We start from the raw sequence: 57,671 nt of genomic DNA on the forward strand, positions 1-57,671 counted from the left end.
CGCCATGCTCTTGTAAAAATTTTTTACCTGTATTCGTTATAGAAACATTTTCATCTTCTACAATTATTTCTTTTCGAAAATCCACTACTAAGCCTTCTGGATCGTCCATTCCTTCAGGGTTATAAGAAAATACTAAATAACTAAAAGCAAAAAATAGAGCGATTAGGATAAACATAGTTAATCCAATTAATGATGCGATATAGAGCCCTGTGACTTTCCACTTCATCTAAGTTCACCTTTTGTATGAAGTTTATATCCTAGTCCCCTTACTGTTACAAGATAAAGTGGTTTGGAAGGATTATCTTCAATTTTTTCTCTTAAATGCCTCATATGCACCATCAGAATATTATCATTGCCTAAGTATGATTCTCCCCAGATAGCTTCGTATAATCGGGCTTTACTGAAAATTTGATTTGGATTCTTTACTAAAAATAGTAAGATGTTAAATTCTTTTGCTGTTAAAGTTAGTAATGTATCCCCCTTCAACACTGTCCCTTGTGCTTCATCAATCGTAACGTCTCCAAACTGATATATAGACTGAACCTTTTCTTGATATTGATTACGTCTAAAAAACGCTTTCATCTTATATGCTACTTCTTTTGGACTAAAAGGTTTTGTAATATAATCATCGCCACCTATACTTAATCCAAGTATTTTATCTAAATCTTCATTTTTCGCCGATAAGAAAAATATTGGAACGAATGTAAACTGTCGAATTTGCTGACAAACAGTAAATCCATCTATATCTGGAAGCATAATATCTAATAAAATAAGATCTGGCTGTATTTGCCTACACATCCGTACGCCATCTTCTCCTGTTGTATACGTATAAATATGTTGAAATCCCTCTTTCCTTAAAACATCCTCTAGCAAATTCAAAATTTCTTCTTCATCATCTACTATAAGAATTTTCTTTGTATGAAGATCCGGTATATTATGTATCATTTATTGCACCTCAATATCTTTCTAATATTACTTTTAATAATTAATGTACCATTTTCATTCCACAGTAGAATAGTAATTTGAGGTTTTTCTTACCAATTGTAGGGAAGAATTATTATTTTCCGATATACCTAAATGATCTATCACTTTACAAAGGGAAATGTCCAGCTATTAATAGTAGAGATTAGACATAGTGTAAAAATACACAAAGATGAATGGATGGATTCAAATGGTACAATTATTGCAGGCAATAAATCTGTGTGTTTAAAAGGTATTTACTTCCAAGTACGATTCATTTAAAATAAATAAATAAACGTTTATTTATTTATTTTCATTCAGCAAATATTTTTGTAGCGAAAGCAAAGCTCGTCAGCTACGGAAGACTCCTACCTCTGGAGGCGGTGAGATGGAAGCGGAAGTGGTTTCTTTTCAGTGGGTGTTCAAACGCATACTGAATGAAGATAAAGCCCCGGCGGATGTCACGAATTTTGAAAGGAATGAATTGTGTGTGCACAATTCAAAATCCGGACGCAATTACGCCAAGGCTAAATTGATAGTGAGGGATGATGAATGGCAAGAACAATCAACAATCAACAGAGATTAGAAAAACGAAATGCCATATTAAAAGAAGCAAAAAGGCAATTTCCTAGAGAGGGTTTTTCTAAGACTACTCTTTCTAGTATAGGGAAGACAATAGGAATTAATCCTGCTACAATTTTACTTTATTTTCCTAGCAAAGAGGATTTGTTTGAGAATACCGTCAAAGAAGCATTTCAAGAAACTAGAGAAGGACAACTTTATTTACCAGATAGCTTAAAACGATCAGAGCAATTAGAGCAGATGGTGAGGCATCATGTGGGGCAGTATCGTGAAGATCCAACAAACCTACGAATTTTACAATACCTGTTTTCCCAAGCTGGGAGATTTCCAGAGCTAGAGCAAGAAGCCGTTTCCATCACATATGAGTTTGTGGAGAGAATGACTGGATTGTTGAAGGAGCGCTCTAATTTAAATGAAACCGAACAAGAACTTCGCGATAAAACGTGGGCTTATTTATCTTTCTTAAGTGGATTTACAATGATTATGCTTGAACCTGAAAAATATCCATTATGGGAAGGAATCGTAAAACAAGGAGTTAAGCTACTCGAAACATAAAGGGGTTAAAGAAACATGATCAATAATGAAGTCAAGAAAGTAATGATGCTCTATAGTAGTAGCTTGAATGAAATGTTCCCCAATCAAGTTCTAGGTGTCTATTTATATGGCTCATCCGTTTTAGATGCCTTTCATCCTGAGAGCAGTGATATTGATTTTGTGACGGTTTTTAGTCGAGAAATGACGGGCGAAGAGTTAAAAAAATTATCGTATCTTCATAAGAATATTAGAGCTGGAAATCCATTAGTCAAAAAATTTGAATGTGAGTACTTATCCTTGAATGAGCAGAACCAATTGGATTTAGATAAATCTTTCCCTTTTTTTGAGGGTACAAAGTGTAAGGGGGAAAGAAGGCTTATGAAAGTTGCGGTTTATCAGCTCGTTCATGATTCATATGCTGTTTACGGCCCTAACTTTTCTACATACTACTCAAGCATAGATTGGCAGGATATTATGCAGGAGATGGAGTACAATCTTAACCACTATATAGCGAACAAAGCTTCCCGAAGCTATTTGTTTTTATTCGATTCTTGGATTGAGTTCATTGTCTTAACCTTATGTCGAGTGTATTATACATTGAAAACAGGAAAGATTACGTCAAAGGAACGGGCCTGTGAAGAAGTAATAAAGGACTTCGATTTAACCTATTCTGACATTCTTCAAGAGGCACTTAGAATTAGAGGTAGAAACCAAGCCAAGTCCAATTATAAAAATCGATGGGAACGAAAGAAAGCAACGATCCATTTTATAAACTCTTTGAGAGCGTATTGTAATCAGGCTTTTTTATCTAGATAAGTCTTCAAAAAGTAATATCATATTGGGGGATCGTTGTATCACTCGTTATACTAGGTGCGAAGCGTATTATAAGGAAAAGTACATAGTTTGAACCATATCGCTTTCATAAATTATTTGATTCATTGTTCAACAGTTGGGCCTGATTGTCGCATAAAAAAATTATAAAAGTCGATTCCTTATTGTACTAGGAATCGACTATTTAGGTAAAAACCGCTTAGCTTATGTTTTTCACGTTTTTTGATAGGATCTCTAAAGACAGATTTTTTACCAATTATTATGAAATGCTTCTCGGTATGTAAAACTGCTAGCTGAGTATATAAAACTTATCATTCGTGTTATTTTACATCCTTTGTCCACTCTGAAACTTTATCTTCATTTTCTTTAATCCATTTTTTAGCTGCTTCTTTAGGATCAGTGCCTTCCATAATGTCAAACATAACACTTTCTATATCTTCTGCAGTCCAATGGAAGTTATCAAGAACACTATATGCTTCTGGATCATCTTCTTTCAATCCTTTACGTGCAAATGTGCCAATATATTCTTCAGCTCCATATATACCTTTAGGATCGTCTAAATATTTTAAATCGAAAGCATTGAATTTCCAGTGAGGAGACCAACCTGTAACAATGATTTCTTCTTTTTTTTCAATTGCTTGACTAAGAGCTGCTGTCATCGCGCCTGCAGATGAGGTAAGTACATTCCAGCCTTTTAGGTTACTGTATTCCTTATAAGCATTTTCTGTTGTTGCCGTCATATTTGCTCCTGGTTCAATACCTGTTATCGTCTTATTTGCTTCATTTGTTAAATCTTCGATAGAGTTTACATCCATATAACTAGGGACAACTAAGCCAATTTTTGCGCCTGTTAGATTTTCACCCAAATCGACTATTTTCTCCTTGTACTTCTCAACTTGTGGGGCATGTGTTTGTGGTAGCCAAGCTGACACCATACCATCGACCTCTCCGTTTGCAAGAGCTTCCCACATAATTCCATTATCGAGTGGTGTTAGTGTTACATCATATCCTAAATCCTCTAGAACTTGTCCTACTATGTTCGTAGAGGCAATTTCAGTGTCCCATTCGACATAGGCTAAGTTCACTTCTTTTTTTTCGTTATTTTGTGTACCTTTACCATCTGAGTCACAAGCACTTACTATTAAACTCAATCCTAAAGCTAATCCTAGCTTCAATAGATTACTGAATCTCATAAAATCTCCCTTTCTTAGGATTAAAAAATACCTAGAAATTAACAAGTAACAACTTAACGTTAACAAAAGGTTGTTACTTTTGTCAAACTGGGTTTTTAAGAAAAAATGCGCAAATCTAAAGGGGAAGTCCGAGATCGTGCAAGTAAAAAAGCTCATGTTTAGCCTAGGACGAACCGGCTTTAATTATTTTTATTTTGTGATGTATAATTTTCCCTTTTAGATCGAATTCCAGGCTAGTAATTTAAGGCTGTCGTAAGGCTCGCTTTAGATTTGGGAAAGGTGAATTCATTAAAGTCTAAGCTGTAGAGAAAAAAGACTTGAATGGAGATGATTTTTCTTATGAAAACATCAGCTATTGTGCAAACACAAAACCTGACCAAAAAGTATGGATCTATTAATTCTGTAAATAAAGTTGATCTTCATGTTCAGGAAGGAGAGATCTATGGGTTTTTGGGTCCGAATGGTGCTGGAAAAACAACCACACTAAAAATGCTTCTCGGACTTATCAAGCCTTCGAAAGGGACAATCAATATATTTGGGGACAGTTTAAGCAAACATCGGTCTTCCATTTTGCAACGTACTGGATCCTTAATCGAATCACCTTCTTACTATGGGCATTTGACAGGACTCGAAAATATGAGGGTCATGCAACGGCTGCGAAATGTACCTGATAAAAATGTGAATGAGGCACTTCGTATTGTACGTCTAGAAAATCAGAAAGACAAAAGAGCTGAGCAATATTCGCTAGGAATGAAGCAACGATTGGGTATTGCAATGGCTTTGCTTGCCTTTCCAAAGCTACTGATTCTTGATGAGCCGACGAACGGTTTAGACCCGGCTGGTATCGGTGAAATACGGGAGCTCATTAAATCATTGCCTAAAAGCTATGGGATAACGGTATTGCTCTCTAGCCACTTGCTCTCTGAAATTGAACAGATTGCTACTTCAGTAGGTATTATCAGTGATGGGAATCTACTGTTTCAGGGGAGTGTAGAAAGTTTAAGGGAAAAAGGCAAAAGCGCCATCCTTCTTAAAACTGGAGACAATACTAAGGCGGAGCAGCTCCTTCACACGCAAGGCTACAGTCTAACAAGAAGCGGTAACCGTCTTGAGTTCGATAATCTTCAGGACAAAGAAGTGGCAGAAATGAACCGATTTCTTGTTAAACATAACATTCCTGTCACTAGGATTGAAGAGCATAAGAAAAGCCTGGAGAACATTTTCCTGGAGCTGACAGGGAGGGGGAGGAGCTTGTGATTAAAACATTAGGACTAGAATATTACAAAATACGCCGCAAAAAAATATGGATTATGATTACCTTAATGCTTGGGGTGGAGATGCTGTGGGCTTGTAATTCCATCAACCATTCTATTGCTAAAAATCCGGTTTACGCAGTGTGGGAATCTATCTTTTTTGATATATCTTCTATGAATGGGCTTTTTATGCCAATTATTTCGGCTATCGTTGTTTCTCGTATTTGTGATATGGAGCATAAAGGCGCCACCTGGAAAATGCTTATTGCTACTAACGTGAGCCGCGGCTCTCTTTATGCGGCGAAGTATATTTGCGCTAATAGTTTGCTCCTGTTTGGCATTCTTGCGCAGACCGTACTGATGATTATATTCGGACTGATAAAAGATTTTCCTGGAGCACCTCCTACCGATTTTTTATTCAAGTTTATTGTTGGTAACTTGATGACGACCCTTGCTGTTACGGCACTTCAGCAATGGATTTCTTTAGCCATTAAAAACCAAGCATTTGCGCTGTGCTTAGGCATGCTGGGGGGCTTCATCGGTATGACCGCAGGATTTTTCCCTGCTGCAGTTAGATATATTTTTATATGGTCGTATTATTTGGACCTCAGCCCGGTAACTTTTCATTTCGCTGAGTCTGCGAGTTTTTATATGGCACAGTCTGTTGGGGTCGGTCTTGTATTGATTGTACTAACGATGACTGTTCTATTTTATATTGCCGGGAGTATTCATGTATCCCGGCAGGAAATCTGAGGTGAGAAATTGATGAAACAAAGTATCTTTGCTGAATTGCTCAAGCTACGACATTCTCGTATCGGTCTTGTACTAGCTGTACTTCCTATCATAAGTCTGCTGTTTGGATGTACAAATTATTATTTAAACAAGGGCGTCTTGGGAAATGGATGGTATAGCTTATGGAGCCAAGTTTCCTTGTTTTACGGCGAGTTTTTTCTACCTATTTTAATTGCCATTTGTTGTTCCTATGTATGTAGGCTGGAGCATTTGAACCGAAATTGGAATATTATTTTGACCGCTCCAGTATCGGTTGCAAGTGTTTTTCTTGCCAAATTGTTTGTCGTTAGCATATTAGTTATGTTCACACAAACATTTTTCCTAGGGTTGTACTGGTTAGCAGGTACCCTGTTCTCCTTACCAGGTCCTTTTCCTGTAGAGACTATAGGCTGGACGGTCCGTGGTTGGTTTGCCACTCTCTCCATTAGTGCTCTGCAATTAGGAATATCGTTGCGAATGCGAAGCTTTGCAACACCTATTGGCATTAGTCTATGTGCAGTGATTATCGGTTTGGGTATGTATGCTGCTAATGTAGGTATGTTTTTCCCGTTTTCACTACTCACAATTGGCATGAGTGTTTTAAATCAGGATCGGCTTACTGACTTACAGAATATTTTATTTTGGATAGTAAATTTAACTTTTGTAATTATTTTTGTGTCGATATCTATTCACCGCTTGAAGAATAAAGATATTGTCTCATCCTAATTACACTTGGAGGAATTTAGATGAAAAAAATATTGTTGATGCTGGGGCTTTTCATCGTGCTTGGTGCATGCATGTGGTTTTTCTTCTTAACCCCAGAGAAGCTAACACCTGAAAATCCTGCGGGAAAAACTATCTATTATACAATGATATCCGACTCTGGTATTCAGGATAACAATGGACGTTACGACTATGAATTAACTGCCTACAATAAGAAAGGGAAGGAACAAAAGCTTGAATTTTCGGCTGGAAAGCAATTGAGAGAAGGAGCGTATATCCGACTTAATTACACACGGATTCGAGGCGTCACTTATTGGGAAGAAGTTGACTTCGAGGAGTTACCAGAAGCGGTGCAACAGAAATATCAAAAATAAAAAGAAAGCCTTCGAATGAAATTGGGAAAATACTGATGAATCTCCTATTCATGTATAATAAAAGTCAGGTGATGCAGCATGGTAAATTTAAAAGACAAAAAAATATTAATAGTAGATGATGAACCGGAAATTAGAAAAATGATTGAAAGCTTTTTAAGAAAAGAGGGCTTTTTCCGTATATATAATGCAACTGACTGCAGTTCTGCCCTGTCAATCTGCCAAACAGATAAGCCTGATATAGCTATTCTCGACGTCATGTTACCTGATGGCGATGGATTCTCACTTTTGTCTTCCATCAGACAGTTCTCAGAAATGCCAGTCCTTTTCCTTTCTGCACGGGGCGAGGATGAAGATCGTTTACTCGGACTTGGCTTGGGGGCAGATGATTATATTGTGAAACCGTTCCTACCGCGTGAACTAGTTTTAAGGCTTATGGCCATTCTGAAAAGGGTCTACTCCTCTCATATTTTGGAACAATTGTCTGTTTTTCAATTAGGCGAACAGACTATTAATCTAGAAAGTGCTGTCGTATACGGGAATCAAAAGGAGTTACCATTGACGGCAAAGGAGCACGCTATACTTGTGAAATTGTATGAAAATCAAGGGAGAATCGTTACAAGCGATGCCTTATGCCAGGCCGTCTGGGGAGATGACAGCTACGGTTACGAAAATACATTGATGGTCCACATAAGGCGGGTTCGTGAAAAAATCGAGGTGGATCCATCCAAACCACTTTATCTTCTTACTGTCAGGGGACTGGGATATAAACTGTTAGTGAAGGAGACGCGTTAAGTGGAAGGAGTTATTCGCATATTACGACGATTTGTCGCCGCTACTATTATAATCTCGATATTTCTGCTTATTTTTAACTTAGTAATGTTATGCGTGCTAGTGTTCACAGAAAATAATCAGTCTCCGTCCCCAAAAAACGTGGTGAAGCAAGTGGCCCAAAGTATGGACAAACAGGGTGACAGCTACCGATTGAACGAGAACACTGCCGAGCTGCTGCAGCAAAACAATGCATGGGCTATGTTAATCGGTGAAGATGGCCATGTGCGATGGAACTACCATTTACCTAATGATGTTCCGCAATCCTACAATCTAGTAGAAGTAGCCAAGTTTTCACGTTATTATCTTATGGAATATCCTGTTTATACTTGGGAGCATCAGGACGGTCTGATTGTAGTAGGATATCCAAAGAAAAGCCACTGGAGGTATCAATTTGACTATCTCTCAGATTGGTTAGAGTCATTGCCTTTGCGGCTTATATTATTACTGATTTCTAATGTGATACTCGCTTTGCTAATATCTATTATGATTGGGACACGACTAATAAGAAAAATACGTCCTCTTGTGGATGGAGTTCACAACCTTGCCAAGGAGGAAGTGGTTCAGTTGGATGCCGATGGGATATTCGATGATTTGGCCCAGAGCATTAATTCCACGTCTACTATGCTTCAAAATAAAACGGATGCGTTAAAGGCTCGGGATGAAGCTCGCTCCAATTGGATTGCTGGGATTTCGCATGATATTCGAACGCCCCTGTCGCTAGTTCTCGGCTACGCAAGTGAAATGGAAGAAAATTCGGACCTGCTAGACGAGCAAAGACATCAGGCAAGCATTATCCGGCGCCAAGGCGAGAAGCTACGATCCCTTGTAAGTGACCTGAATTTGGTCTCCATGCTTGAGTATGAAATGCAACCTTTACATTTGAAGAACATTCGACTATCGGTTTTGGCAAGACAGGTTGCCACAGATTTTTTAAATAACGGAATAGATGATCGCCATGCCATTGATTTAAAACTGTCCACCGAAGCGATTCACATCATTGGAGATGAAAAATTACTACTTAGAGCAATTAACAACCTCGTCCAAAACAGTATGCATCACAACCCAGAGGGATGCAAAATCATACTGGAAACCAACTTGTCTGAGGGAGGCTCCAAGTATCGCTTTATCGTAACGGATAATGGACAAGGCATTCCGCAAGAACAATTAAAGAATATTACCGAGTTACCTTACTCATCAAAGAGAAAGGGGACTATCAAGCAAGGTCACGGTCTGGGGCTTCCGATGGTTGCAAGAATTGTGCAGGCACATCATGGACGCCTAATTCTTGAGAACGGTGAAGATCAAAGAGGTTTAAAAGCAGTTATGGAATTTCCTATCTAGTACCAAAAGGAAGAACAATAGAAAAAGCTAAGAGGCAACTGGAAGCACGCCGCGACTACAGATGAATGTGTCTCGCTTATTGTTTTCCTTCCGTGAGTATAGGTACTTACATCGCTATATTTGCCCCTAGCTCTGTAACGATTATCAAAATATGCAAGAAAAACAACAAAAATTGATTTTATTAAATTCATTTATAATGCTATAATTCCGCTATCAATTACTATATTTTGGGTGATGTATAAACTTATTTTGGGGAATTGTGTAAAAATAAAGGTTGCTATTGACTGTTATATATATTTTCTTAATTATCACAAGTATTGTGCCTGCTTACGCTGAAGATGAATAGATAACAGAGAGTGTGGATGACGTTGTTGCCCTTATAGGTTATAAAGGTGAATCAAAGGATAAATGAGATTAATGACAACCAGTGTAGAAATAAGGACCAAAGTGTTTAAGAGTAAGAAGGAAGGTTATACATTTACTAACTGGTATCAAATATAAAAGCAAGGGATTTAGTGAAAGATATAGTAATAGAAGACCTACCATTGTACTACCAATGGATAAAGAGGGGCTTTATGAATGAGGAGATTGCCAAGCGATGTATTATTAAAGGCTATGCAGATAGCATTTTCAGACCAAATAAAAACTTACCACCGGCATAATTTAAGGCGTTAATGTATCGAGTGCTCGGTTTATAAAGTATGACTGTTAAGGAGATGTATCGTAATTTGATACATCTCTTTTTCTATTTAAGTAGCTATGCCATTAGCAAGTATTATTCAAGGAAGAAAATGAAGTATTGCTGTTGAAAAATCACATAGGAAAATAGATTTACCTATAAACAGATAAAAATTTTATCGTATTAAAAATGTCCCGGAAAAAGATGTTGTGTTGTGAAAGGATATTAGGATTATCAAATCATGCATAAAATCGAACAAATAGTGATTTTGCATATTATAAAATACTTGTTATAGTTTACCTATTATCCTGAAAAACAAGAGACTTTATACATGGTTGCTCAAAATGAGTGAATTTGATTAAAATAAGATTTTTTGTTGGTTAAAAGAGTATTTGATGGGAGTGAAATATACACGAAACATCCGTTCTGTTGTCGAGTTTATACTCTGTGGTAGTCAAAAAGTATTGATAAAAATCCTTTTTGATGTTTAGTGTCGTGAAAAACGGGAATAGAATTTATTGATAAGAGCTATATAAACTTATCTAATTTTAATAGTTTATTATTGACACAGCTAGAAGGTGTTAGCGTAAGACATTGAGGTGTTTTTATGTATAATTTTTTAGATCGTTTAGCTTTACAAAAAATAAAGGTTTTACATCATATTTATAAAGAACAGAGACTGTATTCAAGTTTAGAGTTAGCTCAAAAGATGTCTCTGTCAGAAAGAACAATTATAAAAATAATTGAGGAAATTTCGAATGATTTGGGATCTATTACAGAATCTGCGGTTATCCAAAAAGTAGAGCATAAGTATTTTCAATTAGACTACAAAGACAATTTCTCTATTAAAACGATTGAAAGGTATTATTTACAAAAGTCATTAACTTATAGAGCTTTTGATCAGATTTTTTACAATGATTTTAATGATATTAATATGTTTGCTTTGGAAAATTTCACCAGTGTACCCTCCATATATCGACGTATAAAAAAAGTTAAACCTTTGTTAAGTCAATTTCATTTGAAGTATACATCCCTTGAAACGGTCATTTTAGAAGGTACGGAAAAACAAATTCGTTATTTCTACTTCTTGTTCTATTGGAACTCGTGTTGGGGGGAAGTATGGCCATTTACTCTCGTATCAAGAGAAGAAATTCTAGAAAGAATGAAGGAAGTAAATATAGAATACTCCGAACCTGTTTTATACTGGCTTGCCATTTGCCTAACACGTGCAAAATTAGATTGCTTAATTGAATATCATCCAATGTATGCAAACTTTACAAAACATCATCATAACTATGAGCAATTATCGGAAAAAATCAAGTATATCTTCGAAGAATTTACAACTTTATCAGAAGAAGAAATTGAATTAGAAACAATGTTTTCATTTTCCATAATTTGTTGCATGCGTCATTATCAAAAGAAAGATAATGACGCAAGTTTATTGATGAATTTTGCCCAGCACCATAATCAGGAGCTATTTATACAAGTAACTCTATATTGGATGGAAATATTTATGGAACATTTTTCAGTTACTTTAGATGTAGAAGAATATGGGGCACTTTTTATAAATTTACTACATCTTCATTATTTTATATTAACATTTTCAGGTCCAGCTAGTTTATTTAAAGAAGATCTTTATAAGAAGCGATTAGAAATGCATGAAACTGCTCAAATCGAAATCATGAATCAGTTTTATGATCGTCTATTAGATAATAAAGACTTTGCTATCGTATTTAAACGTAGAGAAGTATTAATCGGTCGATATCATAAATTACTAAAGCAAACATTAAGTATTATTAATAGAGATACCATTAAAATAAAAATATTTTCGATGATAAATGATATACCTTATCTATTCAATCAAGTAAAACGTGTTTTTGTCCATGTTGAGTTATGTTCTGAAGATGAAGAAGCAGAGTTAATCATAGCAGACCGCTTTTACTTAAATATTCAAAAAAACCCAGAAGATATATTTGTTTGGAATTCAGTTCCTTCGAGAGGAGACTATGAAAGGTTAGGAAAAAGGCTACAGGAGATCTATTTTAAAAAGTATCAACAGCCAAATAAGTTACTATTGAAAACTTTACTAAGTGATGTTTAAAGAAAAATATTCGCTTTTTTGAGAAATGGAGGTTGATTCATGCGCTGGAAAAATAAAAATATACAGATAGATCACGACATTATATTACTCAAAAGTAATATAATGATGAATATTCAAAATGGCAGTGAAATAGAGAAACAAATAAAAATGATTAAATTTTCACTAGAAGACTTACAAGTAATTAAAAACTTGCAGCCATTTATTGAAGAAGCAATAGATGACATTGTTGATCGCTTTTACAATAATCTAGAATTGGAAGATTCTTTATTGACTCTTATTAAAAAAAATAGTTCAGTGGATGATTTAAAGAAAACTTTAAAATTACATATTTTAGAAATGTTTTCGGGAATAATTGATGATGAATATTTTTTAAAAAGAGCTAGAATAGCGCAAATGCATGTGAAAATTGGTCTACAGACAAAATGGTATTTATGCGCCTTTCAAAATTTGTTTATAACAGTTATTGAGATGATCGAAAAGAATTTTTCTGATAAAGAGCTTTATTATTCTAATGTAAAAGCACTTTCAAAATTATTTAACTTAGAGCAACAAATAGTTCTTGAAGAATACGATAAAGAGAAAAGTAAAATTAAAGAAAAATCAAATAAACAGGCAGCAAAAACTGGATTTCAAGTTGTCAATTCAACTGAAAATCTAGTATTTATTTCAGAACAAACTAATGCGACATTTAAGGAATTACATATTCTTTGCACAGAAATGATGGAGATCGTCAATGCCGGAAAAGAGTTATCTGCTTTAGCAGAAGAGAGGGCTGAAAATGAAAAAGTTCAAATAAGTAAACAAAATAGTAATATGATGGAAGTTTATGAGGCTGTCCAAATAATCTCCAATGATATAAAAGAATTGTTAAAGATAACAGAGGAAGTCCAAGGCATTATAGATATTGTAACGGAAATAGCCGATCAAACAAAATTATTATCTTTTAATGCAGCAATTGAAGCAGCAAGGGCTGGCGAACATGGCAGAGGATTTGCAGTTGTAGCAGAAGAAGTTAAGAAACTATCAGAAGTAACGAAAAAATCAGTCTCAAATGTAGCTCATTTAATTTTATCCACCGTAACTAATGTGGAAAAGTTATCATCTTCACTTGACATGATAAACCAATCCGTTCATGACGGGCATGAAATTATGAAACAAACAGACATATTTTTTGAGCAAATCTTACAATCTATGAAGGAAATACAAGAACATAATAAATATTCACAGGAAGAATTGGGGATTTTTGTTGATGTCGTGAAAGAATTGGGTAAAGCATTTGATGAAGTTGCATTGTCGGCTAACCGACCTGCTAGTTTTGCTAATGAATTAAACAATTGATGAGGAGTTTTCCGAATGAGCAAAAAAATACCAAAAGAATTAACGTATTTTTTAAAACTGGGTGATGCTGTTGTAATTGTTGATGAAGATCAATTTATCATTGATGTGAATCAACAATATGAAATTAGCACTGGCTATAAAAGAGAATTTCTAATTGGATTACCAGTAGGGTGTTTAAAATCGAGTGCAACACCATTTGTTATGTATAAATCGATAGAAAGTACATTGAGAAATGGAAAAACGTGGTCAGGGGCAATGGTTAATGTCAACAAATCATTAGAGCAAAGGTACTCATTTATAACGATTACTCCAATTGAAATAAAAGGAATTGTTTATTATGTAGGAGTAATGCGCATGGCAGAACAACTATTGATAGAAGAAGTGAATCAGAAACAAATAGATCAAAAGGAATTATTTAAATTGTTAGCTCTATCAAGTGAAATGCGTGATGTAGATATCGCGGAACATCTTTTAAATGTGCAAAAGCTTTCAGAGAAACTCTTGCTAAGCCTCTTTGAAGATAGATCATATAATTTATCTGTAGAGTATATTAATAAAATTATTCAATACAGTGTATTGCATGACATTGGTAAATCCGGAATTCCAGAGTCGATACTGTATAAAACGGGTACATTAACAATTCATGAAAGAAAAATCATGGAGATGCATCCTCTTATCGGTATCGATGTATTAAATAAAATATCTGATGAAATGAACAATAAACTCTTTGAAGATATGGAAATAGCAAGGAATATTATTAAATCTCATCATGAGAATTGGGATGGATCAGGATATCCAATGGGATTAAAAGGAGAAGAAATTCCATTTGAAGCGAGAGTTATATCAATAGTAGATGTATATGACGCTTTAGTTAGTAGTAGAGCTTATAAAAAATCTTGGACAAAAGAAGAGGCACTTTCATATTTAAAAGAACAGAAGGGCATTAAGTTTGATCCTAATTTAGTAAAAGTATTTATAGAAAAAGTAATAGGTGAAAATAGAATTATTTTAAAATAAATGTCGAGTATTCAGCTAAATAATGTATGAAATAATACTGAAACGACCTCATTTTAGACTTCTTAACGATGATTACTCAATGGATTTTATAATTCTAAAAAGTGCAATTTACGTGAGGAGCAAATTGAAATTTTATAAAAATAAAAGTAATACCTGATTATGAATTATTTCAAAAAAGTGGAATTCAATATGAAGAAGATGTCCAGTACTTTAATACTTTAATAACTGAAGTGACAACATTAGTATTCATCAGTGCTTTGCTTGTAAATGACATTGAATCTTAAAGAACTCAAGTTTTTCACGATTCAATTCCATACAAAGATGGCTGAACAAAATATTTTTTTCCTCATATGATATGTGCAAATGCTTCAAATATTTTGAGGAGGAAAAGTATGCATTGGGTAACCATCATTCTTATAGGCATAGCCGCAAACTTAGATAATTTAGGTATAGGTCTTGCCTATGGGATAAAACGTGTAAAGATCCCCGTTTTATCGAACGCAGCTATAGCGGTCATTTCCATGATCGTCACATATGTTGCAGTTACAGCCGGGAGTACGATTGATGAATTCATTTCTCCACATACAGCTAATTTGTTAGGTAGTTTACTGTTAGTTACTATAGGATTGTGGACTTTAGTGTCAAATCGTTTTTCTCAGCAAGGCATTGCAGAAAAACCTGAATTATTTGATGAAGATAAAAATTACATTATCTCTTTCAGAGAATCAATGACACTTGGTTTTGTCTTATCTGCCAACTGTCTAGCTGGCGGCATTGCTATTGGCGCAAACGGGATATCCGTCATATGGACAGTAATCTCTATCGGCATTTTTTCATTTATAACAGTTGGTATAGGTAGTCATTTTGGAAGCTTACTAACAAAAACATTTATTGGAAAATATTCTGCAGCTATATCTGGTTTGTTACTTCTAATTATTGGTATATTGGAAATGTTTAGTTAAATAAGTGGCGTTGTTAATAGAATTCAGGGGATATCAGGAATTTTTCCGTGATATTGGCTCATCACCAAAAGTTGTGGATGACATTTGTTAAGACGTATGCTTTGTATATTAGTTGATTGGAGTGGAGACTGGGCGACTCCTTGGGATTAGCGTCACAGATGAGACCCTGGAGCGAGCAACGCGAGTGAAGCGGCTCATCGGACGCCCCCAGGAAAGCGCCCAGTCGGAACGGAAATCAACCACACGTTATGGTGATGATCCGTGATATTCCTTTTTGATAGGGAATTTCGGAATATTAAGGGTGAATTTGGTTAAGTTTCAATCGATGGCACAACGCTTAATCATTCAATTTTGCAAACGGACAATAATGAGTTTTATTTATATTGTAATTTTAAAAACCGAGAAAGTCCGGCTGGCAGTGTGGGGACTGCTAAGATTAGCAAAGTTTTAATTTATTACTTGACGCAAAATGATTATTAATATATAGTAAGTTACCAAAAGTAATTAATTACTTTTGGTAACTTGTGTATTCAAAGTAACTACTTATGTTTATCTTGAACATAATTAATGTAGTTACTTCATATTTTAACATATATCTCGAATTCGAGATAAATAAAAAATTTAAATGGAGGAATTTAAAATGGCAAAATGGAATATTGATTTAGGACATTCATCAGTTAACTTTCAAGTAAAACACATGATGGTATCAAAGGTAAAAGGTGTGTTCGATACTTATTCAGCAGATATAGAAGCGGCGGATCTTGGAGATTTAACAACAGCCAATATTGACTTTACAATCGATGCAGCAAGCATTAACACACGTAGCGAAGATCGTGACAATCACTTAAAAGCAGCAGATTTCTTCGATGCCGAAACATATCCAACAATCACTTTTAAATCAACGAACATTACAAAAAAATTAGATAATGAATTTGCCATTACAGGCGATTTAACAATTAAAGATGTAACAAAATCAGTAACATTTGATACTGAATTTAATGGGAAAGGGACAAATCCATGGGGCCAAGAAGTTTATGGCTTTGAAGCTGAAACGACAATCAATCGTGAAGAATTTGGCTTGACTTGGAATGCTGCTTTGGAAACTGGTGGTGTTCTTGTTGGTAAAGACATTAAAATTACAGTAGAACTTGAAGTAAATCCAGCTTAACCTTGCAAACTGTGCTCGAAAATATAGTCGGGCACAGTTTTTTATTAATAAAGTAAAACTATGGTTCATCACCAAAAGTTGTGGATACATTTGTTAATCGCCCCAAGTGTATAAAAATAACCCAATAACTAAGTTACTTGCATAATTTTAGTAATTAATGCATATAAATCATCATATTGTTTTTGGGGGCGATGGGATGAATGTATTAGTGACAGGTGGTTATGGTTTTATTGGCAGTGCAGTGGCAAGGCGTTTCTTTAAGGAAGGTTCAAATGTTTATATTATTGATAATTTAAGCACAGGCCATTTACGTAATGTCGACTTTGAGCATAAATCGTATCTTTTGAATGTAGAAGATGAGGTTTGTGAGCATCTCTTTAAGGAAATATCATTTGATGTGGTAGTCCATTGTGCTGCGCAAACAAGTGTCCAAAAGTCGATACAAGAGCCAGTGAAGGACGTTTTAACGAATATTGTAGGGCTTAGTCAGATGCTCTTCTTATCGTCAAAATATAAAGTAAAGCATTTTGTTTTTGCCTCGTCTGCGGCCGTTTATGGTGATAGTCACTATCCACCACTAGAAGAAACGGATGTTAGTGAGCCCATTTCAATGTATGGATTAAATAAAAGCATTGGTGAAACATACTGTGAAAAATGGCAAAAGGATTATCGTTTACCAACATTAATTTACAGATTTGCTAATGTATTCGGCCCAAGACAATATATGCAGGGGGAAGCGGCGGTTATTCCTAGCATGCTAAAAAGCAGTATTGAAGGAAAGCCCTTTACGATTTATGGAGATGGAGAACAGACACGAGATTTCATTTATGTAGATGACATTGCAGATGCTATTTATGCCGGTGTGCAAGCTAAATTACAAGGCATTTATAATGTATCAACGAATGAGGCGTGGTCGATTCATCAAGTCATTTTATTATTACAGCATTTAAATCATCCTTTAGAAATTCAATATGCTCCTGCAAGAGAGGGAGATATTGAGCATTCGTTTTTAAATAATGCCAAGTTGGCAAAAGCAATCGGGTGGAGACCAAAAACTTCTTTTGCGGAAGGCATAGAGCGCACATTGCAAGCATTACAAAATGAAAAAATCGTTGAAATTTAAGTATAGAACCCCGCTTAGTTCTTTAAATATGAAGATGAAGATTTGTCAGTGTAATATTTGACGATTTACCCTATTCTAAAGGGAAAATCGTCTTTTTATATTTTCAATTACTTATTGAGAGAGGGAAACTAATCATTCATCAGCAAATAAATACAGACCCTCGTTCAAGCGTCAAAACCATGGTTTATCTTTCAATGCTATTTAGTAAATTTGCATATTTTATAATTGGTATTACACGGGTTAGAAATAGTGTTTTCTTATGTCTATAGTATAATTGTTTTTCAACACACCTGATTATTTTTTTAAGGAATGCTGTGGAATTGAACGGGGGGCTTACACATGTTAGTAGATTTTAGAGTGAAAAATTGCTTAAGTTATAAAAATGAAACATTATTTTCTATGGTTGCGGGAAACCGTATTCGAAAACTAAAAGACACACATACAATGAATTTTGAATCGTTTCGTCTCGTGAAAAGTGCTTTTATTTTTGGACCAAATGGAAGTGGAAAATCGAACTTATTCACAGCTATTAAAGTGTTACGTTCTTTGTTGTTTAACTTTGAAAACCTTAATAATGTCAAACAACTGCGCTTGCCCTACCAACCGTTTAAGCTAGGAGGTCAGCAAGGGCAACCGACAGAATTTATGATTTCATTATTACTAGATGGGGTACTGTATGATTATGAGATACAGTATAATGCATCGCAGGTTCTTTATGAATGCCTCACTAAAACGACAACGTCCATGAAAGAAAAGCTCTTTACCAGACAGTGGGATGGGACAGAATATTTGTATGAAACTGCCCAAAACACAGCGCTAGAGCTGACAAAATATACGCGTAATAATACGGCTTTCTTATCAGTATTAAATGTCTTTAATGACCCCGATGCTACAAAAATATTTGATTGGTTTTTACATAAAATTCTGTTCCTTGATGAAGCAAACCGGTTATCAAGTCATCCACTGATTCGTAAACTTGAAGAGGAACCCTTTAAGAATGAAGTCATTAAACTACTTAAAATTGCAGACTTTTCTATTCAAAATGTGACAGCAAGACGTGTTGAGCGCAGAGAGAAAAATACTATTTATGAGTTTGACACTTCGGAGGTTATTCAAGAGGTGGATATTGATTTGCACTATTTATCGTTTGATGAAGCAGGTGCGCCAATCGGTACAGAGACGATTAATTGGACGATGGATTCAAAGGGAACAGTACGGATACTACATTTAGCATGTGTTATGGTAGATGCATATAATAAAGGAAAAACGATCTTTATAGATGAATTTGATACTGCATTTCATGTATCGATTTGTGAATTTTTAATGGCTATAATGAACAGCAAACGTAACGCCAGTAATCAATTTGTTGTAACAAGTCATGAAATTGATTTATTGGATCAGCCATTACGTTCCGATCAAATTTGGTTTGTCAATAAAAGCTTTAAAAATGAATCCGAGTTATACTCCTTATTTGATTTTGTAGATTTGCAGAAGAAACGAGGCGATATTTCCTATGCCAAGCGTTACTTAAAGGGCGAGTTTGGTGCAACACCGGTTATTAATGAATACTTATCCAATCAATATTTAACTTCTTTCAGCGGGTTCCAAACACCCAGAAGTTAAAGCCTCTGGCGGATGTCACGGAATCAGAAAGGAGTTCACAAAGGATGTTAACCTAAAATCATCGCATCCATGCGATAACGGCTAACAGACCTGCATCGGTAATAACGCCACGTCCTGTGGCATTACCGAAATGACCGACATCGTGTCGGCCCTCGTGCAGGCCTAAGCACAAAGCCGATTCCGGACGCAATTATGCCGAGGCATAATTAATAGGAAGTGGAGGTATCTGAGCTGTGAGAGTACGTCAACAAGGAAACAGAACACTACGTAAAACTATTTTAATTTATTGTGAAGGTGAAACTGAGCGTATTTATTTTGAGCAAATGCGTATTTTAAAGCGCTCAAAATTGGTAAGTGTCAAAATTAAAAACGTGAAACGCTCAGCTATTAAGCTAGCTCAGCATGCCTATCGAGATTCGAGCTATCAATATTTTGATGAAGTTTGGATTGTATTTGATAAGGATGATTTAACTGAAAAGCAGTTAGAAGAAGTGAATGACTTTTGTGAGGAGAAAAATATTCATATTGCTTACTCAAATGAGGCATTTGAATTATGGTTACTGTTACATTTTGAAGAGGTCGATATTTCGGAAAAATATCCTCGGGCTGTTTTAAATGATAAGATGGAGCAACATCTAGGGATAACACGTTATTTCCGACATAAAGCGGATGAGTCAGTCATTGCACCCATCGCATTACGGCATGAGGTCGCTATAAAAAACTGCACGGAAATGATGGCACTTCGCAAGACAGAAAACCGTGACAACCCATATTGCAACATACATGAAATGATTCAATACATATTTTAATGTCAACAGCAGATTTTCTGGGGATCTAATAGAGAACTTGCCGTTTTGTAGATTTTCATCAAAAGCTGGAGGGAGTCTTTTTATAGTCCTCTAATATTGATCATCCTGTGGATTAACAACCTCTGAAATTTTTAACATGAATTTTTAGTGTTTCGGAATAAATAAGATCAGAAAGCTATGACAATTGAACTGAACATATGATACATCTTGCCCCCCATAAATGATTGAAAAGTATATTTTTTAGTCGTTTTCTTCCGATTACCTAACTTGCCTTTCCTATTTATACACACTACAAGTTAATAAAAGGTTTGAGTGACTGAGAGACCATTAAAAACATTTGTACATTTCGTGCATATGCTTTTAATGGTTTCTTTTTTCGTTCTTAATAAGGAGGAAATTCATTATGAGCACAGCTTCAGCAATACAACGTCAACAATCAATTGAGGAATTACAAAGTAAAGAATACGATTTATTGGTCATCGGTGGCGGTATTACAGGATGTGGTATTGCACTTGATGCAGTTGCCCGCGGTTTATCTGTAGCATTAGTTGAAATGCAAGATTTCGCCGCGGGTACTTCTAGTCGCTCGACAAAATTAGTACACGGGGGGCTTCGTTATTTAAAACAATTTGAGATAAAAGAGGTTGCAGATTTAGGTAAAGAGCGTGCGATTGTTTATGAAAATGGACCTCATGTAACAACTCCTGTATGGATGCTACTCCCGTTCCATAAAGGAGGCACATTTGGCAAATTCTCAACGAATATTGGCTTACGTGTTTATGACTTTTTAGCAGGTGTTAAACGTTCTGAACGTCGTTATATGTTAAATGCTGCAAAAACCATTGAAAAAGAACCTTTGGTCAAAGTTGAGGAATTACGTGGTGGAGGAGTATACGTAGAATATCGTACAGATGATGCGCGTCTGACAGTCGAAGTTGCTAAAGCTGCCATCGAAAAAGGGGCTACACTTATAAACTATACAAAGGCAGAGAACTTTTTATACAGTGACCAGAAGAAAATTAATGGAATCGTAGCACAAGATTTGATTGCCTATAACATGTTTACGATTCGTGCTAAAAAGGTAGTTAATGCTGCTGGTCCGTGGGTAGACGATGTTCGTCATATCGAAGGGAAACAAAATGGTAAACATTTAATTTTATCGAAAGGTGTGCATATCGTTTTTGATGAATCCAAATTCCCATTACACCAAGCTGTATATTTTGATACGCCTGATGGCCGCATGGTATTTGCGATTCCTCGTGATGGGAAAACATATGTTGGAACGACAGATACATTTTATCAAGGCGATGCACGTGAGATGAATATTCAGCAAGAAGATCGTGATTATATGATGAAGGCAATTCATTACATGTTTCCAAAAGTTCATGTCACGGATGAAGATATCGAATCAAGCTGGGCAGGTGTTCGTCCATTAATTCATGAGGACGGTAAAAACCCTTCTGAAATTTCCCGTAAGGACGAAGTATGGGAATCTTCTTCAGGACTTGTGACAATCGCTGGCGGTAAATTAACAGGTTATCGTAAAATGGCAGAAACTGTCTTAAATAAGATTACGCAAGATTTAGAACAACAATTTGGCATAACATCTACACCATGTAAAACAAAACATATGCGTATTTCTGGCGGGGAAATTGGCGGCTCTCAAAACTTACATGCCTTCGTGTCTAAACGAACAAAAATGGGCATCGATCTGGGATTATCTGAAGCGGAAGCAAAACATTTAGCACATCATTACGGGTCAAATGTTGACCTTGTTTTTGAATATGCAAAAGAAAAACATGCTGTTTTACCTCAAACGCTCTATGCTCAGTTACTATATGGGATTCATCATGAAATGGTTGTTCATCCAAACGATTTTATAATTCGTCGTACAGCCTATATGTTCTTTAATATTGCGCTTGTGAAGAAGTACAAAGATGCAGTAATAGATGAAATGGCAAAACAATTAAATTGGTCTACTGAGCAACGTGAGCAATATGAAAAAGATTTAAATACAGAAATAACAAGAGCCACAACTGCATTATAAAAAAATGAGGAGCTGTCCTAAAAATAGATATATTCTGGTGAATATCCACGTAGACTTTTGTATGTGCGACGAAGCATGAGAGAAACGAAGCGACAGGAGCACATTTTTGCGACGAAGCGTGAGAGAAACGTAGCGACAGGAGCACATTTTTGCGACGAAGCATGAGAGAAACGTAGCGGCAGGAGCACAGCGATGTACTTTTGCCTTGCTGCGGAAAGTAAGAAGGGTTTTCCCGTATACAAATATGCTAGATATTTTATAACGGACTTTTTAGCAAAGGGGTAATCAAATGAATTTTAATAATCAACAAATTATTCCCGCTGCACGTACAGTAAAGCAATTTGAGGAAATATTATATAGTCGATTCGAATACATTGTTCTACTAGAAGTGCATATTAGTTTACTAATGTCAATCAAGCACGGGGCAGATCGTAACGCTAAAAAGTTATATTCATGCAGATTTAATTAAAAACAGATAATTTTACAGCTGATTTTTTTACAATCCTATCCGTCTAGCAGGCATTATTTCCACTCGATAAACAATAGGTTGATTATGTGGGTTACTTTTTCTAGAATGTACGTAAGTTCAAGCGCGTGGTTAGGAAAAGGAACCCACATTTATTCAACTGCTAGTATGCAGTTTGTTTAAGTGTGGGTTTGTTTTTTTAGGTGTACTTAAAAACAAAGGGGGCTTTTATATGTCTGTATTAACAGCGGAACTTGTCGGCACGATGATTCTTATTTTATTCGGTGGGGGAGTTGTTGCGGGTGTATCACTGCACAAATCGAAAGGTTTTGGCGGTGGATGGGTAGTGATTACCTTCGCCTGGGGTCTAGGTGTGGCGATGGCTGCATATGCTGTAGGCGGTATTAGTGGCGCTCACTTGAATCCTGCGTTAACAATCGCGCTTGCTTCAATTGGCAATTTCCCATGGGAAGACGTACCTGCTTATGTTGTTGCACAATTGATTGGTGGTTTTTTAGGTGGGGTACTTGTTTATTTTATGTATTTACCACATTGGAAAGGTACGAAAGATCCAGATGCAAAACTGGCTGTATTTTCTACAATGCCTGCCATTAAACATCCATTATCAAATTTAATTTCCGAAATGATTGGTACATTTATACTTGTTTTAGGTATTCTAGCATTAGGTACAAACACAATTACAGATGGGCTAAACCCGTTTCTAGTTGGTATGCTAATTGTAGCCATTGGAATGGCTTTAGGAGGACCGACTGGTTATGCAATTAATCCTGCTCGTGACCTTGGCCCACGTATTGCTCACTTTTTCTTACCAATACCAGGTAAACGTGACTCAGGGTGGTCATATGCATGGGTTCCAATTGTTGGTCCAATGATCGGTGGTACATTCGGTGCCCTATTTTTCCAACAAATTTTTGAGGGGGAAAATAGTATCGCATTTTGGGTGTTAGCTATTATCGTCGTAATTATTTTTATTTGTGCTCAATTAACAGTGAAAAATGTTGAGAGTGAAATGTAATAAAAAATTTATTTGGAGGTATGTCCGATGTCAGAAAAGAAATATATTTTAGCTTTAGACCAAGGTACAACAAGTTCACGTGCTATTTTGTTTGATCAAAAAGGGAGTATTCTCCATAGCGCACAACAAGAGTTCAAACAACATTTCCCGCAATCTGGATGGGTTGAACATCACGCGGAAGAAATTTGGTCCTCTATTCTTTCTTGTATCGCTACAGTGCTTTCTGCAAAAAATATTGATTCAAATCAAATTGCTGGGATCGGTATTACAAACCAACGCGAAACAACAGTTGTTTGGGATAAAAATACAGGGAAACCAATTTATAATGCGATTGTATGGCAATCGCGCCAAACGAACGGTATTTGTGAAGATTTGAAAGCAAACGGTTATAATGACTTATTCCGTGATAAAACAGGTTTATTAATCGATGCATATTTCTCAGGCACAAAAGTAAAGTGGATTTTAGACAATGTTGAAGATGCTCGTGAAAAAGCAGAAGCAGGGGTCTTACTATTCGGCACAATTGATACATGGTTAATATGGAAGTTGACTGGTGGTAAAGTACATGTAACGGATTATTCAAATGCTTCTCGTACATTAATGTATAACATTTATGATTTAAAATGGGATGAGGAATTATTAAATATTTTAGGCGTTCCTGCTTCCATGCTTCCAGAGGTTCGCCCTTCTTCAGAAGTATATGGTTATACGGAAGAAGCTCTGTTCTTCGGCTCTGCTGTTCCGATTGCTGGGGCTGCGGGTGATCAACAAGCTGCTCTATTTGGTCAGGCTTGCTTTGATGAAGGCATGGTAAAAAACACTTATGGTACAGGCTGCTTTATGTTGATGAACACTGGTGAAAAGGCAGTAAAATCAGAGAATGGCTTATTAACTACGCTTGCTTGGGGCTTAAATGGTAAGGTAACTTATGCTTTAGAAGGAAGTATTTTCGTAGCTGGCTCTGCTATTCAATGGTTACGCGATGGCTTACGAATGTTCCGCTCTGCTGCTGATTCTGAGCAATATGCTGAACGTGTGGAGTCAACTGATGGCGTTTATGTAGTCCCTGCATTTGTTGGTTTAGGAACGCCTTATTGGGATTCTGATGTACGAGGTGCTGTCTTCGGTTTAACTCGTGGTACATCTAAAGAACATTTTGTACGTGCAACATTAGAATCATTAGCTTATCAAACAAAAGACGTACTTAGCGCAATGGAAGCAGATGCAAATATTCCACTAACAAAATTACGTGTAGATGGTGGCGCTGTTGCAAACAATTTCTTAATGCAATTCCAAGCAGACTTATTAAATGTTCCCGTTGATCGTCCGGTTATTAACGAAACAACTGCTTTAGGTGCTGCATATTTAGCAGGGATAGCAGTTGGCTTCTGGAAATCAACAGATGAAATTAGTGAGTATTGGAATTTAGAACGTCAATTCACACCTGATATGGATGAATCACTTCGTGGAGAAATTTATGCAGGCTGGAAAAAAGCTGTGACAGCTGCTCAAGCGTTTAAATAATTAGATTAATAGGATGGATTTAAAAGATAGCTGAATAGTGATAAAAAACCTTGATAGGCTAATTTGACGCAGATCCCGGATTGTTAGACAAACAATTTAACTTTTGGGGTTACTTCATTTGCCAATCAAGGTTTTATTTATGAATAGGAAATTATTCTATAACCACTTCGATATTAACTTTAAGTCACTGTTTAGCGGACTTTTTTTGAAACCTCCACTTTTCGGCATGCCCTTAGTGTCGGTCGTATCTCTGCTATAGCAACAATCTTGAAGCATGTTTATTCCAAAAAAACATATAGTGTATATTGAGAATTATGAGTATTCGAATGAAAGGGGATTGCGTGGATAATTCTAAGTCGAATCAGCGCAAAAATTCAGATGAGAATGTAAAGGATCAGCAGCTGGAGCCGTTTCGTGTCGATAATGAAGGAAAAAAGATGACAACGAATCAGGGGCTAAAAGTTTCGAATGATGAGGATTCGTTGAAGGCTGGAGTTCGTGGGCCAACCATTATGGAGGATTTTCATTTCCGAGAAAAAATGACACACTTTGACCATGAACGTATTCCAGAGCGTGTTGTACATGCGAGGGGCTTCGCTGCACATGGGGAATTTGAGCTGTATGAGTCGATGAAAGAATATACAAAGGCGGGCTTTTTACAGGATCCAAATAAGAAAACACCAGTTTTTGTCAGATTTTCGACTGTAGTTGGCAGCTTAGGATCGATGGATACTGCACGAGATGTACGTGGGTTTGCGACGAAATTCTACACGGATGAAGGTAATTATGATTTAGTTGGTAATAATATACCTGTCTTTTTTATTCAAGACGCCATTAAATTTCCTGATTTAATTCATGCGGTAAAGCCTGAGCCTCACAATGAAATGCCACAAGCAGCTTCAGCGCACGATACATTTTGGGATTTTGTGGCGAACAATCAGGAAATTGCACATATGATTATGTGGCATATGTCTGATCGAGCAATACCTAGAAGTTTTCGAATGATAGAAGGCTTCGGTGTTCATGCTTTCCGTTTCGTCAATGATAAAGGAAAGTCCAGATTTGTGAAATTTCATTGGAAGCCTGTGCTAGGTGTTCATTCACTTGTTTGGGATGAAGCGCAAATTATTGCTGGAAAGGATCCAGATTTTCACCGACGTGATTTGTGGGAATCAATTGAAATTGGCGATTATCCAGAATATGAGCTTGGTGTTCAGATGCTTGAGCCAGAGGACGAATTTAAATTTGATTTTGATGTATTGGATGCAACAAAGCTTTGGCCTGAAGAGATAGTGCCAGTTAAAAAGATTGGGAAAATGACCTTGAATCGCAATGTAGATAATGTTTTTGCTGAAACAGAGCAAGTCGCCTTCCATCCTGGAAATGTTGTGCCAGGCATCGATTTTACAAATGACCCACTTCTACAAGGGCGGCTATTTTCTTATTTAGATACACAGCTCATACGATTAGGTGGACCAAACTTTAGTGAAATACCAATTAACCGACCAGTGTGTCCAATTCATAATAATCAACGCAATGGCTTCAGTCGACAAACCATTAATGTTGGGAGAGTAAGCTACCATAAAAATTCTCTCGCAAATAATACACCTTCTACCTCTACTGCAAAGGAGGGCGGCTATGTCCATTATGAAGAAAAGGTTGAAGGACGGATTACACGAGCACGAAGTAAATCTTTTGATAATCATTTCTCACAGGCAAGGCTTTTTTGGAATAGTATGTCACCTCCTGAAAAACAACATATCATCGATGCCTTCAGCTTTGAGGTAGGGAAGGTGAAAAGTAAGTCAGTACGCCAACAGGTTGTTGATATGTTCGTTCGAGTGGATAAAGCAATGGCAACAACTGTAGCTGATAATATTGGTGTTAATCGGCCAAAAGGGGAGCAAATAAATGTCACGTTATCATCACCTGCACTTAGCCAAGCTAATACAGTAAAAGTGCCACAAACACTTAAAGTAGGTGTACTAATAGGTGATGGGTTTGACGCAAATGAAGTCGGAGAAGTGCTGAAATATTTAACAAGACAAGGTGTTCGGTACAATATTATTTCTGACAGATTAGGGGTTGTTACTAGCAGTGATGGCGTACAGTTAACAGCAAGTGACACATTTATTACGACGGATGCGGTACTATTTGATTCATTATATGTTGTAGGGGTAAAGGCAAACAATCAGGCAAAGTTTAATTCGTTTATTGTAAGTTATATTAATGAAGCGTATAGGCATTATAAACCGATCGGCATTGCCACATCCGGTACTATATTTTTTAATATGTCCAATGCTAATGTAGGACCAGGAATTGTGTTGGCAACTGGCAACAAAGATTTCGCTAAAAAATTTGTAGATGCCATTGCCCAGCAACGCTTTTGGCAACGTAATATTTATTAACTTACATTGTTTTTGGGATAATACCCGTGGAGCAAGAGAATATCCATGAAAAGGAACGATAACCTCTAGAAAACCTTTGCTTTAGATTTTCTATGAAATACTTCATCCATCATAGTGAAAATTTAAGTCTCTCGTTGTTCAATAAAGAATAATGAGAGATTTTTGAATGTTGTACCTTAATGTTTAACAAAAAACATCTGTTGGACTCATACCTTCAGCCGATTTCAGACATAATTATGCAGAGGTATGATTGATTGGCAATAAAAAATATCTGAGGCCATACAAATTTTCCTTTTACAATAACATCTTGAAGTAAACAAAATATTGCTAAATTTTCTTCTAGTTATATGGAATTGCATTCAAATTTTGTAAATGATATGGTGGTAAATGAGGTGAATTTCGTGGAAAAATTTGATATTGCAATTGTTGGCGCAGGTCCAGGGGGATATGTGGCAGCCATTCATGCAGCAAAATGCGGCAAGAAGGTCGCCTTAGTGGAGCGCGATAAAGTAGGGGGAGCATGCTATAATGTCGGCTGTATTCCTTCGAAAATTTTATTGGAGCATAGTAAGCTTATTCAGGAAATAAAACGTGGTAATGACTGGGGCATTGAAACTCCTACAGTACATGTGAATTTCCCGCGATTAATGAAACGTAAAGATGCTATTATTGATGAGCTTTTAACGAATATTGAGGGTTATATTTTTAACAATCAAATTACCTTTTATCGAGGAGAAGCAGCAGTGGCTAAGGATTTAACTGTAACTGTTGGAAGTGAGTCCTTTACGGCAACGGATATCATTTTAGCAACAGGAAGTAAACCATTTGTCCCGCCATTTAAAGGTTTAGAGACGTCTTCATATTTTACAACGGATACGTTTTTTGATATTGATGAGTTGCCAAAGCAGTTAACAATAATTGGTGGTGGCGTTATTGCTGTGGAGATAGCATTTAGCCTGGCACCACTAGGAACGAAGGTGACGATGCTAAATCATAGTGAGGATATTTTACAGACAGAAGAACCGGATGCACGACCGGTTATTCGTGAAAAGATGAAAAAGCTGGGTATTGAGCTTGTGACAGATTTTCAATTCGAGCATTTTAATGGTAATGATATTCATACATCTAAAGGCATTTATACATATAAAAATCTCTTGTTTGCAACAGGTCGACGCCCAAATACAGAAATCGCTCAGCAGCTTGGTCTAGCATTCGATGGTCGATTGATTGCTGTCAATGAGCATCTTGAAACAAGTCAGCCGCATATATATGCAATAGGCGACTTAGTTGGTGGTTACCAGCTAGCTCACTCAGCGAGCGCAGAGGGAATTCATGTTGTGGACCATATTTTAGGAAATAAACCGGAACTGATTGATCAAACGTTGATTCCTCGTTGTGTTTATACACATCCTGAAATTGCGACATTCGGTTTACTGGAAGAGCAGGTTGAAGAACCTTATACGGTGACTCAAATGCCTTTACAGACAAATCCTAAAGCATTAATGGAAGGGAATACAGTAGGTTTTATTAAGCTTATTGCAACGAAAAAGGAAGGACGTATTTTAGGAGCATGTGTTGTTGCTGATGGGGCAACAGAAATGTTAAATGCTATTTTAGCTACTAAAAATGCTGGAGGCACTGTCCATACGCTCGCAAATATGATTTTCCCACACCCTACAGTTTCAGAGCATATAGGGGATGCTGCAAAAGCTTTTTTTGACAAAGCCATTCATCAATAGGATTTTGAAAACATATTTAGTTTGTTGCCACAAAAAGCATTGTATCGAAAGATAATCTTACCAATTGCTGTAGGAGGTTCTATCGGACATTTACTTGCGTTAGAATATGCATTGAAACCAATTTTAGCTGTACTAGGAGCTACCACTGTTTCGCATTCTGTATATATTGTGGATAAACAAATCATTCGGCTTGAAGATGGAAGCTCTGCCGTCGAGGATGAAGCGATCAATCGACTTGACGAGAATTAAAGCAGTTACAACAAAATGTATTAGTAAACTAAAAGGATTCATCACTAAAGTTGGGAATCGTTGTCGCAAATGAGACAATAGAGCGAGCACAGTAGGAGATTGAAATAAGTATTAAGTCTACAAAATAGCGCATTATAGGAAATAACCGCCTATAATGCGCTATTTTTAATTTGTATCAAGTTCTTGGTTTTTCTCAACTGGTGTTGTAGAGAGATATAAGAAAGCCTCATCTTGCAATAGCAATAATTTTTCTTCACAAATACCGTGCGCTAAAGGTCCAGAAAAAATAGATTCCCACCAAGTTCCTGTTGTTGTTGTCATTCATCTACGCCCCCGTTTCTTTTTCAATATGTAGTTGTAAATTTCAAAAAAACACAACCATCTTAGCTACATTCATTACCTCATCACCTCATCACCTCATAACTAATATAAGAAAGAGGAATTTTTGCTTTCAATGTTGTATCGTATAGACAAAGATAGTTTGTTTCAAAATGAAAAAACTATGTATGCCATTTTAAAAAAAGGGGTGCTTTATGATGAATTTTACGCCACAAGACGTAGAGAATATGATTACAGAACAGCGTCAATTTTATTTTTCACGAGCGACTAAGAGTACAAAATTTCGAAAAGAGCAATTAATAAATCTGAAGAAATCAATTTTAAAATATGAAAAAGAAATTTTGAATGCTTTACATTTAGATTTACGAAAGAGTGAGTTTGAGGCATATGCAACAGAAGTTGGTATTGTTTTAGATAGTATTTCTTATATGGTAAAGCATGTTGAAGAATGGATGAAACCAGAAGTTGTAAAAACACCAATTCAATTTCAGATGGGGAAAAGCTTTATTGTTCGAGAGCCATATGGCGTGACATTAATTATTGGCCCATTCAATTATCCATTCCAGCTCGTAATGGAGCCATTAATCGGTGCAATTATTGGTGGCAATACGGCTATTGTAAAACCATCCGAAACATCTGTGCATACAGCAGTAATTGTTAAAAAAATAATTGAAGAAACGTTTAATCCTTCCTATGTGCGTGTTGTAGAAGGGGAAAAAGAAGAAGTGACGGCACTTATTCATGCATCCTTTGACTATATATTTTTCACAGGAAGTGTGGCAGTTGGAAAGGTTGTTGCAAAGGCAGCTGCAGAACGATTAACACCGATTGCCTTAGAACTTGGTGGGAAAAGTCCCGCAATTGTCGATCAAACAGCCAATTTAGAAGTAGCGGCGAAAAGAATTGCTTGGGGTAAATTCTCAAATACTGGACAAACTTGTGTGGCACCAGATTATGTCCTTGTCCATAAAGATATCTATGACCGATTTATGAAATTATTGAAAGAAACGCTTCGTGCCTTCTACGGTAAAAATGCATTAAAAAGCCCTGACTATGGTCGTATTGTGAATTTAAGACAATTTGATCGATTACAGCAAATAATAACGGAAGAACGTGATGCAATTACGTTTGGTGGTAGAACAGATCGAGATGATTTATATATTGAGCCTACAATTATTGAATATGTGAAATGGTCAAATCCTTCAATGCAGGATGAACTATTTGGTCCGATTTTACCTGTGATGATGTATGATGATTTGCCACTTGCTATTCACCAAATTCGTCAGTTACCAAAGCCTTTAGCGGCATATTTTTTCTCAGAGCATGAGAAAGCTATTCAGTACTTTTTAGAGGAATTACCATTTGGTGGAGGATGTATTAATGACACGATTACACATGTTGGAAATTTACATTTACCATTTGGCGGTGTTGGTTCATCAGGGGTAAAAGCGTATCACGGGAAGGCAAGTTTTGATAACTTTACTCACCCAAAATCTATATTAAAAAAATCTTCAAAGGTAGAGACGAATATTCTATTTCCTCCGTATAAACAAAAAGTTAAGCTTGTACGAACTATTATGAAATAGTAAAGAATGAGGTGTCGGGACACAAAAGGTCTTCGACACCTTACTTTTAGTAGTGACATTTAAACAAGCTCTCTCAGATATATAGCTTTCAATTAAAAAATACAGTTGTCGATAAATGCCGATTTTTGATAAATTAGGTACATTTCAGTGAAATATTTAAGATAGATCAAAATGATAGCGTTTTCATCGAAAAAACGTCCTAAGAGGCATTTTATTTATGGATGAATAAGTAGTAAAATAAATTCAATAGAATGTGGGGGTATTCATATTGTCAATTTTTGTCGAAAAACAATAAATGATGAAATGAGTGTAGAGATTGATTGGAGGACTATGAAATGTATGCAGAGGAATTGTTAAGTGCATTACCTTTGAAAAAAATAATTGGAGTATTACCTGACCAAGTAAGTGATATTGTCATTGATTCACGAAGTGTGCAACCAAATAGTATGTTTGTTTGTATAAAAGGTTATACAGTGGATGGTCATGACTATGCACAGAAAGCTGTTGAAGGTGGCGCAACAATCGTTGTGACTGAACGAAAATTACCATTAGGAGAAACTATTGCACAGGTAATTGTGAAAGATACGGACCGAGCAGTAGGCCTGCTAGCAGCAAAGTTTTTTGATTATCCATCTAAGGATATGACCATGATTGGTGTAACAGGGACAAATGGAAAAACATCAGTAACTGGTATTATTCAAAACATCATGCATGGTATGGGCGAGAAATCAGCACTAACAGGAACAATCGGCTTTAATTTAAATGGTATTTTATATGAATCTGCAAATACTACGAGTGATGCATTGTCGACACAACAAATGATATTCCGTGCAAAAATGGAAGGTTGCCGTTTAATGACTATGGAAGTATCTTCGCACGGTTTATCACTTGGACGTCTGGCTGGTGTAGATTATGATGTAGCTATTTTTACAAATCTTACACATGATCATTTAGATTTCCATGGTACGATGGAGGAATATGGTCATGCGAAGGGCTTATTATTCTCTCAACTTGGACAAGACTTAGAAAAGAATAAATTTGTTGTGTTAAATGCTGATGATGCTTGGTCAGAGCGTTATGCGGCGATGACACCATTTCCAGTATGGACATATGGTTTAAATAATGAAACAGCTGATTTCCGTGCTATTAACTGTGAGTATCATGATTATAAGACATCTTTTGACGTTGAAATGTCAGAGGGAATATTTCATGTACAAATGAATTTACTCGGGGAATTTAATATATACAATGTACTTGCTGCTATGGTTGCTTTTTATGGCCGTGGTTATTCAATGGAAACAATCATTGAACAAATTGAGCAATTGCCATCAGTAAAGGGACGTATGGAAAAAGTTTGCTCAGATTTACCAGTGCAGATTTTTGTTGATTATGCACATACACCTGACGCAATTGAAAAAGCGATTTCTTCAGCTCAACCATATAAAAAAGGCAAGCTTATTTTCCTAGTTGGCACAGGTGGCAATCGTGATAAATCGAAACGTCCAGCAATGGCAGAAAAGGCATCAGCTGCCGAATACGTTATTTTGACGACAGATGACCCACGTTATGAAGACTACGATAGTATAACAGGTGATCTTGCCAAAGGGATGTTACATGAAAATTATGCATGTATAGGAGATCGTGCTGAGGCAGTACGCCATGCGATAGAAGTTGCTGAACCAGGAGATATGATTATTTTTGCTGGTAAAGGTCATGAAGATTATCAAATTATTGAGAATACAAAATATCCTCATAGTGATGCGGAAATTGCAATAGAAGCGGGCCGTTTAAAATTCGTATAATAGCTATTATCTGCAATTAAGCTGCTCTTAGTGCCGTATGTAGAGCCTACTTGAATGTGAGACCGCCATACATGCAACAATGTGATAAATTCAAGACATTCAGAACCCTTTTAGTAATAACTAAAGGGTTTTCTTTTGGGTTCTATTTTAAGTAGAACCTCTTTTTTGGAGATTTCATGTAAAAAGGTTGTGCGAAAGGCGAGTCTTCTTTTATTATTATTAAGTATGAAAAAAGGAGAATGACGAGATGAATTCAAATTTAGAACAAGATATATTATCGCGTCGAACTTTTGCCATTATCAGTCACCCTGATGCTGGGAAAACGACGATTACAGAAAAACTTTTACTATTTGGTGGTGCGATTCGTGATGCCGGTACAGTAAAAGGGAAAAAAACAGGTAAGTTCGCAACTTCTGACTGGATGGAAATTGAAAAGCAACGTGGGATTTCTGTAACTTCTTCAGTTATGCAATTCGATTATAACGGATCACGTGTCAATATTTTGGACACACCTGGTCACCAAGATTTCTCAGAGGATACGTATCGTACATTAATGGCTGTAGATAGTGCTGTCATGGTAGTCGATGCTGCAAAAGGTATTGAAGCACAAACTTTAAAACTGTTCAAAGTTTGTAAAATGCGTGGTATTCCGATATTTACTTTTATCAATAAACTAGACCGTCAAGGGAAAGAGCCGCTTGAGCTGATTGAAGAGCTTGAGGAAGTACTTGGCATTAACGCTTACCCAATGAACTGGCCAATCGGTATGGGTAAAGAGTTTTTAGGTATTTATGATCGTTACAATAAACGTATTGAGCAATTCCGTACTGAAGAAGAAGAACGTTTCTTGCCAATTGATGATAATGGGGAACTTGCAATCGAGCACCCAATGAAGGTGACTTCTTATTATTCACAAGCGATGGACGACATAATGTTGCTCGATGAAGCGGGTAATGCGTATTCTGAAGAAAAAATTCGTCGTGGTGAATTAACACCTGTTTTCTTCGGTTCAGCTTTAACAAACTTTGGTGTGCAAACATTCCTTGAAACATATTTACAATTTGCACCAACACCACAGCCTCGTATTACTGAGGATGAACAATTTATTGATCCAGTTGAGCATGATGAGTTTTCAGGCTTCATCTTTAAAATTCAAGCGAATATGAATCCTGCTCACCGTGACCGTATTGCCTTTGTGCGTATCGTATCTGGTAAATTTGAGCGTGGTATGAACATGACTTTATCCCGTACAGGTAAATCATTCAAAGTGACACAATCTACACAATTCCTTGCTGATGACCGTGAAACTGTAGATGAAGCTGTTGCTGGTGATATTATTGGTTTATATGACACAGGTACTTATCAGATTGGTGACACAGTTGTAGGTGGTAAAAAGACATTCCAATTTGAAAAATTGCCGCAGTTCACACCAGAGCTATTCGTTCGAGTAACTGCTAAAAACGTAATGAAATCTAAGCAATTCCATAAAGGGATTTTACAACTAGTGCAAGAAGGCGCCATTCAATATTATAAAACATTGCATACAGAAGAAGTTATTCTGGGAGCAGTTGGTCAATTACAATTTGAGGTTTTTGAGCATCGTATGAAAAATGAATACAATGTTGAAGTGAAGATGGAGCCAATTGGTTCAAAAATTGCACGCTGGATTGAAAACGAAGAAGATGTTAAAGAATCAATGTCATCAGGGCGTTCAATGCTTGTTAAAGACCGTTTTGATAATCTTGTTTTCTTATTTGAAAACGAATTTGCCATGCGTTGGTTTGCTGATAAAAACGAAAACATTAAACTATATAGCCTTTTATAAGAAAAAACACGAATCGACATGTTGCGATTCGTGTTTTTTTACAAGGAAAAATGACGCTATATGTAGAATATATACAGTATTGGGAAATTCAAATTTGATTGTTTACAAATATATAGACTCATCACTAAACGTTGATTGGAGTGGAGACTGGGCGACTCCTTGGGGATTAGCGATAGAGGAACGAAGACTAAGAGCATCACATCCTGTGATAACGCCTTCGTGACCAACATCGGTGCTACTGCCGCTACGCTTTCGCGCAAAAAACATCTGTTGGCCCGAGACCCTGGAGCGAAGCGGATGTTTTCTGTGCGAAAGCGTAGTGCTAACGTAGCGGCAGCAACAAAAGCGGCTCATCGGACGCCCCCAGGAAGCTCTGCTCTGCGCGAAAGCGAAGCGTCAGCGGCAATGTTTTATCTGTGCGAAAGCGAAGCGTCAGCGGCAATGTTTTATCTGCGCGAAAGCGAAGCGTCAGCGGCAATGTTTTATCTGCGCGAAAGCGAAGCGTCAGCGGCAAAGCGCCCAGTCGGAACGGAAATCAACCACACGTTATGGTATTTACCAAATTTATAAAATATTATCCTTTTCGGCTATCATAGAAAGGACAAGAAAGAAAAGGAGCTTGTAAAAAGTGAACATTAGTAATTTTTCTATTAAAAGACCTGTTTTTACAATTGTTACGATGTTATTGGTCATTATTTTAGGTGGCGTGTCATTATTAAAAATACCTATTACGCTTATTCCAGACTTACGTCCACCAATAGGTGTCGTCGTTACCTCTTATCCTGGTGCAAGCCCTACAGAGGTTAATGAGAAAATAACGAAGCCATTAGAAACATCACTTGCAACCTTGCCAGGGATAAAAAAATTACAGTCTACCTCGCAAGAAGGATCCAATTTAATTATTCTCGAGTTTGATTGGGCAACCAATATTGAAGATGTTCAGCTTGATATATTACAACGAATCGATATGACCCCTTTACCAAATGATGCTGAGAAACCTAGTTTTTTAAAATTTGATCCATCGCAATTTCCTATAATACAGCTTTCCCTACGTGCGGAAAATGACAATGTAGACGTGCGATTACTCGCAGAAGACTTAGAAAAAGAACTTCGTCGAACAGCAGGTGTCGCAAGTGTAAATGTTTCCGGTAAGCTTATAGAAGAAGTTCAAATAACTTTAGATGAGCCGAAGCTAGTTGAGAAAGGAATAACCCAAGCGGATATTATTCAAATTATCCAATCGAACAATGTTTCTCTTCCTGGTGAACCAGTGTTAACAGCTGATGGGAAGATGTTAACTACTCGTATTGTTAGTACATTAACTTCGCCAGAAAGCATTGCTGATTTAATTATTTCAGTAAATCCGATAGATGGTAAAGCTTTAACGGTTGGAGAAGTAGCGTCTGTTGAGCGCGTGGAGCAGAAATCCATAACTACAACAAGAGCAAATGAGCATCCTGCAGTTTTAATGTCTGTATTACAGGAATCGGGCGCAAATACGGCAGAAGTATCAAAAGCTTTTAAAGAAGTTTTAAATGACCTATTAACGAAAAAGGAATATGAAGGAATCGTTGCGGATGTGTTAGTGGATCAAGGTAATTATGTGGATTCAGCGATTAGCAATATTGGATCTTCTTTACTTTTAGGTGGGTTATTCGCAATGTTCGTGCTATTCGTCTTTCTTCGTAGTGTGAAAAGCCCTATTATCATTGGAATTGCGATTCCATATTCAGTTATTGTTACATTTGTTTTAATGTTTTTTGCAAATTTCTCGCTCAATATTATGACGTTAGGAGCGTTAGCGCTTGGCATCGGTATGCTTGTTGATAATGCGATTGTTGTTATTGAAAACATTGAACGACATTTAGGTCTTGGCAAGGATCCGATAGTAGCAGCTAAGGAAGGGACAAAGGAAGTGGCACTTGCGATTACTGCTTCCACTCTCACAACTATTGCAGTATTCATTCCCGTCATGTTTATTGAAGGTTTAATAGGACAAATCTTTACAGAATTTGCATTAACTATTTCTTTTAGCCTAATTGCTTCTTTAGTTGTTGCGTTAACAGTTGTGCCAATGCTTGCAAGTCGTTTTTTGAAAATGAAATCTACAAATATTTATGAAAAACGTAATGAGTCACTTTTCTACAAGAGCTACAAATCATCGGTTATTTGGGTACTGCATCACCGTATGCTTGTCCTGATCTCAGCCGTTGTTTGTTTTGGACTTGCGTTGTTTGGACTTACGAAAATTGGTACAGAGTTTTTACCGCCAACCGATGAAGGATTTACATCCATTAGTGTGAATCTTGAAGAAGGTGTAGCGGTATCAGAAACAGAAAAAGTTGTGGCGAAAATTGAAGAACGCTTAAAACAGGAGAAAGATGTTGACGTATATGTTAGTTTTATCGGTGGTACACAGCAGACACAGTCACGAGGACAGACAAATGCAAACCAAGCAGAGCTATATGTAAAGCTTGTCCCTTTAGCAGATAGGGACCGTTCTATTTTCGAGTTTGTAGAAGAGGTTGAGCGAGATTTGCGTGCGGAGCTTGGCGAACAAGTTGAAATCGCCTTCGGTGTCTCAACGTCAACTGGCTCTTCACCGAATACATTAACGTTTAGATTAACTGATTCTGATGAGCAACGACTTCATAGCTCTGTTGATAAAGTGCAGCAGGAGCTATTAAAAGTAAATTCCGTCACAAAAGTAACTACGGATTTAGATAACGTTGTAAAAGAAATACAAGTAGAAGTAGACCGAGAAAAGGCGAAGGACTACGGATTTGTACCCGCGCAAATTGCTCAAACGGTCAATCAAATGACAAAGGGACAACTCACTACGCAAATAATTGCAGAGGATGGTGCTGTATTACCTGTCTATACAGGTTTTGGACAAGTATTTAATGATAGTATCGAATCCTTAAAATCGATGCAGCTTCGTTCACCTGCTGGTTTATTTGTAAACCTAGAGGATATTGCTACGGTTTCTGTAAAGGAAGGACCTGTATCGATTAGACGTTCTGATCAGGCAGCAGCTGTTGCATTTTTTGTCGATTATGAAACGGAGGAATCATTAGGGGGTATTTCAGCTAAAGTGGATCGAGCATTGGAAAAAGCTGATTTACCATCCGAAACTCAAGTTGTCTTTAGTGGAGATCGTGAGCTTTATGATAGTGCGATTAAAGATTTGCTTTTAGCAGTCGTACTAGCAATAGTGCTTGTATATATCGTGATGGCTGCACAATTTGAATCATTCAAATATCCATTCATTATCATGTTTACGGTACCGTTAATGATTATAGGCGTCGTAATTGCGATGTTTGTTACGAACACGCTAATTGGTGTGACATCTATTATAGGGATTTTAATATTAGTTGGAATTGTCGTGAATAATGGGATTGTACTTGTAGATTACATTAATCAACAAAAAGCCGATGGAATGGCAACGTACGATGCGATTTTACTTGCTACACAGGCTCGAATTCGACCAATTTTAATGACTGCGCTAACAACAATTTTAGGTTTATTACCACTTGCTCTTGGCATTGGAGAAGGAACAGAGATGAATCAACCTATGGGGATTGCAGTAATTGGAGGACTTGTCACATCAACTTTACTTACATTATATATTGTACCGATTGTCTACAGCTTAATGGATAAAGAAACTAGGAAGATGCGTTAAGTTCAGGGGGGGAATGAGAGATGGTAGTTCATTTTTTTACAGGTTTTCCAGGGTTTATTTCGGGTCAGTTAATACGCGAGTTATTTCGAAAAAATCAATCACAGGAAGTAATCGCAATTACTCTAACAGGTGAATTAATAAAGGCAAATATAGAAAAAGATAATATATTAGCGGAGTTTCCTAACTGTTCTATTCGTATCGTAGAGGGAGATATTACATTACCGAATCTTGGTCTAGAAAATCAAGTTGGCCAGGAAATTGTATCTCAAATTGAGGTGCTTTGGCATTTAGCCGCAATTTATGATTTAGCAGTACCACGCGATGTAGCGTGGAAGATAAATGTGCATGGTACGAATATGGTCAATGATTTTGTTCGAACACTTCCGAACTTAAGACGCTATATGTATTTTAGTACAGCGTATGTGGCGGGTACACGCGAAGGTGTTTTACGTGAAAACGAACTAATTCGCCCTTCTGCATTTAAAAACTATTATGAGGAAACAAAATATGAAGCTGAGCAACTAGTAGAGGATTTAAAAGCAGAAGTACCACTGACAATTATTCGCCCTGGCATAGTCCGAGGCCATTCTGAAACAGGTGAGACAGTTAAATTCGATGGACCTTATTTCTTTTTAAATATGGTAGATAAATTAAAATGTCTCCCGTTTATTCCGTATATTGGCAGATCGCAATCAAAAATCAATGTAGTTCCAGTAGATTATATTGTAAACGCCTCGACTTATTTAGTAGATGAAAAATGTGCTGAATGGAAAACTTTGCATCTAACGGATCCAAATCCACATCCTATGCAGGAAGTATACCGGACGATGGTAAAATTATTAACTAACCGCTATCCTAAGGGACGATTACCGTTAACACTGGCAAGAGTATCTTTACAAGTGCCACTTATTCGGAAAAATCTAGGTGTTGAGCAAGAATCTTTAGATTATTTAACTTGGAATGCGAAGTTCGATACATCAGAAGCTGTTGCGATTTTGAAAAAGGGAGGTATTATATGTCCCGATTTTATACAGACTATGCCTAGGATGATTGATTTTTACTTAATGCATAAAGAAGATAAAACCTATCAAATTGAGATAAAGTGAAACTTCAATCAGTGGAAAACGGGTCATTAACTGCCCGTAAACACCCGATTGGTTCAACTACGAATTAATGGCAAGATAACTTTGCCAGCCTTAAATGATAGTGCTATAATAAGTTTACAAAAGAAAATCCTTCGACATGTTGTCAAAGGGGAGTAGCTAACTGATACGAGCGATGTATCTGGATTCACATTCGTCATGACATGGTTTTTACCATCGGGTGTGATAGGCGAATAACTCTATGCGTAATAGAGAGAAGTACTGATCATGAAGTGTCAGGTATTTATTTGCTTAGCGAGACCTTTGCCTTTTTAAAAGGGCAGAGGTCTTTTCTTTTGTACTCGAATAGTAAAAACTATTTTGAGTATACAGAGCTTTAGAGGGAGGCACTTGAATGGAATCAATTTTTTTACAATACGGTTGGGTGCTTATTGTACTTGTAGTATTAGAAGGGCTATTAGCAGCAGATAATGCGGTTGTAATGGCTGTGATGGTGAAGCATTTACCACAAGAGCAACAAAAAAAGGCGTTATTTTATGGATTATTCGGAGCGTTAATATTCCGATTCGCAGCACTCTTTGTTATCACGATATTGGTAAATTATTGGCAAATCCAAGCGTTGGGAGCAGCTTATTTATTATTTATGTCTGCCAAAAATATATATGATTTGCATTATAAAAAGGATTCAACAGAGGAGTCTAATGAAAAGGTTAAGAAAAAGGGCTCTGGTTTTTGGATGACAGTTCTTAAGGTGGAAGCGGCGGATATTGCATTTGCTATCGATTCTATGCTTGCTGCAGTTGCCATTGCTGTAACGTTACCTGAAGTAGGTAACTTTGAGGTTGGCGGCATCAACGGTGGTCAATTTATTGTCATGTTACTTGGTGGATTTATCGGAGTCATTATGATGCGATTTGCGGCACAATGGTTTGTAAAAATATTAAATGACTACCCATCACTTGAAACCGCTGCGTTTTTAATTGTAGGTTGGGTAGGTGTTAAGCTTGTTGTGCTAACTTTGTCACATGAGAAAGTGGGCATTTTACCTGTAGATTTCCCACATTCTACTGCATGGGAGTTAACTTTCTGGATTGTGTTATTAGCCATCGCACTAGGAGGTTATCTTGTAGGTGTACGTCATAAAAATCAAGATAAATAATTAACTTATTTCAGCAAACAACATCCGCTGAAATAAAAGGAACTCAGGCTAAGAACCTCACATCCTGTGAAAACGCCTGAGTGACCAACATCGTTTTGGCCTAATGCCTCCGGACGTAATTATGCCGAGGCGTAATTGATGAGGAATAGTCGTATCTATTCCTCTTTCTTTTTTTATGTATTTTTCCTATACTAATATCTATCGGGTTTAGCATTATGTGAGAAGGAGTTGTTAAAGTGCCTTGGAAAAAATCATCAAATAGACTTGTAACGCCTTTTCAGGTACTTGTTTCTTATTATTTTATAGCTATAGCGATTTCCTTTCTGTTACTACGGCTACCAGGCGTACATCAAGAAGGTGTGGAAGTTTCATTATTAGATAGCTTGTTTACTGCAGTAAGTGCAGTTAGTGTAACAGGTTTAACAACAATCAATATTTCTGAGAGTTATACAACATTTGGGCTCGTGATGGTCCTTGTTATTTTACAGCTAGGGGCAATTGGCATTATGTCACTTGGTACCTTTGTTTGGTTACTTGTTGGGAAAAAAATTGGTATGCGCGAGCGTCAATTAATAATGATTGACCATAACCAATACAATTTGTCAGGGGTTGTTCAATTAATTCGAGAAATATTGAAAATTTTAATTGGCATTGAAGTAGTGGGGGCGTTTATCTTAACTTTGCACTTTACCAATTATTTTGATACTTGGGAAGAAGCCCTGATTCATGGTGTCTTTGCCTCCATTTCTGCAACTACAAATGGCGGTTTTGATATTACAGGGATGAGTTTATTACCGTTTCATAACGATTACTTTGTTCAACTGGTAACGATGGTGCTCATTGTACTTGGCGCTATAGGATTCCCTGTACTAATAGAAGTGAAAACTTTTTTACTCCATCGACATGAGAATTTTCGATTTAGTTTATTTACTAAAATAACAACCTCTACATATGCCATTCTATTTGTGGTAGGGGCTGTCGTTATTTTTTTACTCGAATCATTCCATTCCTTTAAGGGAATGCCTTGGCATGAGGCGCTGTTTTCTGCGATGTTCCATTCTGTTTCAACGCGATCAGCTGGACTTACGACGTATGATGTAACAACTTTTAGTGAAGCGACAGATATTTTTATGAGCTTTTTAATGTTTATTGGTTCATCACCAAGTTCAGTTGGTGGTGGGATACGAACAACAACGTTTGCAATGGCAATTCTATTCTTAATTACTTTTTCACGAGGAAAAGAGGATATTCAAGTATTCGGACGTGAAATACATTTAATTGATGTATTCCGCTCGTTTGTTGTCATTTTATTGGCATTCTTTATGGTATTAGTCGCAACAATTATTTTACTCATTACGGAGCCAAACGCGACACTCATTCAAATAATTTTCGAAATTACGTCAGCATTCGGAACCTGTGGGATGTCTTTAGGAATCACTTCCGATTTATCAGTAATTGGTAAAATTATTATTATGATTTTAATGTTTGTTGGTCGTGTCGGTTTAATTTCCTTCCTGTACACTCTCGGTGGTGGCGGTAGAGGCAAAAAATCTAGCTATCACTATCCTAAAGAGCGGGTAATAATTGGTTAAATACTGACACATCTTAAAAAGCCCAGGCTCAAAATTGAGTACCTGGGCTTCGTAATTTTTAGTTAGATGAATTTTTATAGAGTAATTTCTTTTTAATCTAACTCTTTGTGGGGTTGTTATTCTCACAGCTAATTCTACTAAGGGTTCAGATAATCATCGGAAATGGTAAATCTCCTTTGTTTGCAAGTCCGAAAGACGCTAAAGTTTATTGAAATATCATAAATGAAACTGAGGATTTTAAAGGTTACCTTAATAGAAAAACTATTCATAAAAAGTGACTTAGAGTGCTTAATTGAAAAAAATAGCTGTTGTCATACAATTGTCAAAAAATTTTAAATTGTTTTTTCCTGAGTATAACGACTAAATAATGGGTATTATATACAAGATGTCTACATTAGTGTACTGAGAAATTAGTTCTAAACTTTTTTAGGATAATTGTAATGCCTTCTTACACATCTGGTGACCATAAGAAAGTATGGCTTTTCTTGAAAATGAGGGCATTAAAAAGTAATTGTTAAGTTTCATTTTAAGGTTACTAAGAAATTTAAGAATTTTTTATGAATGCAAAAAACGCTAGTCCAACTATTTATTAATGGACTAGCGTTTCTTATTATATAGAGTGGATTGATGCAAAGTATGGTGCTTGACCGTGACGGAAGTAAGTTAAGAGATAACCATTTTTTTGTACAATTTTGCCATTTGAGAAATTTTGGTAATCAACGTGATGTGGAATAATGAGCGTATGTTTAAACAACTCTTTTTCGGATAGATTGAAGCTGGCGAATTCCTCACCTGCAATTGCAGGGTTTTCACGTAAAGCATTATATAGTGCTTTTTGTTGCTCCTCTGTAGGGCGCTCTTTCCACCATAATTTACGTGGTTGGAACTGCTGAGCCGTTAAATAATCTAGTTGCATTAGGCTTTGAATGATAGTTAAATCGGCACCTTCTACAGTTTCTAAAAACATTAATAAACGACGGAATAAATCCTCGAGCTGATGACCGATACGCGACCAACCTTTTGTTTCCCAATAAGTACCGAAATTTTGGAAGAAATCAAATGGTGTTTCAAACACTTCAGTTACTAAGTATTCAATCGTATAATCCATACGGTGATCGTTCCAATATTTCTCCAGTACATCCTCTGCATGTTTAATGCGTACTATATCATCAAATGTTAAGACATTGTTTGAGAAAATCTCGTAAGGAGATTGGTCCACATACGTATAGCCGAATTTTTCAGCCTCTAGACGAAGGCCTGTACCACGCAGAAGTTTTAGGAATCCAAGCTGTAATTCCTCTGGGCGCATTGCGAAAACATCATTAAAGGTTTGACGGAAGCTTGCATAATCTTCCTCTGGTAAACCAGCAATTAAATCTAAATGCTGATCAATCTTTCCGCCTTCTTTGACCATCGTCACTGTACGCGTTAGTTTTTCAAAGTTTTGACGGCGCTGTACAAGAGTATTTGTTAAATCATTCGTTGACTGAACACCTATTTCAAAACGGAAAAGACCTTTTGGTGCGTTATCATTTAAAAACTGGATAACCTCAGGACGCATAATATCTGCGGTAATTTCAAATTGGAATACAACGCCTGGCTTATGTTCATCGATTAAAAACTGGAACATTTCCATGGCATAGCTGCGACTTATATTAAATGTACGGTCAACAAATTTAATAGTACGTGCACCGTTGTCCATTAAGAATCGAATATCTTCTTTTATTTTTTCTCGGTTAAAATAACGAACGCCTACTTCAATAGAAGATAAACAAAATTGACAGCTAAATGGACAGCCTCGACTTGTTTCAATATATTGAATTCGTTTGCTTAGATGAGGGAGGTCCTCCTCAAAACGAAATGGACTTGGCAACTCACGCAAATCTATTTTTGGCGCCTGTGCGTGAATCCGTACTTTACCATCCTCTAAGTAGCAAATCCCTGGAACATCCTCCAATGGAATTTCTCCATGTAAATAGCGTAGTAATTGTTTAAAGGAAGTTTCTCCTTCGCCCATAACAATGAAATCAACCTCTTCAATTCTGCGTAACCAGTGGTGGGAATCGTAAGAAACTTCTGGACCACCGAGCAAAATTTTAACATTTGGGCAGACAATTTTTAACATTTTGATAACGTGAATAGTTTCTTCAATATTCCAAATGTAGCAACTAAATCCTACAATATCAGGTTTTTTTTGAAACAAATCTGATACAATATTAAAAGCAGGATCTTTAATAGTATATTCTGCAATGACTGGATTAAATTCTGGTAAAGCAGCACCTTTTAAATAACGCAAAGCTAAATTTGTGTGAATATACTTTGCGTTTAACGTAGTTAAAATAGTATTCATGCAATAATCTTCCCTTCAATTTCTTATTGTAACAGTCAAGTAGCTGTCGTACAATATAATTCTTTTTACCTATTTATTTTGTGAACAGTTCGTGAAATAATTTTAAATACTTAAATTTACTAAATTTTGTAATAATAGAATCGTACAGTCATAAAGTATAGAAAGGCTCAAAATTCGATTAAGAGGTTTTTTACTCTTTTGAAAGGTTCGGTGAGAAAGTTGAAGCAAAATGATATTAATCAATGTTTTGGAAATCTTATGAAAAGTACTTCGTCACCAACACTTATTCTTAATAAAGCAGGAAAAATTTTGAACATGAATGAGGCTGCTATTAAACTTTTTAACCCTAATTCAACATATATTGGCTACTTAGCTATGGACGAGCCATCAAATTTAAATTGGGCGAAGTTCATCAAACAATTACAAAGTGATTTGAGATCAGAAGAAATCTTCAATATTCAAACAGCTAGTAATGGATACGAAATGATGTCCTTCAAATGTTTTTATGATCCGAACACAGAAGAAATTGTTGCGCAAATTTCAACGTTAAATAATGACATAGCTCATGAATTGTATGTTAGCCAAGAGCAAGAGAAATCACAATTTTTCAATGCTTATGATTACTTACCATATGCTGTTATTGTAAGTGACGCTAGCGGTATAATTCTTGGGCTAAATAAGTATGCTGAAATGTATTTAAAACTAGAAAAATCGCAGCTACTTCATAAGGCACATCAACACATATTTGATACATTTACGTTGAATAATGGTCAAATTACAACATACCTTTCTAAACTGATGGGTGAAAAACATGCAAGCATTCATGTAGTTGATGAAACTCAAGTTAGCAGAACTTGCTATTATGAAATATCGAGTATTTTTGATGAATATAACAATATTATTGTCACAGTCATTAACGATGAAACAGAAAAGAAACAACTTCAACATAAAGTAGAACATCAGCAAGCTTTAAATGTTGTCGGACAAATGGCCGCGAGTATTGCCCATGAGATTCGTAATCCATTAACTTCTTTAAAGGGCTTTACCGAATTATTAAAGCTAAAAGCTGATGAAGAGTCACGCATGTATTTATCTGTTATCGATAGTGAACTCCAAAGGATGGAACAAATTTTATCCGAGCTTTTAGTATTGTCCAAGCCTACAAGTATGAAGGTGGAATTATTAGAGATAGACAGCATTGTGAAGCAAGTGATTGAGTTTATGCTACCAGATGCGCTTATGAAAAATATTATGATTCAATATATCTCTCCTTCTAGCCAAGTGTATATTGGAGGCAATGAGAATCGCTTAAAGCAAGTATTCATGAATCTTATTAAAAATGCGATGGAATCCATGAATAATGGTGGAACGATCACAGTAGAAATGAATGTTATTGACTGTGCGATTGTAGAACTAATGATTAAAGACGAAGGTGCCGGCATGGATAGCACTACCCTTCAAAACTTATTCCAACCTTTTTACACGACGAAATCAACAGGGACAGGACTAGGCCTTGCTTTCGTGAAAAAGGTGATTGAAGAGCATGAGGGTGTAATAGGTGTGAATAGCGAATTACAGAAGGGGACATGCTTCCACTTACAATTCCCAATTTACACATTCAACCAGATAGATAAAATGGATGTATCCACGAAAGATTCTGCTTATTTAGTAACATAAAAGGAGTCATACTGGTTGCATAAATCTCCATGATTGGACAAAATTAAATATTGCTTTTGACAATGCTTTTCTAAAATCGCTATAATGGCTGTATAGAGAGCGAATGAGAGGAAAAGGATATGACGTCAGAAGATTTAAAGCAATCTTTAAAACTATATATTGTATTGTCACGTGCGCATAAAGCAATTAATGAAACGACACATCAATTTTTTCAAGAGAATGGATTAAACCCAACTGAATTTGCTGTATTAGAGCTTCTTTATCATAAAGGAAGACAGCCATTACAGCAAATTGGCAATAAAATTTTGCTGGCTAGTGGGTCTATTACGTATGTCATTGACAAGCTTGAAAAAAGAGGATACTTATTACGTGTCTCCTGCCCATCAGATCGCCGTGTTACCTATGCGGAAATTACAGATAAAGGTGAAGAATTCATGGGAGAACTATTTCCTGAACATGAACGTCAATTACATGAATTGATGAGTGTGCTGTCGCTTGAAGAAAAAGACCAAGCTATTACTTTATTAAAAAAATTAGGGCTGTCTATAAAGGATCTGTCTTATTAAAAAGAGTTGTCTCAATGCATTTGAGGCAACTTTTTTTAATGTAAGAACCTCCCATTTTGATGTTCTATCCGTCACCTTTGTTTCTATTAGCACAAGGCAAGCTTTTAAAAACATAAAAAGACTGTAGCGCAATCAAGTTTGTCTACAGTCTTTTTGAAAATTATTTTTTAGAAATAGTTGACGCCATTTTAAGCATAGCATCTGTTAAATCTAGTTCGTCGTTATCGTGAATCGTTAGTTTTGTAATTAAACCGTCTTTTTCAAAAACAACGCCGACTACTTTTTCAGTATCAAAGTCTACAACATAACCCTCAACGTTTTTAGCATCTTTAAATGCAGCTAGTTCCTCAGAAGATAAGGCTACTGGTGCACCAACAGCATTCATATGATCTTGCATAGATGTTTTTGCATCAGCATAACTTGATTGTGATGCATCAACTGTTTCGACACGCATAAATACTTCTGAATTTTCATTAGAAACTAACATGTCTTTACCTGGCTCTTCTGGAGAAAGTGTAAATCCAGGTAGCTGTTGCATTTTATAGCCTTGATCAACACTTTTAGATTCAGTTGCTTTTTCAGTTTTGTCTTCGCCTTTTTGTTTGTATTTAACTTCTTGTTCTGTCTTAGCTGAAGTGTCTGTGTTGTCTTTATTTGTTTCGTTTGATGCAGGGGTTTCTTGCGATTCATCTACAGCTTTATCCTCAGTTGCTGGTTGTTGTTCAGTCGGTGTATTTGATGGCTCATTTTTTTGAGTATCAGATTCCTCTGTTTTATCAGAAGTACATCCTGCGACTAAAACGGCTGTTAGAAGTAATGCGGATAGAGAAAAAAACATTTTTTGCATGAAAAGCCCTCCTTTTCTTAATTAAACGTTGGTAAAGATAAAATGTTTCCAAAATTTAATGTTATCATGGTAAAGGTAACACTAAAAATAATAATAGTACAAAAACTACATGGGTTACAATAATTAGTGGCATACTTTTACGCCATTCATATAAAAAGCCCCAAATAAGGCCAGTTATAAATGCAGCGATTACACCAAGTATAAAACCACTTAGTGCAATGGAGATTGCACATAAAACCGCTGTTACAATAACAGCGAAAGTAGGACGCATAAAGCGTTTCAACTGTTGTTGAATATAGCCTCGCCAAAATAGCTCTTCACCGATAGCTATAATGAACACCAGTAAAATATAGTGCCAAATATTGTGTGGTCCATAGTTTTTTAAGAAATTTTGTACTGTTTGTACTAAAGAATCATTAATGAATGGTGCAAGCCAATAGCCAAAGCGTATAATACCGTATGTTATTGTACCGTAGCCAATGCCGAAGAGTAAAAATTGCCAGGTAGGTAACTGATCTTCAATTTCACCAGCCATAAGTGCAATTGCAATACATACAAGCAATGTAAATGAATATAGGTACCAAAATACAGCTTGGTTAGCAAAGGTAAAAGCTAGCATGCCATAAACGAATAATAAAGAAAGGAGAAATATTATTGTTTGTTTCGAATTTGTAAGCATAATTAAACCTCCATACTTTAATTTTAACAAAAAAAAAGTCCCATATCATCTATAAAGACAAATAGGGACTATTCAGACTATTAAGCTTCATTTGTATATAAAATTTTGTAACGTTTATGGTTGACGACCGTTTTCTCTTCAATTTCAAGGGAATCAAAATTCTCCATATATGTTAAATCAACGATCACCGAATTTTCATTTACTTTTTCGACTATACCTTGTAAGCCATCTTTAAACTCGATAATATTTCCAACCTCAGCTATTTTCACAGACAGTCAGCTCCTTCATCGACTAATAATATACAGTTTGCATGAAAAAAAGGGAAACGTAAAGCCTTTTTTGAATAATTCATAATTTAATACACAAAATGATAAAAGAAAGGGATAGAATACATGGAAAAATACGAAAATATGATTAAACAATTACAAAACGGGGAAATAAGCAGTATAGAAATAGAAAAGGAACAATTTTATGAGTTTCGAGAAGTACTTGTAAAACATCCTTTATTTAAACATATTAGAGGTGAGGCCAAACAAAATGGACGAGTTATTTACACGTATCAGGAAATTCCTAGAAGTTAATTTGTCGAACATTGTCGTAAGTTAATGCTGTAAGAAATGAAATATAAATGTATAATAATGGTATGATTATTTGTGTGTGGAGGGTTGTATGAATGGTCAATCTACTCTTGAAACAAATGGAACGAACTCGTGAGATGATGATTCGCTCAGGTGTAGAAAACGGGTTGCAAAATGCGAAAACCATTCAACTGAGTCGCAGATTAGATCAGTTAATGAATACTTATTATAGACAGACGACATTTGAAGAAGAAGAAAATCAAAGAGGTTGAAAGAATGTTCCGATATTCAGAGTATAAACTTTTAAATAAATGTTTAAAAAGTATTCTATAGGGGATACTTAATTTGAACACAGCAACATTCTCATTTCCCCCTTTAGAGCAGTGATACCCCATCAACTGCTCTTTTTTTTATCTTCATTCTATTGAAGGAAGATAAAGCCTCCGGACGCAATTACGCTAAAGTGGAATTGCTTTACTCGTATATATGTAGCGCATAAGGTTTTTAGTACAAGTTAATTAGAGAAGTTTGAATTACCACACTTATTCAACTACACTAAAAGATAAAATAAGAGCTAATGATTGGTTACTAAACTATTTCAGCAGGTTTCAAATATCCGCTGAAAAGAGGGACTCAGGCTAAGTACTTCACATCCTGTGAAAACGCTTAAGTGACCAGCATCGTGCTGGCCTAAAGCCTCTGGCGGCTGTCAATGGTACAAAGAATCAATCAATAGCCTTTATAACACAAAGGAGTATTTTACATATGAAAAAAGAGCGAATTGCATTTATCGGCACAGGTGTTATGGGCGCTAGCATTATCAAGCATTTATTAGAAAATGGTCATGAAGTAAGCGTTTATACACGTACAAAGGAGAAAGCAGAGCCACTTATGGCACTAGGTGCAACCTGGGCAAGTTCACCAGCAGAAGCATTTAAAAATAAGGAAATAGCCTTTACAATGGTTGGATACCCTGCAGATGTAGAGGAGGTTTATTTTGGAGATAACGGATTATTTCAAACGGCTGAATCTGGCAATACCGTTATTGATATGACTACTTCAGAGCCAACATTGGCAAAGAAAATTTCTGATCATGCCCAAAGACTTGGAGTAGAAGCGTTAGATGCACCTGTTTCTGGAGGAGATATCGGTGCTCAAAATGGTACATTATCAATTATGGTGGGAGGCAATCGAGCTACATTCAATAAAGTCCTACCCGTCATGAATCATTTCGGTGAAAATATTGTTTATCAAGGTGAAGCTGGTGCAGGACAGCACGCTAAAATGTGTAATCAGATCGTTATTGCTTCAGGTATGATTGGTGTATGCGAGTCACTGGCTTACGGTTTAAAGGCAGGGCTTGAATTATCAACGGTATTGCAATCTATTTCTTCAGGTGCAGCAGGTTCTTGGTCGTTAAGTAATTTAGCACCCCGTATGATTAAAAATGATTATGCCCCGGGTTTTTATATTAAGCATTTTGTAAAAGACATGAAAATTGCTTTAGATGAATCTACAAAAATGGGCATTACATTACCAGGTTTAGCACTTGCTTATGAAATGTATGAAAAGCTTATTGAAGAGGGCTATGGTGAAAATGGTACACAGGCACTTTTAAAGGCTTATAAATAAATAGTAGAAGTTGCTTCACATTACAGAAAACTGAAAAAGAATTAAGGGGACCTGAAGTATCATTTGGAAGGATTGATACTTCAGGTTTTTATATATCTTCATTCAGTAGAGGACTCCCACCGCACATTCGCGCAAAAAACATTTGCTGCTGACGCTTCGCTTTCGCGCAAAAAACATTTGCCGCTGACGCTTCGCTTTCGCGCAAAAAACATTTGTTGGCCTAAAGCTTCCGGACGCAATTACGCCAATGTGAGATTGATCTAGCTGCCCACTACCATACAGAAGATAGCAAGTTGCGAAGCATTACTTTTTAGCAAAAAGTTTGGCATCTAAAGAAAAGCTAGATGCCCCTGCGAGTGCAAAGTATAGAGCCATTGCAGCTAAAGCTAAATCTAGTTCATATCCAGCTAAGCCATTTGCGCCGATAAAGCCAACGCTAAGCTTCGCTGTAAAAATGGCAACAATCATTGTCACGGCCAATAAAGCCCCAAATAGTCTTGTACCTAAGCCTAAAATAATTGCTATTCCTCCAACTAGTTCGATAATAGCAACAATATAAGCCATAAAGCCTGGAATACCAATAGCGTTAAAAAAATCAGCTGTATAGCTTATACCACTTTGAAACTTTTGAAAACCATGAACGGCAAAGGTAAAGCCAAGAACGACACGTAAAATAGTTGAACCAATATTTTGCATAATTAATAACTCCTTTTGTTTTTAACTTACATTTCGTAACTTAGTTTATTTTTAAAAATAACTTTTGTCAAGTAACTAAATTTTATTTATAAAACTGTTTTTTCGAAAAAATGATATACTGTTAAATAAGAATGAAATACTATGGAGGCAGGTAAATTGGAGCAAAAAAATATTTGTCCACGATTTGAAAAGGCGTTAAAAATATTAAATCATCGTTGGAATACCTTGCTTATTTATCAGTTATTGGAAGGTCCTCAGCGATACTCAACAATTAAAAATCAGTTGGGGATTAGCAGTCGTGTGTTAACGGAAAGATTAAAAGAATTAGAGAGTGAGCACATTGTGGCACGTACAGTTATTCCATCAACGCCAGTCGTGATTGAGTACGAGCTGACAGAAAAAGGACATGCACTGGCACCAGTCCTAAAAGCAATTGAACAATGGTCTTCCGTGTGGGTGAATACGGAAGAATAGCACAATGGATATCCAAGCGAGGGGGCTTGGATATTTTTTATGATGACTAAAGTCACTAAGTTCCATAGTCATCATTTAATGAGTATTCATATAAATCTTTTGTAGTTTACAAAAGGGGAGAAGAATCGTTCATTTTAAAGTGTTAGTCAAGTGGAATTGCGTGTATATTGTAAATAACATTAATTTTCTTTAAACATCAGGTCTATTTTAATGCAGGAAGAAATTAATTTAATAGTATAGAGAATGGGGAGGAGGGTTTTATGAAAAAAAGTTCTGCAGTAGATGTACAGCATCGAAGTCAGTTAGCTCTTTATTTATCACTGCCAATTATATCGTGGGCATTTTATGATTTTGCGAATACAATATTTTCTTCAAATATTAATACGATATTTTTCCCATTTTATATGGATGAGGTTTTAGGAAAGAATGAGGTCATGCAGCAGGTGGCGAGCACTTTTATCTCGTATGCAAATGCCATTGCAAGTTTTTTAATTGTCGTTTTTTCTCCACTTTTTGGTGTATGGATTGATAATACGGGCTATAAAAAGAAATTTATTGTTTGGTTTGCCTCTATTTCAATAGTTTTTACCTTCCTTATGGGTATTTTTGCGAATCTACAGACGTCAACGAATTATTCAGGTGTCCCACTTAGTTTATTTTTAGTTGTCGCTAGTTTTGTCATTGCGAAATTTTTCTTTAATTCAAGTCTAGTATTCTATGATTCGATGATGGGTGATTTAGGGACAAAAGAGGAAATGCCACTTATTTCAGGTTATGGAGTAGCAATTGGTTATTTAGGCACACTCTTTGGGCTACTTGTTTATTTGTATGTAGGAAACAGTGATTTTCATCGAGCTTTTATTCCAACTGCTATTTTATATTTATTATTTTCATTGCCATTATTTTTTATTAATAAAGATCATCCGATTCCTAAGGCTCAACGCAAATCTACTAAGTTTCTAGATGGCTATAAAGAAATCATTCAAACCTTTAAGGATATGAAGCAGTATAAAGCGATTTTCACCTTTATGATTGCTTATTTCTTTTTAAATGATGCTATTGCAACAACGATTGCGATGATGGCCGTATATGCTACAACGATTGTAGGCTTTACTTCAGGTCAGTTTATCGTTCTGTATTTAGTGTCTACTGTATCAACAATTATTGGCTCGATTGCGTTTGGCTATATTACAAAAGCAGTCGGAGCTAAACGTGCGATTACGATGGTAGCACTTTTAATGATTATCGCTTTGGCATTTGCTGTCTTTGCTACAGAGCAATGGATGTTCTGGATTGCTGGTAGTATGTTTGGTATATCATTAGGATCCATGTGGGTAACATCGAGAACATATATTATTGAGTTGTCTCCTGAAGAAAAACGTGGTCAATTTTTTGGCATGTTTGCATTTTCGGGTAAAGTATCATCCATAATTGGGCCAGCAGTTTATGGAACGGTTACATTATGGATGAAGGATTACGGAACGCTAGCAAGTCGTGTTGCGTTATCGACATTAATTGTGATGACGGTAATTGGTCTATTGATACATCTAAAAGTTCATGATAAAAATGGTAATAGCAAGTAGGAGAAATGTATTGCCTATGATACAATTGAATTATAAATAGAAGATGAAAAGAAAGGAGCGGGGTTGCTTTGGAACATAAAGGTATATTATTAGAAAGTGGCACAAATGAGCTAGAGATTGTTGAATTTGAAGTAGCTAACAATAAATTCGGGATTAACGTTATTAAAGTGAAAGAAATTATTCAACCGATTCCAGTAACATTTATTCCACACGCGCACCCGCATGTAGAAGGGATTATTCAATTACGAGGTGAGGTTTTACCAGTAGTTGATATGCTTCGAGTTTTAGGCATACAAAGTACAGAGCGTAATCCTCAACAAAAATATATTGTAGCTGAGTTTAATAAACAGCGGGTAGTCTTCCATGTCGATAACGTTACACAGATTCATCGTATTTCATGGGATCAAATCGAAAAACCTTCTGATATGTATCAAGGAGGAACATCACAAGTAATTGGTGTTATTAAGCAAAATGAGCAAATGATTTTATTGCTAGATTTCGAAAGAATTATGGTAGACATTAATCCAGATTCAGGTATTAGTGTAGAAGCTGTTAAAAAGCTTGGGAAACGTGAGCGCTCTGAAAAACGAATTTTAATTGCTGAAGATTCACCATTATTACGTAAGCTATTATTCGATACAATGAATGAAGCAGGTTACGAAAATGTAGAATTCTTTGAAAACGGTCGTGATGCTTATGAATACTTAGAATCGATCACTAAAGCTGGTAGCGATGTATCCGAGCATATTCAATTAGTCGTGACGGACATTGAAATGCCACAAATGGATGGGCATCATTTAACGCGTAAAATCAAGGAGCATCCAGATCTCCAAAAGCTTCCTGTCATTATTTTCTCAAGCTTAATTACCGATGATCTTCGCCATAAAGGCGACCAAGTAGGTGCAGAAGATCAAATTAGTAAGCCAGAAATTGCAGAACTTATTTTACGAGTAGACCAGCTTATCCTATAAAAAGGCGAACTCGTGAATAGGAAAAGTTAGAAAAGATACTTCACAATAATAATAATGGGTATCCTGAAAGTATATTAATAATTTTAAGAAAGTCGGATACCTATTGTAGGTCCGACTTTTTTGTATAGATATTGGTGCTACGAGTAAAATAAAGGGTATCTAAATAATTTAACATGGAAAGAATACTCCGACTCTCCTGCAGAAAAACTGGCTAGCCAAGTACCTACATCATTTGTGTCACAAATTGAGGAGGCTTGGCAGTCAGTCGGTAGAAGGGATGGATAGTTACCGGAATGTTTGGGGGATCTAGATATTGTACTTCTCCTCAACATTTGATGTAGAACCAATAATAATATGCATGTACATTAAGGAAGTGATTATTTGAACGAATTAAAAACAGCTATCATTGATATTGGCTCAAATACCATTCGATTAGTAATGTATCAATACGATAAAGAAGAGGGACTTCGTGAGATTGGAAATATTAAAACAGTTGCACGTTTACGTACATATTTACAGCCCTCTGGTGAAATGTCTGAAGAAGGTATACAAGTATTGACAGAAACGTTATTGACTTTTAAAGCAATGCTTGATGATTTTGAAGTAACTGATGTGAAAGCCGCTGCAACGGCTGCAATCCGCCAGGCAACTAATAGAGCAGAAATTATTACCTTAATGAAGGAACGGACAGGCATTCAAATAGAGCTTTTAACTGAAGAAGAAGAGGCATATTATGGCTTTGTTGCTGTGGCACATTCAATAGGCACAAAGTCTGCTGTAACGATTGATATCGGTGGTGGTAGTACCGAAATAACGCTTTTTAAAAATAAGGAACTACAGACATCTCATAGTTTTCCTTTTGGGACAGTTTCTTTAAAGCAACGTTTTGTAAAGGGCGATATTATAAATGGCAGTGAAAAAAAGGAACTCATTGCATTTATAAAAGAGCAGTTTCAATCACTTCCTTGGATTCAGGATATCGGTTTACCAATTATCGCTATTGGTGGTAGTGCCCGAAATGTTGCTCAAATTCATCAACAAAAGCATGCATATCCAATCGCAAGTGTACATGGTTACGAAATGACTAAGGAAAATTTAGAGGAGCTCAGTATATTTTTAGGTAATTTAAGCTTTAATGAATTGAAACAGTTAGATGGGCTTTCGGCGGATCGTGCTGATATCATTGTCCCTGCATTAGAGGTGTTCAGTGTATTAATGGAGGTTGTTGGCGGTGAGTCGTTCCAGATAACAAAGAACGGATTGCGTGAGGGACTTATTATACAGCGAATTTTACAAACAGATGAAAGTGCATTTGATAAGTACAATGTGTTTGAGGGAAACGCTAGAAGATTGGCTCGTCAGTATGGTAGAACTGAAGATGAAGTGGACTATTTGATGAATTTAACGGATCAATTGTACCGTGAATGTTGCCATCTTGGCTATTCACAATATAATCAAAAAGATTTGGAATTATTAACGAGAGCGTCGAAAGTTTTTAATATTGGAGAGTATATTGAGTTAAGTTCTGCTAGCCAGCATACCTTTTATTTAATTGCAAATCAATCTATTGATGGGCTAAATCATAAGGAGCGTGTGAAATTAGCACTGTTAGCCTCTTATAAAAATAAAGATTATTATCAACGATTTGCTGCTCCGTTTACAGAATGGATGAGTCGTGAGGAGTATCGTAAAATAAGAGACTTTGGCGCACTTTTAAAATTTGTCTATGCATTAAATGTATCCAAAAGAAAGATTGTACATGCCATTGAGATACAGACAGAAGAAGATTATGTGCAGCTTAGCATTTACGTGAAAAATAATGCTGCTGCTGAAAAATATCAAGCAAATCGACATAAAAAGCATCTAGAACGTGCACTAAAGATACCTATAAAAATAAACTTTATTGAAGAAGGGTTGAATAATAATGACAACTGAAGTTACTAACAACCAGTTAAAAAAAGAGGAACTAACAGAAATACAAGGTCGATTGCTAGAGGAAATTGCTAAGCCGCAATACTATAATAATCGTGAATTAAGCTGGCTAGCCTTTAATGAACGGGTTTTAGAGGAAGCAGAGGATGTCAATAATCCTCTGTTAGAACGTCTGAAATTTTTAGCAATATTCAGTTCGAATTTAGATGAGTTTTTCATGGTGCGTGTTGCAGGTCTACAGGATCAAGTGCGAGCAGGATTCCATAAACCTGAAAACAAGTCAGGCTTAACACCAAAAGAGCAATTAGCGAAAATTGCAGAGCGAACTCAGGCATTAGTACGCCGACAAACTGAAGTATACAGACATTTAATATATGATTTATTGCCACAACATAATGTACATATTGCTGACATCAAAGACTTAAATAGTAAACAAAAAGCATTTGTCAATGAAATGTTTGCAGAAACCATCTTCCCTGTTTTAACACCCGTAGCTGTAGATGCTTATCGTCCTTTCCCAACTTTGTTTGGTAAAACATTAAATTTACTTGTTTTATTAGAGCAAGATGAAGCAGACTTAGAGAATCGTGAAAAGGTCGCCATTGTCCAAGTACCATCTGTTTTAGATCGTTACATTAAAGTACCATCAGCGGACGGAGAGACCGTGATCGTCTTATTAGAAGACGTGATTGTAGCGCATATAGAAAAGCTCTTTTATGGTTACAGTGTTAAGTCAGCACAGGCTTTCCGTTTAACACGTAATGCTGATTTAACAATTCACGAGGAAGGCGCAAGGGATTTACTTGTAGAAATCGAAAAAGAGCTGAAAAAACGTAAATGGGGAGTAGGCAGTCGTCTAGAAGTTCGTGAGGGTGAGATGAGCGAGGAAGTTCTTAAATACTTACTTGATGAATTT

Annotated in this window: 52 protein-coding genes and 1 pseudogene (2 of these 53 only partly in view); 44 read left to right on the forward strand and 9 right to left on the reverse strand. The window is 36.3% G+C overall.

Going from position 1 to position 57,671, the window contains the following annotated elements; all coding sequences use genetic code 11:
• Positions 1–226, reverse strand: the start of a protein-coding gene (locus tag AB9L17_RS04235) for a sensor histidine kinase (protein ID WP_375200131.1). Its footprint begins 1,172 nt before the window's first position; only the first 226 of its 1,398 coding nucleotides appear in the window; it begins with the start codon at positions 224–226; its stop codon lies beyond the left edge, outside the window.
• Positions 223–945 (reverse strand): response regulator transcription factor, encoded by a 723-nt coding sequence (locus AB9L17_RS04240; protein WP_068983404.1) that lies wholly within the window; start codon positions 943–945, stop codon positions 223–225. The genes AB9L17_RS04235 and AB9L17_RS04240 overlap by 4 nt, the downstream gene beginning before the upstream one ends.
• A gap of 403 nt (positions 946–1,348) precedes the next feature.
• On the opposite strand from AB9L17_RS04240, the gene AB9L17_RS04245 reads away from it, so the two are divergent.
• The 3 genes from AB9L17_RS04245 to AB9L17_RS04255 are packed head-to-tail and all read left to right on the forward strand — an operon-like array spanning position 1,349 to position 2,892.
• Positions 1,349–1,546, forward strand: coding sequence for a hypothetical protein (locus tag AB9L17_RS04245; protein ID WP_068983403.1), 198 nt, complete (start codon positions 1,349–1,351; stop codon positions 1,544–1,546).
• Positions 1,513–2,097, forward strand: a complete 585-nt coding sequence (locus tag AB9L17_RS04250; protein WP_068983402.1) for a TetR/AcrR family transcriptional regulator — start codon at positions 1,513–1,515, stop codon at positions 2,095–2,097. Before AB9L17_RS04245 ends, AB9L17_RS04250 begins: the two co-directional genes overlap by 34 nt.
• A gap of 15 nt (positions 2,098–2,112) precedes the next feature.
• Positions 2,113–2,892: an aminoglycoside adenylyltransferase domain-containing protein gene (locus tag AB9L17_RS04255; RefSeq protein ID WP_223552862.1), complete on the forward strand. Its 780-nt coding sequence runs from the start codon at positions 2,113–2,115 to the stop codon at positions 2,890–2,892.
• A 335-nt stretch (positions 2,893–3,227) separates the two neighbouring features.
• Here the strand turns inward: AB9L17_RS04255 and AB9L17_RS04260 are convergent, their stop codons facing one another.
• Complete coding sequence (locus AB9L17_RS04260) at positions 3,228–4,100, reverse strand: glycine betaine ABC transporter substrate-binding protein (protein ID WP_223552860.1); 873 nt, start codon at positions 4,098–4,100, stop codon at positions 3,228–3,230.
• 339 nt (positions 4,101–4,439) lie between these two features.
• On the opposite strand from AB9L17_RS04260, the gene AB9L17_RS04265 reads away from it, so the two are divergent.
• The 23 genes and pseudogenes from AB9L17_RS04265 to AB9L17_RS04375 all read left to right on the forward strand — a co-directional run bounded on the left by AB9L17_RS04265 (position 4,440) and on the right by AB9L17_RS04375 (position 29,682).
• The gene (locus AB9L17_RS04265) at positions 4,440–5,357 is read left to right on the forward strand and encodes an ABC transporter ATP-binding protein (protein ID WP_375200132.1); all 918 of its coding nucleotides are present in this window, start codon (positions 4,440–4,442) and stop codon (positions 5,355–5,357) included.
• Positions 5,354–6,106: an ABC transporter permease gene (locus tag AB9L17_RS04270; RefSeq protein ID WP_068983392.1), complete on the forward strand. Its 753-nt coding sequence runs from the start codon at positions 5,354–5,356 to the stop codon at positions 6,104–6,106. The genes AB9L17_RS04265 and AB9L17_RS04270 overlap by 4 nt, the downstream gene beginning before the upstream one ends.
• Before the next feature lie 12 nt (positions 6,107–6,118).
• Positions 6,119–6,850 (forward strand): ABC transporter permease, encoded by a 732-nt coding sequence (locus tag AB9L17_RS04275; protein ID WP_223552856.1) that lies wholly within the window; start codon positions 6,119–6,121, stop codon positions 6,848–6,850.
• Positions 6,851–6,870: 20 nt separating this feature from the next.
• Positions 6,871–7,221, forward strand: coding sequence for a YxeA family protein (locus AB9L17_RS04280; protein WP_223552854.1), 351 nt, complete (start codon positions 6,871–6,873; stop codon positions 7,219–7,221).
• 78 nt (positions 7,222–7,299) lie between these two features.
• Complete coding sequence (locus tag AB9L17_RS04285; RefSeq protein WP_068983389.1) at positions 7,300–8,013, forward strand: response regulator transcription factor; 714 nt, start codon at positions 7,300–7,302, stop codon at positions 8,011–8,013.
• Entirely contained in the window at positions 8,014–9,393 is a 1,380-nt protein-coding gene (locus AB9L17_RS04290) for a sensor histidine kinase (RefSeq protein ID WP_068983388.1), read from the forward strand.
• Between the two features lie 1,286 nt (positions 9,394–10,679).
• Positions 10,680–12,173: a helix-turn-helix domain-containing protein gene (locus tag AB9L17_RS04295; RefSeq protein ID WP_375200133.1), complete on the forward strand. Its 1,494-nt coding sequence runs from the start codon at positions 10,680–10,682 to the stop codon at positions 12,171–12,173.
• A 105-nt stretch (positions 12,174–12,278) separates the two neighbouring features.
• Positions 12,279–12,743: pseudogene (locus AB9L17_RS04300) on the forward strand (protoglobin domain-containing protein); the annotation flags it as partial.
• 150 nt (positions 12,744–12,893) lie between these two features.
• The gene (locus AB9L17_RS04305) at positions 12,894–13,511 is read left to right on the forward strand and encodes a methyl-accepting chemotaxis protein (protein ID WP_375200755.1); all 618 of its coding nucleotides are present in this window, start codon (positions 12,894–12,896) and stop codon (positions 13,509–13,511) included.
• A gap of 15 nt (positions 13,512–13,526) precedes the next feature.
• Entirely contained in the window at positions 13,527–14,528 is a 1,002-nt protein-coding gene (locus tag AB9L17_RS04310) for an HD domain-containing phosphohydrolase (protein WP_375200134.1), read from the forward strand.
• A gap of 392 nt (positions 14,529–14,920) precedes the next feature.
• Positions 14,921–15,490, forward strand: coding sequence for a manganese efflux pump (locus AB9L17_RS04315; protein WP_068983384.1), 570 nt, complete (start codon positions 14,921–14,923; stop codon positions 15,488–15,490).
• A gap of 121 nt (positions 15,491–15,611) precedes the next feature.
• Positions 15,612–15,755, forward strand: coding sequence for a hypothetical protein (locus AB9L17_RS04320; protein WP_223552846.1), 144 nt, complete (start codon positions 15,612–15,614; stop codon positions 15,753–15,755).
• A gap of 375 nt (positions 15,756–16,130) precedes the next feature.
• The gene (locus tag AB9L17_RS04325; protein WP_068983383.1) at positions 16,131–16,658 is read left to right on the forward strand and encodes a YceI family protein; all 528 of its coding nucleotides are present in this window, start codon (positions 16,131–16,133) and stop codon (positions 16,656–16,658) included.
• A 196-nt stretch (positions 16,659–16,854) separates the two neighbouring features.
• The gene (locus AB9L17_RS04330) at positions 16,855–17,781 is read left to right on the forward strand and encodes an NAD-dependent epimerase/dehydratase family protein (protein WP_068983382.1); all 927 of its coding nucleotides are present in this window, start codon (positions 16,855–16,857) and stop codon (positions 17,779–17,781) included.
• Between the two features lie 339 nt (positions 17,782–18,120).
• Entirely contained in the window at positions 18,121–19,404 is a 1,284-nt protein-coding gene (locus tag AB9L17_RS04335; protein WP_375200135.1) for an AAA family ATPase, read from the forward strand.
• Between the two features lie 233 nt (positions 19,405–19,637).
• On the forward strand, positions 19,638–20,213 hold the full coding sequence (locus AB9L17_RS04340; protein ID WP_068983381.1) for an RloB family protein: 576 nt from the start codon (positions 19,638–19,640) through the stop codon (positions 20,211–20,213).
• Between the two features lie 403 nt (positions 20,214–20,616).
• Complete coding sequence (locus AB9L17_RS04345; protein WP_068983380.1) at positions 20,617–22,260, forward strand: glycerol-3-phosphate dehydrogenase/oxidase; 1,644 nt, start codon at positions 20,617–20,619, stop codon at positions 22,258–22,260.
• Between the two features lie 289 nt (positions 22,261–22,549).
• On the forward strand, positions 22,550–22,729 hold the full coding sequence (locus AB9L17_RS04350) for a hypothetical protein (protein WP_068983379.1): 180 nt from the start codon (positions 22,550–22,552) through the stop codon (positions 22,727–22,729).
• A gap of 229 nt (positions 22,730–22,958) precedes the next feature.
• Positions 22,959–23,762 (forward strand): MIP/aquaporin family protein, encoded by an 804-nt coding sequence (locus AB9L17_RS04355; RefSeq protein ID WP_068983378.1) that lies wholly within the window; start codon positions 22,959–22,961, stop codon positions 23,760–23,762.
• A 27-nt stretch (positions 23,763–23,789) separates the two neighbouring features.
• On the forward strand, positions 23,790–25,286 hold the full coding sequence (glpK, locus tag AB9L17_RS04360; RefSeq protein ID WP_068983377.1) for a glycerol kinase GlpK: 1,497 nt from the start codon (positions 23,790–23,792) through the stop codon (positions 25,284–25,286).
• Between the two features lie 326 nt (positions 25,287–25,612).
• Positions 25,613–27,694, forward strand: a complete 2,082-nt coding sequence (locus tag AB9L17_RS04365; protein ID WP_068983376.1) for a catalase — start codon at positions 25,613–25,615, stop codon at positions 27,692–27,694.
• Positions 27,695–28,095: 401 nt separating this feature from the next.
• Positions 28,096–29,433 (forward strand): dihydrolipoyl dehydrogenase, encoded by a 1,338-nt coding sequence (gene lpdA / locus AB9L17_RS04370; protein WP_068983506.1) that lies wholly within the window; start codon positions 28,096–28,098, stop codon positions 29,431–29,433.
• 21 nt (positions 29,434–29,454) lie between these two features.
• Positions 29,455–29,682: an NAD(P)H-dependent oxidoreductase gene (locus AB9L17_RS04375; RefSeq protein WP_223552841.1), complete on the forward strand. Its 228-nt coding sequence runs from the start codon at positions 29,455–29,457 to the stop codon at positions 29,680–29,682.
• A 165-nt stretch (positions 29,683–29,847) separates the two neighbouring features.
• On the opposite strand, the gene AB9L17_RS04380 is transcribed toward AB9L17_RS04375, so the two are convergent.
• Positions 29,848–30,003 carry a hypothetical protein gene (locus AB9L17_RS04380; protein ID WP_223552840.1) on the reverse strand — a complete coding sequence of 52 codons (156 nt, stop codon included), beginning with the start codon at positions 30,001–30,003 and terminating at the stop codon, positions 29,848–29,850.
• 215 nt (positions 30,004–30,218) lie between these two features.
• Between AB9L17_RS04380 and AB9L17_RS04385 the strand changes: the two genes are divergently transcribed.
• The 8 genes from AB9L17_RS04385 to AB9L17_RS04420 all read left to right on the forward strand — a co-directional run bounded on the left by AB9L17_RS04385 (position 30,219) and on the right by AB9L17_RS04420 (position 42,770).
• The gene (locus AB9L17_RS04385) at positions 30,219–31,607 is read left to right on the forward strand and encodes an aldehyde dehydrogenase (protein WP_375200756.1); all 1,389 of its coding nucleotides are present in this window, start codon (positions 30,219–30,221) and stop codon (positions 31,605–31,607) included.
• A 335-nt stretch (positions 31,608–31,942) separates the two neighbouring features.
• Positions 31,943–33,409, forward strand: coding sequence for a UDP-N-acetylmuramoyl-L-alanyl-D-glutamate--2,6-diaminopimelate ligase (locus AB9L17_RS04390; protein WP_068983374.1), 1,467 nt, complete (start codon positions 31,943–31,945; stop codon positions 33,407–33,409).
• Positions 33,410–33,656: 247 nt separating this feature from the next.
• The gene (locus AB9L17_RS04395; protein ID WP_068983373.1) at positions 33,657–35,234 is read left to right on the forward strand and encodes a peptide chain release factor 3; all 1,578 of its coding nucleotides are present in this window, start codon (positions 33,657–33,659) and stop codon (positions 35,232–35,234) included.
• A gap of 159 nt (positions 35,235–35,393) precedes the next feature.
• A complete protein-coding gene (locus AB9L17_RS04400) occupies positions 35,394–35,804 on the forward strand; it encodes a hypothetical protein (protein ID WP_375200136.1) in 411 nt (136 codons plus the stop codon).
• Positions 35,805–35,862: 58 nt separating this feature from the next.
• The gene (locus AB9L17_RS04405) at positions 35,863–38,916 is read left to right on the forward strand and encodes an efflux RND transporter permease subunit (protein ID WP_375200137.1); all 3,054 of its coding nucleotides are present in this window, start codon (positions 35,863–35,865) and stop codon (positions 38,914–38,916) included.
• Between the two features lie 20 nt (positions 38,917–38,936).
• Complete coding sequence (locus tag AB9L17_RS04410) at positions 38,937–40,022, forward strand: SDR family oxidoreductase (RefSeq protein ID WP_375200138.1); 1,086 nt, start codon at positions 38,937–38,939, stop codon at positions 40,020–40,022.
• Between the two features lie 391 nt (positions 40,023–40,413).
• A complete protein-coding gene (locus AB9L17_RS04415) occupies positions 40,414–41,178 on the forward strand; it encodes a TerC family protein (RefSeq protein ID WP_068983369.1) in 765 nt (254 codons plus the stop codon).
• 236 nt (positions 41,179–41,414) lie between these two features.
• Positions 41,415–42,770, forward strand: a complete 1,356-nt coding sequence (locus AB9L17_RS04420; protein WP_375200139.1) for a TrkH family potassium uptake protein — start codon at positions 41,415–41,417, stop codon at positions 42,768–42,770.
• Between the two features lie 610 nt (positions 42,771–43,380).
• Here the strand turns inward: AB9L17_RS04420 and AB9L17_RS04425 are convergent.
• Positions 43,381–45,120 carry a B12-binding domain-containing radical SAM protein gene (locus tag AB9L17_RS04425; RefSeq protein ID WP_223552835.1) on the reverse strand — a complete coding sequence of 580 codons (1,740 nt, stop codon included), beginning with the start codon at positions 45,118–45,120 and terminating at the stop codon, positions 43,381–43,383.
• Between the two features lie 315 nt (positions 45,121–45,435).
• Here AB9L17_RS04425 and AB9L17_RS04430 point away from each other — a divergent pair, with 315 nt between their 5' ends.
• Both AB9L17_RS04430 and AB9L17_RS04435 read left to right on the forward strand, forming a co-directional pair.
• Positions 45,436–46,797, forward strand: a complete 1,362-nt coding sequence (locus AB9L17_RS04430; RefSeq protein WP_375200757.1) for an ATP-binding protein — start codon at positions 45,436–45,438, stop codon at positions 46,795–46,797.
• Between the two features lie 119 nt (positions 46,798–46,916).
• Positions 46,917–47,363 carry a MarR family winged helix-turn-helix transcriptional regulator gene (locus tag AB9L17_RS04435; protein ID WP_068983365.1) on the forward strand — a complete coding sequence of 149 codons (447 nt, stop codon included), beginning with the start codon at positions 46,917–46,919 and terminating at the stop codon, positions 47,361–47,363.
• A gap of 160 nt (positions 47,364–47,523) precedes the next feature.
• On the opposite strand, the gene AB9L17_RS04440 is transcribed toward AB9L17_RS04435, so the two are convergent.
• From AB9L17_RS04440 to AB9L17_RS04450, 3 genes are all read right to left on the reverse strand, one after another.
• Positions 47,524–48,210, reverse strand: a complete 687-nt coding sequence (locus AB9L17_RS04440; RefSeq protein ID WP_375200140.1) for a hypothetical protein — start codon at positions 48,208–48,210, stop codon at positions 47,524–47,526.
• A 64-nt stretch (positions 48,211–48,274) separates the two neighbouring features.
• Complete coding sequence (locus tag AB9L17_RS04445; protein WP_068983363.1) at positions 48,275–48,889, reverse strand: CPBP family intramembrane glutamic endopeptidase; 615 nt, start codon at positions 48,887–48,889, stop codon at positions 48,275–48,277.
• An 80-nt stretch (positions 48,890–48,969) separates the two neighbouring features.
• Entirely contained in the window at positions 48,970–49,158 is a 189-nt protein-coding gene (locus AB9L17_RS04450; protein ID WP_053483503.1) for a YkvS family protein, read from the reverse strand.
• Positions 49,159–49,281: 123 nt separating this feature from the next.
• Here AB9L17_RS04450 and AB9L17_RS04455 point away from each other — a divergent pair, with 123 nt between their 5' ends.
• From AB9L17_RS04455 to AB9L17_RS04465, 3 genes are all read left to right on the forward strand, one after another.
• A complete protein-coding gene (locus AB9L17_RS04455; protein WP_068983362.1) occupies positions 49,282–49,470 on the forward strand; it encodes a hypothetical protein in 189 nt (62 codons plus the stop codon).
• 92 nt (positions 49,471–49,562) lie between these two features.
• Positions 49,563–49,739, forward strand: a complete 177-nt coding sequence (locus tag AB9L17_RS04460) for an aspartyl-phosphate phosphatase Spo0E family protein (protein ID WP_083226898.1) — start codon at positions 49,563–49,565, stop codon at positions 49,737–49,739.
• A gap of 493 nt (positions 49,740–50,232) precedes the next feature.
• Positions 50,233–51,099 carry an NAD(P)-dependent oxidoreductase gene (locus AB9L17_RS04465; protein ID WP_223552833.1) on the forward strand — a complete coding sequence of 289 codons (867 nt, stop codon included), beginning with the start codon at positions 50,233–50,235 and terminating at the stop codon, positions 51,097–51,099.
• A gap of 303 nt (positions 51,100–51,402) precedes the next feature.
• On the opposite strand, the gene AB9L17_RS04470 is transcribed toward AB9L17_RS04465, so the two are convergent.
• Positions 51,403–51,795 (reverse strand): DoxX family protein, encoded by a 393-nt coding sequence (locus AB9L17_RS04470; protein WP_068983360.1) that lies wholly within the window; start codon positions 51,793–51,795, stop codon positions 51,403–51,405.
• A 156-nt stretch (positions 51,796–51,951) separates the two neighbouring features.
• Between AB9L17_RS04470 and AB9L17_RS04475 the strand changes: the two genes are divergently transcribed.
• From AB9L17_RS04475 to AB9L17_RS04495, 5 genes are all read left to right on the forward strand, one after another.
• Positions 51,952–52,269 carry a winged helix-turn-helix transcriptional regulator gene (locus AB9L17_RS04475; protein ID WP_068983359.1) on the forward strand — a complete coding sequence of 106 codons (318 nt, stop codon included), beginning with the start codon at positions 51,952–51,954 and terminating at the stop codon, positions 52,267–52,269.
• A gap of 260 nt (positions 52,270–52,529) precedes the next feature.
• The gene (locus AB9L17_RS04480) at positions 52,530–53,852 is read left to right on the forward strand and encodes an MFS transporter (RefSeq protein WP_375200141.1); all 1,323 of its coding nucleotides are present in this window, start codon (positions 52,530–52,532) and stop codon (positions 53,850–53,852) included.
• Positions 53,853–53,920: 68 nt separating this feature from the next.
• Complete coding sequence (locus AB9L17_RS04485) at positions 53,921–54,823, forward strand: chemotaxis protein (RefSeq protein ID WP_068983357.1); 903 nt, start codon at positions 53,921–53,923, stop codon at positions 54,821–54,823.
• A gap of 381 nt (positions 54,824–55,204) precedes the next feature.
• Positions 55,205–56,758, forward strand: a complete 1,554-nt coding sequence (locus tag AB9L17_RS04490; protein ID WP_223552828.1) for a Ppx/GppA family phosphatase — start codon at positions 55,205–55,207, stop codon at positions 56,756–56,758.
• Positions 56,748–57,671, forward strand: the start of a protein-coding gene (locus tag AB9L17_RS04495) for an RNA degradosome polyphosphate kinase (RefSeq protein ID WP_068983355.1). The gene runs 1,233 nt beyond the window's last position; the window shows 924 of its 2,157 coding nt (coding positions 1–924); it begins with the start codon at positions 56,748–56,750; the stop codon falls past the right edge of the window. Before AB9L17_RS04490 ends, AB9L17_RS04495 begins: the two co-directional genes overlap by 11 nt.

The organism is Lysinibacillus sp. RS11 (genome assembly GCF_042019215.1).
GTDB classification, from domain to species: Bacteria; Bacillota; Bacilli; order Bacillales_A; family Planococcaceae; genus Lysinibacillus; species Lysinibacillus xylanilyticus_A.

Bases quoted from the DNA above. Each gene is read 5' to 3' on its own strand.
- AB9L17_RS04240 (WP_068983404.1), bottom strand. From the start codon at position 945: ATGATACATAATATACCGGATCTTCATACAAAGAAAATTCTTATAGTA.
- AB9L17_RS04245 (WP_068983403.1), top strand. From the start codon at position 1,349: ATGGAAGCGGAAGTGGTTTCTTTTCAGTGGGTGTTCAAACGCATACTG.
- AB9L17_RS04250 (WP_068983402.1), top strand. From the start codon at position 1,513: ATGGCAAGAACAATCAACAATCAACAGAGATTAGAAAAACGAAATGCC.
- AB9L17_RS04255 (WP_223552862.1), top strand. From the start codon at position 2,113: ATGATCAATAATGAAGTCAAGAAAGTAATGATGCTCTATAGTAGTAGC.
- AB9L17_RS04260 (WP_223552860.1), bottom strand. From the start codon at position 4,100: ATGAGATTCAGTAATCTATTGAAGCTAGGATTAGCTTTAGGATTGAGT.
- AB9L17_RS04265 (WP_375200132.1), top strand. From the start codon at position 4,440: ATGAAAACATCAGCTATTGTGCAAACACAAAACCTGACCAAAAAGTAT.
- AB9L17_RS04275 (WP_223552856.1), top strand. From the start codon at position 6,119: ATGAAACAAAGTATCTTTGCTGAATTGCTCAAGCTACGACATTCTCGT.
- AB9L17_RS04280 (WP_223552854.1), top strand. From the start codon at position 6,871: ATGAAAAAAATATTGTTGATGCTGGGGCTTTTCATCGTGCTTGGTGCA.
- AB9L17_RS04285 (WP_068983389.1), top strand. From the start codon at position 7,300: ATGGTAAATTTAAAAGACAAAAAAATATTAATAGTAGATGATGAACCG.
- AB9L17_RS04295 (WP_375200133.1), top strand. From the start codon at position 10,680: ATGTATAATTTTTTAGATCGTTTAGCTTTACAAAAAATAAAGGTTTTA.
- AB9L17_RS04305 (WP_375200755.1), top strand. From the start codon at position 12,894: ATGGAGATCGTCAATGCCGGAAAAGAGTTATCTGCTTTAGCAGAAGAG.
- AB9L17_RS04310 (WP_375200134.1), top strand. From the start codon at position 13,527: ATGAGCAAAAAAATACCAAAAGAATTAACGTATTTTTTAAAACTGGGT.
- AB9L17_RS04315 (WP_068983384.1), top strand. From the start codon at position 14,921: ATGCATTGGGTAACCATCATTCTTATAGGCATAGCCGCAAACTTAGAT.
- AB9L17_RS04325 (WP_068983383.1), top strand. From the start codon at position 16,131: ATGGCAAAATGGAATATTGATTTAGGACATTCATCAGTTAACTTTCAA.
- AB9L17_RS04330 (WP_068983382.1), top strand. From the start codon at position 16,855: ATGAATGTATTAGTGACAGGTGGTTATGGTTTTATTGGCAGTGCAGTG.
- AB9L17_RS04335 (WP_375200135.1), top strand. From the start codon at position 18,121: ATGTTAGTAGATTTTAGAGTGAAAAATTGCTTAAGTTATAAAAATGAA.
- AB9L17_RS04345 (WP_068983380.1), top strand. From the start codon at position 20,617: ATGAGCACAGCTTCAGCAATACAACGTCAACAATCAATTGAGGAATTA.
- AB9L17_RS04350 (WP_068983379.1), top strand. From the start codon at position 22,550: ATGAATTTTAATAATCAACAAATTATTCCCGCTGCACGTACAGTAAAG.
- AB9L17_RS04355 (WP_068983378.1), top strand. From the start codon at position 22,959: ATGTCTGTATTAACAGCGGAACTTGTCGGCACGATGATTCTTATTTTA.
- glpK (WP_068983377.1), top strand. From the start codon at position 23,790: ATGTCAGAAAAGAAATATATTTTAGCTTTAGACCAAGGTACAACAAGT.
- AB9L17_RS04365 (WP_068983376.1), top strand. From the start codon at position 25,613: ATGAAAGGGGATTGCGTGGATAATTCTAAGTCGAATCAGCGCAAAAAT.
- AB9L17_RS04380 (WP_223552840.1), bottom strand. From the start codon at position 30,003: ATGACAACAACAACAGGAACTTGGTGGGAATCTATTTTTTCTGGACCT.
- AB9L17_RS04385 (WP_375200756.1), top strand. From the start codon at position 30,219: ATGAATTTTACGCCACAAGACGTAGAGAATATGATTACAGAACAGCGT.
- AB9L17_RS04390 (WP_068983374.1), top strand. From the start codon at position 31,943: ATGTATGCAGAGGAATTGTTAAGTGCATTACCTTTGAAAAAAATAATT.
- AB9L17_RS04395 (WP_068983373.1), top strand. From the start codon at position 33,657: ATGAATTCAAATTTAGAACAAGATATATTATCGCGTCGAACTTTTGCC.
- AB9L17_RS04410 (WP_375200138.1), top strand. From the start codon at position 38,937: ATGGTAGTTCATTTTTTTACAGGTTTTCCAGGGTTTATTTCGGGTCAG.
- AB9L17_RS04415 (WP_068983369.1), top strand. From the start codon at position 40,414: ATGGAATCAATTTTTTTACAATACGGTTGGGTGCTTATTGTACTTGTA.
- AB9L17_RS04425 (WP_223552835.1), bottom strand. From the start codon at position 45,120: ATGAATACTATTTTAACTACGTTAAACGCAAAGTATATTCACACAAAT.
- AB9L17_RS04430 (WP_375200757.1), top strand. From the start codon at position 45,436: ATGAATGAGGCTGCTATTAAACTTTTTAACCCTAATTCAACATATATT.
- AB9L17_RS04435 (WP_068983365.1), top strand. From the start codon at position 46,917: ATGACGTCAGAAGATTTAAAGCAATCTTTAAAACTATATATTGTATTG.
- AB9L17_RS04440 (WP_375200140.1), bottom strand. From the start codon at position 48,210: ATGCAAAAAATGTTTTTTTCTCTATCCGCATTACTTCTAACAGCCGTT.
- AB9L17_RS04445 (WP_068983363.1), bottom strand. From the start codon at position 48,889: ATGCTTACAAATTCGAAACAAACAATAATATTTCTCCTTTCTTTATTA.
- AB9L17_RS04455 (WP_068983362.1), top strand. From the start codon at position 49,282: ATGGAAAAATACGAAAATATGATTAAACAATTACAAAACGGGGAAATA.
- AB9L17_RS04460 (WP_083226898.1), top strand. From the start codon at position 49,563: ATGGTCAATCTACTCTTGAAACAAATGGAACGAACTCGTGAGATGATG.
- AB9L17_RS04465 (WP_223552833.1), top strand. From the start codon at position 50,233: ATGAAAAAAGAGCGAATTGCATTTATCGGCACAGGTGTTATGGGCGCT.
- AB9L17_RS04470 (WP_068983360.1), bottom strand. From the start codon at position 51,795: ATGCAAAATATTGGTTCAACTATTTTACGTGTCGTTCTTGGCTTTACC.
- AB9L17_RS04480 (WP_375200141.1), top strand. From the start codon at position 52,530: ATGAAAAAAAGTTCTGCAGTAGATGTACAGCATCGAAGTCAGTTAGCT.